A 57671-nucleotide genomic window follows, 5' to 3' on the forward strand; every position below is an offset into this window, starting at 1 on the left:
CCGAAGGCTCGCCGGCAGCCCGGTGCCCCGGGCTGTCGGCGAGCCTCTGCCAAGGGGGTCAGCCCGTCACGGTCACGGTCCCCGTCCCCTCCCCCGTCGCCCCGCTCTCCTCCACGATCACGCGGTACGGCCGGTCCGTTCCGTCGGCCGTGACCCGCAGCGTGTCCGCGTCCCGTGTGACGTGGAAGGTCGCCGCCGGGACGCCTGCCAGGTCCGGCACCGTGACCGGCGTGCCGGTCGTCGCCGACGCCGGGCCGAACACGCGCAGCGTCAGTCCGTCCAGCCAGTCGCCGTCCGGGCGCTGGTCGTCCGCACCCCACGGGAGCACGGCACCGGGGCGGACCAGGATCGGCAGGCTGTCGAAGCCGTGTGTCTCGTGGCGCCAGACCGGCCCGGTGACCGTTTCGCCGGTCAGCAGGTGGGTCCAGGTGCCTTCGGGGACGTAGTACTCGACCTGGCCGTCCTCCGTGAAGACCGGGGCCACCAGCAGGTCCGGGCCGAGCATGTACTGGCGGTCCAGCATCCGGGTCGTGGGGTCGCCGGGGAATTCCAGCAACATCGGACGCATCACCGGGATGCCGGTGCGGTGGGCCTCGGCCGCGACCCCGTACAGGTACGGCATGAGGCGGTGCTTGAGGAGGGTGAACTTCCGGGCCACGTCCACGGCCTCGTCGCCGAACGCCCACGGCACCCGGTACGACACATTGCCGTGCAGGCGGCTGTGCGAGGAGAGCAGTCCGAAGGCGAGCCAGCGTTTGAAGACCGCCGGGTCGGGGGTGCCTTCGAAGCCGCCGATGTCGTGGCTCCAGAAGCCGAACCCGGACAGGGACAGGGAGAGGCCGCCGCGGAGCGACTCGGCCATCGCGGTGAACGAGGCGAAGCAGTCGCCGCCCCAGTGGACCGGGAACTGCTGGCCGCCCGCCGTCGCCGAGCGGGCGAAGAGCACCGCTTCGCCGTGCCCGCGCTCCTTCTCCAGGAGTTCGAAGACGGTGCGGTTGTAGATCTGCGCGTAGTAGTTGTGCATCCGCTCAGGGTCGGAACCGTCGTGCCAGACCACGTCCGTCGGCACCCGCTCGCCGAAGTCCGTCTTGAAGCAGTCGACGCCCTGGTCCAGGAGGACACGCAGTTTGGCGTTGTACCACTCCCGGGCGGCCGGATTGGTGAAGTCGACGAGGGCCATGCCGGGCTGCCACAGATCCCACTGCCAGACGTCGCCGTTCGGCCGTCGCACCAGATATCCGTGCTGGGCGCCCTCCGCGAACAGCGCCGACTTCTGAGCGATGTACGGATTGATCCACATGCTGATGCGCAGGCCGCGTTCCTTGAGCCTGGCCAGCATGCCCTCCGGGTCGGGGAAGACATCCGGGTCCCACTGGAAGTCCGACCACTGGTACTCGCGCATCCAGAAGCAGTCGAAGTGGAAGACCGACAGCGGAATGTCGCGCTCGGCCATTCCGTCGACGAACGAGGTGACGGTCTCCTCGTCGTACGAGGTGCAGAACGAAGTGGTCAGCCAGAGGCCGAACGACCAGGCCGGGGGCAGCGCGGGCCGGCCGGTCAGTGCGGTGTAGCGGGCAAGGATGTCCTTCGGGGTCGGGCCGGCGACGACGTAGTACTCCAGCGACTGGTCCTCGACGCTGAACTGCACCTGGCCGACCGACTCCGAGCCGATCTCGAACGACACCTTGCCGGGGTGGTTGACGAAGACGCCGTAGCCGCGCGAGGAGAGGTAGAACGGGATGTTCTTGTACGCCTGCTCGCTGCTGGTGCCGCCGTCCGCCTGCCAGATGTCGACGGTCTGGCCGTTCTTGACGTACGGGGTGAAGCGTTCGCCGAGCCCGTAGACGTTCTCGCCGACGTCCAGGGCGAGTTGGGCGATCATGTGGTGTGCTCCGTCGGGAGTGGTGGCGAAGGCGGTGCCCTTGGCGTCGACCGCGGTGAGGCGGCGGCCCCCGGAGTCGAGGAAGGTCATGCCCCACGGTCCGTCGCCGTCCATGCGCAGGGTCAGCGGGCCGCTGGTCAGTTCGGTGACGGCGCCGTCCCGGCGGGTGCGGGCGGCGGCGGTCGCGGGGTCGAGTCCGGGGAACTCGAAGTCCGGCCCGTGGTTGACCTTGCCTGCGTGATGAGTGGTGCGTACTCCGATGATCCCTTCCGCCGGGGAGAAGCAGTCGACGGTGATCAGCGGGGTGTTGAGGGTGTCGCCGCGCTGGGCGACGTGCTTGACCGCCGCGTAGGCGGTGAACCGGTCTGCGGTGACGCGCAGATCGCGGATCTCGGTCGCGTAACAGGCGCGGACGCCCTCACGCATGAGCCAGAAGCCGTCGGTGAACTTCATGAGGACTCCTTGCCGGGGGCAACTGGACGGGAAGAGGCGGGGGTTCGGCGGGCGGGCGAGGTCACTCGGTGGCTCCGGTGAAGGTGAGCCCGGCAAGGCGCACGGTGCCGCGCAGGGTGACGCGCACGTCCTGGACACCGGAGGCCGTCAGCGGCGCCTCACGGGCGCGGTAGTCGTACGGTCCGTCGGTGGCGGGGATGTCGATGTCCGTGGTGCGGCCGTCGACCGTGATCTCCACGGCACCCTCCCCCGCCGCGGACACGGCGACGATGCGGATTCCGGCCGCGAAGTCGCAGCGACGGTAGAGGAGTTCGTTCCCGGGCGCGGTGGCGGTGACGGCGTCGCCGTCCGTCTTCGTACGGTCGACGATCTCGGTGGCGAGCTGCTCGTCGTAGTCGGCGGCTTCGAGACCCCGGTGCAGGACGGGGCGCGGGCCGGACGGTTCGCCGCCGACCGTGACGGTGGCGGTGAGCCTGATGTCCGTGCTGGAGGCTCCGGCCTGGACCTCGTACGTGCCGGGTTCGACGGTCCAGCGGCCGTGCGCCACATCCCAGTGGCCGAGCTCGGTCACCGCAACCGTGAAGTCCACGCGCTGCCCCGCGCCCGGCGCCAGGTGCAGGCGGCGGTGTCCGACGAGCTGCCGCAGCGGCCGGACGACGGACGGTGCCACGGCCCGTACGTAGAGCTGGGCGACCTCGTCGGCGGCGACGGTGCCCGTGTTGGTGACGGTCAGCGACACCCGCAGCAGGTCGCCGTCGAGCTCCGCCGTCGCACCGGAATAGGCGAACGCGGCGTACGACAGCCCGTGGCCGAACGGGAAGAGAGGCGTCCCCTCGTAGTACAGGTACGTCTGCCGGGAGCCGATGATGTCGTAGTCCAGCAGGCCGGGCAGTTCGGCGTCGGAGGTGTACCAGGTCTGCGGCAGCCGGCCGGCCGGGGAGACGTCGCCGGACAGGATCCGGGCGAGCGCGGTCCCGGCGGCCTGCCCGCCGTGGGCCGTCCAGAGCAGAGCGGGAAGTACGGCCGCGGCGTCGGTGAGTGCGTACGGGTAGGCGGAGGTGACCGCCAGGACCGTGCGCGGGTTCGCGGCGTGCGCGGCGCGCCACAGGCGCTCCTGCTGGGCGGGCAGGTCGAGGGTGGTGCGGTCCTCGGTCTCGCGGCCGTTGATGTGGGCGTCGTTGCCGACGACGACGATCACGGTGTCGGCGGCGGCTGCCGCGCGGGCCACGGTGTCCTCGCCGCGCTCGGTCACCTCGATCTCAAAGACGGTGGCGACCCCCGCCGCGGTACCGTCGGAAATTTTCTCGTCCGCGTCGGCAACCTTTACGCCGTCGGCGGCGACAGAGACATACCTACCCGTTCCGATGTGCAGAAGGCGGTGACCTCCGACGTGCCCTTCCACCTCTTCCCGGCGGAATGTCTCCTGGACGATCCAGCCGCCCGGCTCATCCGCGGACGCGCGTACGTAACCGTCCTCGGCGACCGACAGATAGCGGCCCGCGGGGTCCCGCAGGGTGATCACGCCGTTGCCCCAGTCGACGAGCGCCAGCTCGGACGGGGTGTCGCCGCAGGTCAGCGGGGGCAGGTCGGTGCGGCCTGCCAGGAGTGCCGGGTCGAGGGCGCCCTCCGCGCCCCGGTCGGCGCTGTCGCCGTCGTCGGTCTCGGGGATCTGCAGCCAGCCCGCCGCGCACTTCAGGCGGACCAGGTCGGCGCCCTCCGCGAAGGTGACCCGGTCCGCGCCGAACCGGGCCCGGATCCCGTCGAGCGGGGTGGAGCGGTGGATCAGTGTGCCGCTGTACCAGTCGAGCTTGCAGGCGTCCGCGAGCAGGCCGACGACGGCGACCGTTCCCCTCTCCTCAGGGTCGAGCGGCAGCAGCCCGTCGTTCTTCAGCAGGACGACAGCCTGTTCGGCGGCCTCCTGGGCGAGCGCCCGGTGCTCGACCGTGTCGAAGGCGGTGGTGTCCGCGTACGGGTCGAGCCCGGGGTCGAACTCCCCCAGCGAGAAGCGCAGCTCCAGGAGCCGGCGGACCGCGGTGTCGATGTCGTGCTCGTCGAGGAGCCCCTGCTCCAGCGCACCGCGGATGCGGCCGGTCATGACGGCGGATTCCTGGCCGTGGTCGGTGAAGCTGTCGACCCCGGCCTTCAGCGCGGCGGCCGTGGCCTCTTCGTGGGTGTCGAAGTAGTGCTCGGAGTCGACCAGGTTGGACGGTGCACCGGCGTCGGAGCAGACCACCAGGGACTGCTCGGTCCAGCTCCGCAGCTGCTGGGACAGGAGCGGCGAGACATGGTTGGGCCGCCCGTTGACCAGGTTGTACGCGGGCATGACCCCGGCCACCGCGCCCGCCCGCACGGCGTCGCGGAACGCCCGGAGGTCGTACTCGTGCAGGACCCGGGGGCGGACCGACGAGGAGGAGATGTCACGGTCGGTCTCGTTGTTGTGCGCGAGCCAGTGCTTGAGGACGGGGGCGGTCCGCCAGTAGTGCGGGTGGTCGCCGCGCAGTCCCCGGGTGTACGCGACGGCGATGGCGGAGGTCAGCGCCGTGTCCTCCGCATATCCCTCCTCGCCGCGCCCCCAGAGGGGGTGGCGCAGCAGATTCACTGTCGGGGCCCAGACGTTGAGGCCGACCCGGTCGTCCTTGGCGCGCTTGGCGCGGGCCTCGTTGCCGACGGCCTCGCCGACCCGGCGCACCAGCTCGTCGTTCCAGGTGGCACCCAGCCCGACGGCCTGGGGGAAGACGGTCGCGGGCCCCATCCAGGCGACGCCGTGCAGAGCCTCCTGGCCGGTGCGGAAGGCGCCGAGCCCGAGCCGGTCCACCGCGGGCGCGAACTGGTGCAGCATCGCGATCCGCTCGTCGAGGGCGAGCCGCCGAAGCAGATCGTCGATGCGCTGGGCGAAGGGCAGCTGCGGGTCGCGGAAGGGCTGCGGTTGTTCCGTCACGTGCGGGTCCCCTTGGAAAGGTGGGAGGTCTTTCGATGTCCGTGCCAGGAAAGAGGTGGCCGGGCTCCGAGGGATCTGTCCAGACATCGGAAGATCTTTCGAAGCGCTTCGATGCTCCGTTCTCAACCCCACAGGTGTCAAGGGTGCACCTCCGCCAGTTGTCCGCAACCGAGCCCCGTGGCGCCGGGAAACGGTTCGGAAACAGGTCGGAGGAATCTGGAAACCGACTCTTGTGCGGCCGGAGCGCTTCACTTAACCTCACTGCAACATCGAAGCGCTTCGACAGAGTGTCGACAGAGCCTCGATGGGGTGCCTGTCACCTTTGATCTCCCCGGATGGTGACATGCTCTGCCACCTCCTTGTTGAACCGCTTCACCTGGGCAGGTTCAGCCGGTTCCGCCGGTCCTCCCGGCCCAGCCAGTAACGCCTCACCTCAGACACAGGAGCCGAACGGCGGTCGCCCGCCGCGTGTCGTCCTGGTGCGCCTCGAAGGGTTGACGCAATGACGCCGAATTCCTCCCCCGCCTCCACCGCCCCGAGCCGGCGAAGCTTCCTCGCCTCCAGCGCCGTCGCCGCGGTCGCCGTGGCCGGCGGGGTACCGTTGCTCGCCGCGTGCGGCGGCGGCTCCGGTTCCGGGAGCAAGGACGGTACGACGACGGGCAAGGCACTCAAGAAGGTCCTGCCGGACTACATCCCGTCGAACCTGGTCCAGCCCGACGTGGCGAGCGTCAACGGTTCGAGCCCCGGCTTCACCAAGCTGCCCGACCCGCTGGTCGCATCGGTGAAGTCCGTGCCGGGCAAGGGTTCCGCGTTCCGGATCATGACCCCGCTGTGGGGCACCGTCCCGAAGAAGAACAACCCGTACTACACGGCCGTGAACAAGGCCGTCGGCGCGACGCTGAACTTCGACCCGCAGGACGGCAACACGTACCAGGACAAGATCGGCGCCGTGCTCGCCGGTTCGGACATCCCGGACGTCGTGACCATCCCCGGCTGGAACATGCAGGGCCAGATCCGCAACGCGATCGTCGCCAAGTTCGCCGACCTGAGCCCGTACCTGGCCGGTGACGCGATCAAGAAGTACCCGAACCTGGCGAACATCCCGACCGGCGCCTGGCAGTACTCCGTCTTCGGCGGCAAGCTCCGCGGTCTGCCCATGCCGTCCCCGATCCTCGGCAACGCGATCTTCTACCGCAAGGATCTGGTCGGCTCCGGAGCCGTGCCGGCGAGCGCCGACGATCTGCTGGCCTTCGGCAAGGAGTACACGGACGCGAAGAAGAAGGTCTGGGCCTTCGACGACCTGTGGACCTGCATCCAGAAGATCTTCGGGCTGCTGCCCGACGCCCCGCACTACTGGAAGTTGGAGAACGGCAAGCTCGTCCACAAGATCGAGACGCAGGAGTACCGGGAGGCGCTCGCCTTCGCCCGCAAGCTCCACGAGGGCGGTTACGTCCACCCCGACGCCGAGGCGGGGAAGGACGCCGACTCCAAGATCCGCTTCACCGGCGGACGCGTCCTGATGTACAACGACGGCACCGGCGGCTGGAAGGGCATGGTCACCGAGCAGGCCACCGCCAACCCGAAGTTCGACATGCAGGCGCTGGACTTCTTCAACCACGACGGCGGAAAGCCGGTCCTGTGGCAGGACGACCCGGCAGGCATCTTCACCTTCCTCAGCAAGAAGCTGCCGAAGGCGAAGATCGAGGAGATCCTCGCCGTCGCCGACTTCGCCGCGGCGCCGTACGGCACCAAGGAGTTCATGCTCACCAACTACGGCGTGCAGGACACCCACTACACGATCAAGGACGGGGTGCCGACCTTCACGCCACAGGGCATCCAGGAGGCCCAGCCCTCCACCTTCATGTTCCTCGCGTCGCCCCCGCACACCGTCGCGTTCCCGGACGAGCCGCAGTTGGTGAAGGACTACGCCGGCTGGATGGCCCGACAGGCCCCGAACGTCAAGAAGCCGCTCTTCTTCGGTATGCAGATCGTCGAACCGCAGCGGTACGCCTCCCTCTACACGCCCTTCGACGACCTGCAGAAGGACATCCGGCGCGGCCGCAAGAAGGTCAGTGACGTCGACGCCGCGGTGACGACGTGGAAGAACAGCGGCGGCGACAAGCTGCGCGACTGGTACCAGGACATTCTCGACAAGAACGGCTCCGGCAACTGACCCGTACGGCGGACACGGACCCGTACGTACGTAAGGCAGCGAGACGGCCGCCGGGCGCAGGGACGCCCGGCGGCCAGGGCGGAGAGCACGACATGGGGAGCACACGGTGAATCCACGGGCCACGGTTGCGACCGAGACGGACCGCGCGGCCGACCGGCCGACGGACCCGATCGGCGACAGCGGGGACAGCACCAGCAGGGACAGCAGAACGAGTAACGGCGGCAGGAAAAGCAAACGCCCGGCGAAGACCCCACCGGCGGCCGGCGGCATCACTTGGCGCCTGCGCCTGCGCCGGGACCGCACGCTCGTCCTGATGACACTGCCCGCCATCGCACTGCTGCTGATCTTCAACTACATCCCGCTGCTCGGGAACATCGTGGCCTTCCAGGACTACGACGTGTACGACCTGGGCATCACCGGCAGCCCCTTCGTCGGCTTCGACAACTTCGCCCGGATCTTCGAGGACTACCGCTTCTGGCAAGTCCTCATCAACACACTGGTCATCTTCCTGACCCAGCTGATCCTCTTCTTCCCCATCCCGATCGCCATCGCCCTGCTGCTCAACACGATCATGAGTGCGCGGGTGCGGGCCTGGGTGCAGGCCGTCGTCTATCTGCCGCACTTCTTCTCCTGGGTGCTCGTCGTCACCGTCTTCCAGCAGATGTTCGGCGGGGCCGGCCTGGTCGCGCAGTGGCTGCGGGAACACGGTCATGAGGGCTTCGATCTGATGACCAATGCGAGCTTCTTCAAGTTCCTGGTCACCGCCCAGGCCGTGTGGAAGGACGCCGGGTGGGGCGTGATCGTCTTCCTCGCCGCACTCGCCGCCGTCAACACCGATCTGTACGAGGCGGCGGCCGTCGACGGTGCGGGGCGCTGGCGCCGCATGTGGCATGTCACGCTGCCCGCGCTGCGCCCGGTCATCGCGCTGCTGCTCGTCCTGCGGGTCGGCAGTGCGCTCAATCTCGACTTCGAGCAGATCCTGCTCCAGCGCGACCAGGTCGGGCCTGGCGCCTCCGAAATCCTCGACACCTACATCTGGTGGACGGGCATCAAGACCGGCGACTTCGGCTACGCGGCCGCCGCCGGAATCTTCAAGGGACTGTTCAGCGTCGCCATGGTGCTGGGTGCCAACAAGGTCGCCCACATGCTGGGCGAGCAGGGGGTGTACTCCAAGAAATGACGACTCTCCTGGAAACGGACAAGGACAGGAACCGGACGGAGCAGGCCTCCGTGGGGCCCGTGGAGTCTCCGCTCCAGCGCGCGCTGCGGATCGAGCCCCGCCCCGTGTGGGAGGAGGAGCCCACCAGGACCGGTCTCGCCTTCAAGGGCTTCGGTCTCGTCGCGATCTGCGCGATCGTGCTCGTGCCTCTGTGGGTGGTGATCGTCACCAGCCTCTCCGACACCAAGACGATCAACGACGCGGGTGGTCTGGTCGTCTGGCCCAAGGCCATCACCTTCGTCGCGTACAAGGAACTGCTCAGCGGCGGTGCCGTCACCCGCGCCGCCCTGGTGAGCGTCGGCCTGACCCTCGTCGGCACGGCGTTCAGCATGGTGATCTCGGTGCTGTGCGCGTACGGACTGAGCCGACGGGACTCCTTCGCGCACGGCAAACTGCTGATGACGCTGATGGCGACGATGTTCTTCGGCGCCGGACTCATCCCGACCTATCTGCTGGTCACCGGCATCGGCCTGAGCAACAGCTACTGGTCGATGATCCTGCCCAGCGCGATCAGCGTCTTCAACATCCTGGTGCTGCGCGGCTTCTTCATGGACACCGCGCCCGAACTGATCGACGCGGCCCGGATCGACGGCGCCGGCGAGTGGCGGATCCTGCTGCAGATCATCATGCCGCTGTCCCGTGCGGTCATCGCGGTGATCTCGCTCTTCTACGCGGTCGGCTACTGGAGCCAGTGGTTCAACGCGATGCTGTACATCCAGGACAGCGAGAAGTATCCGCTGCAGATGATCCTGCGCCAGCTCGTCCTGCAGCACCAGGTTCCGCCGGGCGCCATGGGCGCGGCTGTCAGCAGCGGTCAGATCAACAGTCTCGCCGTGCAGATGGCGGTCATGGTGCTGGCGCTGATCCCGGTCGCGGTGCTGTCGCCGTTCGTCCAGAAGCACTTCCAGAAGGGCATGCTCACGGGCGCCGTGAAGGGCTGACCCGCAGCGCACGCCCTCTTCTCACCGCGCCCCCTCTCTCCCGCTCTCCTTTCCTCCACCGGAAGGTGTTCGCCATGCGCGCTTCGTCCGCGCCCACGCCCCGTCGTCGCACCGTACTGGCGGGAGCAGCTGTCGCGGCTGCGGCCGTTGCCCTGCCGGTCGCGGACCCCGCCGCCGCCCATGCCGCCGGCCGACGCAGGCCGCAGGGGACTCGGGGCGCCGAGCCCCACCGGTGGCGCACGGCGGCGATCGGCGGCACGGGATTTGTCACCGGGCTGCTGTTCCACCCGGCCGTCAAGGGCCTGGCGTACGCCCGTACCGACATCGGTGGGGCGTACCGGTGGGACGACAGGCAGGCCCGCTGGACCGCGCTCACCGACCAGCTGGGCTGGGACGACTGGAATCTGCTGGGTGTCGAGGCCCTGGCCGTCGACCCGGCCCACCCGGACCGGCTGTATCTCGCGCTCGGTGCGTACGCCCAGTCGTGGGCCGGACCGGGTGCGGTACTCCGGTCCGAGGACCGGGGGGCGACCTGGGCGCGGGCGGATCTGACGGTGCGGCTCGGGGCGAACGAGGACGGCCGGGGCGCCGGAGAGCGGCTGCGCGTCGACCCGCGCGACAGCGAGCACCTCTGGCTCGGCACCCGCCACGACGGACTGCTGCACTCCACGGACAGCGGTGCGACCTTCACGCGGGGCGCGACCGGGCTCCCGTCCGGGGATGTGCAGTTCACGACGGGCTGTTCCGGTCGGTGGACGGCGGCATGACGTTCACTGCGGTGGCGGGCTGCCAGGCTTCGCACGCGCTGGGCTTCGGTGCTGCCGCGCCGGTCAGGGGCGGCGCGTCCGGGCGTCGCCCGGTCCACGCCGGCTACCCGGCGATCTTCCAGACCGGACGGGTCGCTGCCACGTTCGACGGGGTGGCGGTGCTGCGTTCGGACGACGCGGGCACCACCTGGGTCCGGATCAACGACGACAGCCACCAGTGGGGCTGGACCGGCGAAGCGATCACCGGCGACCCCCGCGTCCACGGCCGTGTCTACCTGGGCACCAACGGCCGCGGCATCCAGTACGCAGACCCTGAATGAGGAACGAGAACTCCATGCCGTCCCTGCGCGACGCAGCCCGTGGCCGCATTCTCTTCGGCGGCGACTACAACCCCGAACAGTGGCCCGAGGAGGTGTGGGAGGACGACGCACGGCTGATGAAGGAGGCCGGGGTCAACACCGTCACCCTCGGGGTGTTCTCCTGGGCGCGGATCGAACCCCGCCCGGGTGTACGCGAGTTCGGGTGGCTCGACCGCCTGATGGATCTCATGCACGCCCATGGCATCGGCGTCGTGCTCGCCACACCGACCGCGTCCCCGCCGCCGTGGATGGGGGTGAAGCACCCGGAGACACTGCCGCGCGCCGAGGACGGTTCGGTCGTCTGGTACGGATCGCGGCAGCACTTCTGCGCGAGTTCGCCGGTCTACCGCCGTTACGCGGCGTCCGTCACCGAGGACCTGGCGGCGCGGTACGCCGACCACCCGGCGCTCACCGTGTGGCACATCAACAACGAGTACTGCACGTACTGCTGGTGCGACGAGACGGCCGCACACTTCCGCTGGTGGCTGCGGAACCGCTACGGCACCGTCGAGGCGCTCAACGAGGCGTGGGGAACGGCGTTCTGGAGTCAGCGCTACGACACCTGGACGGAGATCCTGCCGCCGCGCAAGGCGCAATACATGAAGAACCCCACGCAGGTTCTGGACTTCAAGCGGTTCACGTCCGACGCCCTGAGGGAGTGCTACGCGGCCGAGCGGGACATCGTCGCCCGGCACACCCCGCACATCCCGGTGACCACCAACTTCATGCCGCTGTGGTCGGGCCAGGACGCCTGGGCGTGGTCGGCGCAGGAGGACATCGTCTCCGTCGACATCTACCCCGACCCGAAGGACCCGCAGGGCGGTCAGTACAACGCGATGCTCGCCGACATGACGCGCTCGCAGGCCGCCGGGCCGTGGATGCTCATGGAACAGGCCGCGGGAGCGGTGAACTGGCGCGGCGTCAACCATCCCAAGCCGGCCGGCCTGAACCGGCTCTGGTCACTGCAGTCCGTGGCGCGCGGCGCCGATGCCGTCTGCTACTTCCAGTGGCGGCAGTCCCGGCAGGGCTCGGAGAAGTTCCACTCCGGGATGCTCACGCATGCGGGTGAGCACGGTCGTACCTTCCGGGAGATCAAGCAGCTCGGCGCCGAACTCGCCACGATCGGCGCGGCGGTGAGCGGCACGGACGTGCCCGGCGAAGTGGCGATCCTGCACGACTGGGACTCCTGGTGGGCGAGCGGGCAGGAGGGGCGGCCCTCCGCGCTCCTCGACTACACGGACCTGGTGCAGAGCTGGCACCGCGCCCTGTGGGAGACCGGAACCGCCACCGAATTCGCCCGCCCGGACGCCGACTTGAGCCGGTTCCGGATGGTGGCCGTGCCGCAGCTGTATCTGCTGTCGGACACCGCGATCGACAACCTCGTCGGCTATGTGCGCGGCGGCGGGACGCTGGTCTGCGGCTTCTTCAGCGGGGTCGCGGACGTGGACGACCGGATCAGACCGGGCGGCATGGACGAGCGGCTGCGCGAGCTGTTCGGCATCCGTACGCTCCACGAGTGGTGGCCGCTCGACGCGGACACGACGGTGGAGTGCGACGGCTTCCGGGCAGGTGTCTGGTCGGAGGAGCTGGAGGCGGAGCCGGGTACGGAGATCATCTCCGCGTACCGCGGCGGCGAGCTGGACGGGCTGCCCGCGGTCCTGCGCAGGGACCGCGCGTACTACGTGTCGACGCTGCCCGAACCGGAGGCGCTGCGCGCCCTGCTCGGCCGGGTGGCGGCAGAGACGGGGGCCGGGCCCGTGCTGGCCGGGCTGCCGAAGGGTGTGGAGGCGGTCCGCCGCGGCGAGCTGCTGTTCCTGCTGCACCACGGGCGGGGCAGTGTCACCGTGCCGGTCCCCGGCCCACACGTGGATCTGCTGACCGGGGCGGACGTCGACGGCCTTGTGGAGCTGGGCCGTTACGGCGTGGCCGTGCTGCGAGGCATCACACCATGAGCGACGGTAGGGAGGCAGGCGCCCGGAAGTGCGACGGTACGTGGGAACCGTGTCCCGCGGCCCGCTGGGAGGACGCCTTCCTGAGCGGAAACGGCCGGCACGGCGCCATGGTGTACGGGGACCCTGATGATGACCGGGTCATCGTCAACCACCACACCCTGGTCCGCCCCAACGGCAGGGAACACGCCCGCCCGCCCCGGCTCGCCGACCGGCTGGAACGCCTCCAGGACGCGCTCCTGGCCGGGGACGTCACCGCGGCCGAGCAGTTCGGAGCGGGCCACCCGTTGCTGTGGGTGCAGCCGTTCCACCCGGCGTTCCAGACCCGGGTACGTCGCGCTCCCGCCCCGGTCTCCGGCTCCATCGGGACGGCCGGCTACCGCCGCGCCGTCGACTTCACCACCGGGGAGATCCGCGCCTCGCAGGAGGACTGGCGGAGCCGTGTCTTCGTCTCGCGGGCCGACGACGTCATCGTCCAGTACATCACCGGGTTCGGGCTCGTCGTGGACCTGACCCTGGACCACGCACTGCCCGGTGCGCCGCCGCGCCTCGCCATCGGCCGCAGTACCGTACTGACTCCTGACGGCGCCCAGTTGGCGCTGCGTGCGGGCTACCCGGACGGCGATCTCGCGTTCACCGGCGTCACCGTGGCCCGGGCGGACGGCGGCACCGTGACGGTGTCGGGCGAGGGCATCCGCGTCGAGGGCGCGCGAAGTCTGCTCCTACTGACCCGGGTGCGGCGCCACGCAGGCAGCCTGGACCTCGCCGAGGAGTGGGCGGCGCTGCCGTACGCCGACTATGCGACGCTGCTCGCCCGGCACCGGCCGCTGCACCGCACCGCCTACGAGCGCGCCGCCCTCACCCTCCACGCCGACTCCGGCGAACGCGGTTTGCCGGGGAGCGAGCTGATACGCCGCCCCGACAGTCCCGCGCTCCTGGAGCGCCTCTTCGCGGCGGGCCGCTACCACCTGCTCTCCGCCTCCGGAGCACTTCCGCCCCGGCTGACGGGCCTGTGGACGGGCGACTGGAACACGGCCTGGTCCGGTGCGTTCACCACCAACGCCAATCTCAATCTCCAGATCGCCTCGGCCGCCGCGGCGGGGCTGCCGGAGGTGTCGGAAGCCCATGCCGGTCTGGTCCGCGGCCAGCTCGCCGACTGGCGGGACAACGCCCGCGCGATCTTCGGCACCCGGGGGATCGTCGCCCCGACCCACACGGACGGCGAGTCCGGCCACAACTACCACTTCCAGCGCGCCTATCCGCATCATCTGTGGACTGCGGGAGCGGACTGGCTGCTGCAACCGCTCCTGGAACATGCCGAGACCACCGGCGTCACGGACCCGTGGCTGACCGGAGCACTCACCGAAGCGGCCCAGTTCTACGAGGACTTCCTCACCCGCCACGCCCCTGACGGCACCCTCACCATCGTCCCCTCGTACTCACCGGAGAACCGACCGGCCAACGCGAGCTGGGGAACGGTCAACGCCACCATGGACATCGCGGCGGCCCACCACGCCCTGACCGCCGCCGCCGACCGCTCCCCGGGCCACCCGGCCGCCGCCCGCTGGCGCGTCCTCGCCGACCGTCTCCCCCGGTTCCGCGTCAATGAGGACGGGGCGCTCGCCGAATGGGCGTGGCCGGGCCTGCGGGAGACGTACGACCACCGTCACCTCAGCCATCTCTACCCGGTGTGGCCGCTGGCCGCGATCAACCCGTACGACACGCCGGAGCTCGCGGACGCCGCACACCGCGCACTGGAACTGCGCGGTGCGGAGAACGACTCCGCCCACGGCCATCTGCACCACGCGCTGATCGCTGCGCGGCTGCGGGACGGTGTGCGGGTCCTGGACGCGCTGAATGCCGTGCTGGAGGGCGACTTCTTCCACCACTCGCTGATGAGCTCGCACTATCCGTCCCGCAATGTCTACAACGCGGACTCCGCTCATGCACTGCCCGCGGTGGTCATCGAGATGCTCGTCCAGTCCACGTCGGACCGGCTGATCCTGCTGCCCGCGCTTCCCGACACGTATCCCGCCGGCGAACTGTGCGGTGTACGAACCCGGTTCGGCGCCCGCATGGACCTGTCCTGGACCGACGACGGTCACGCCACGGCCGTCCTGCGCCCCACCCGTGACACCCGTGTCGATGTGCGTACGGGCGAGGGGCGCACCCTCACCGATGGCGCGACACCCGACCCCACCGAGACCTCCGCCGGAACTCCCGTGACCCTGCTGGACCTGACGGCCGGCGTGGACCGCGTCCTCACTCTGAGGCCGCGGTAGCCCACGGCGACGTCGGCGCGTTCGGCACCTCGCAGGGAACGCTAAGGAGTCGGCCCCCGCGGGGGGCCGGCTCGTCCGACTCGTGCGCGCAGCTCAGCCGAGTGGCGCTGGACCGCTGCTCGCTCGCACCGTCAACTCCGGTGCCAGCAACTCGACTTCGTCCGTCCCACGCCCGCCGAGCTTCGCCACGACCTGCTCGACGGCGCGCCGCCCCATCTCCTGCGCCGGTATGGCGACCGAGGTGAGACGCACCGAGGCCTGGGAGGCCACCTGCTCCGGGCAGATCGCGACCACCGACACGTCCTCGGGCACCGCCCGTCCCTGCTGCCGCAACAGATTGAGCAGCGGCTCGACGGCCGCCTCGTTCTGCACGATGAACCCGCTGGTGCCGGGCCGTTCGTCGGAGATCCGGGCCAGGGTCTGGGCCATCGCCGCGTACCCGCCCTCGCAGGACCGGTGCAGCACCCGCACCCCTGCCTCCTGCGCCTTCGCCCGCACGCCGTCCACCGTCCGCTCGGCGAACCCGGTGTGCCGCTCGTACACCGCCGCCGCCTCGCCGATCACAGCGATCTCGCGGTGTCCGAGCCCGGCGAGGTGTTCCACGCAGAGTGCTCCGGTCGCCTCGAAGTCGAGGTCCACACAGGTCAGTCCGTCGGTGTCGGCGGGCAGGCCGATCAGCACGGCGGCCCGGTCGGTCTCGCGCAGCAGCGGCAGCCGCTCGTCCTGCAGTTCCACGTCCATCAGGATCATGGCGTCGGCGAGCGAGCTGCCCGCGATCCGCCGCACCGCCGTCGGACCTTCCTCCCCGGTGAGGAGCAGGACATCGTATCCGTGGGTGCGGGCGGTGGTGGCGACGGCGATGGCGATCTCCATCATCACGGGCACATACATGTCGGTGCGCAGCGGCACCATGAGCGCGATGATGTTGGACCGGCTGCTCGCGAGGGCGCGGGCCCCGGCGTTGGGGTGGTACCCGAGCTGCTGAATACTTCGCTCCACCCGCTCCCGGGTGGACATGGAGATGGACCGCTTCCCACTGAGGACATAGCTCACCGTGCTCGCGGACACTCCGGCGTGCTGGGCGACCTCGGCAAGGGTGACCATTCAGCTCTCCATCACAGGACGACAGTGGATCGAGGGGCACGGACAAGAGATCGACAGCGGATCAAGAGCAAAGGGCGAAGCGCTTCGACTGCACCCCTTCCCGGCTGTGACATGCACAGCAGTGCGAGAGTAGCTCCGCTCGCAGAGCGTGTCCAGAGGCGGTGTCGAAGCGCTTCGACACGGTTGTACCGGACGAGTGCCGGGGCGGGGCGGCCCACCCCCACGATAGGCCGCCCGCGGCCGCGAGCACACGGGTCGGCGCAGCGCGGACACCCCTTTCAGGAGGCCGACGGCGTCCAGCTGCCCAGCCAGTCTGCGATCTCCTGCCCCGTGGCCTGGTCGTCCGTGAGCTGCGGCCGGTCGCTGCTCGCGGATCCGGCACCCGGTCCGCTGTGCGGGTACCCGGCGAAGCGGTCGTCCTTCCTGTCATGGCCTGAACCGTCCCGTGCGGGTGGGGAGTGGCGCTCAGGCAGTAGTTGCCGCCGGGCTGCGAAATGGTTGCCGTGCTTCCGGAAGTCTGCACAGGTGCTGATTCACGTCATGCCCGGCGCCGGTCGAATCGCCGGTCGCGCGGAGTGAGCGCCGCGCGCGGACCGGTCACCCAGAGCGGCACATAGAGGGCGCCGGCCGTCCTGGGGTGAGTACGCCGGCACCAGGAGGAGAGCCACGCCATCGACACCGGGGACCAACGCGCTCGGGAAGCCCATCACCCCAGCCTCGCCGACCGGCCGCCGGCAGGGAGAAATACGTACCGCCGCGCCCGGTTGACCGGGCGCGGCGGGTGTGGGCGGTGTGGTGGAGAAGAAAGGTCAGAAGGTGAGGCTCCAGCTGTCGAGGTAGCCGGGGTCGACGGTGAAGATGCCGGGGGTGTCGTCCTGGACCCGCAGCTTCCAGGTGCCGTTGGCGGGAACCGCCGACGCGTCGACCGTGTAGGTGGTGTGCAGCTCGCCCTCGCCGGTGTCCCAGTACCAGTCCTTGACCGGGATCTCCGTGCCGTTCTCGCTGACCAGGCTGATCACCTGACCGCCGACCCACGGGTGGTAGAGGTCGACCGTGACCTTGAGGTCACTGGAGGCGTTGCCCTTGCGGCCGCTGACGATGAGCGGTGACTCGATGGACTTCCAGTTGGGGATGTCGAAACGGGCGGGGTTGACGAAGAAGTCACCGCCGGAGTCCAGGACGGTCCACACGAACCGCACCGTGCGCTTGACCGTCGGGGAGTTCTTGATGGTGACGGCCGCCGCGAAGTCTCCGGCCTTCCTCGGAGTGCCGGTGATCAGGCCCGTTTCGGCGTTGATGGAAAGGCCCTTGGGCAGCCCGTCCGCGGAGTACGTCAGGGGGCCCGGCCGAGAGCTCGTCGCCTCGATCTGACGGCTGGTCGGCTGGCCGACGGCCGACTTCCGCGTGGAGGGGGCGATCACGGCGATGTGGTTCACATAGCGGGCGCCGACGTTGACGGCCGCCCAGGCGTTACCGACGGCCTCGTAGGCGTCGCTGGTCTGGCCGAACAGGTCGGCGGCCGCCTGGAGGGTGGCGGCGCGGGCGCCCGCGTAGTCGGTGCTGCTGGTCATGTAGAGCGTCAGCGCCCGGTACCAGACGGCTGTCGCGTCGCTCTGTCCGAGACCGACGACCGGCAGGCCGTCGTACGTGGGGCTGTCGTAGGCGACGCCGTTGATGGTCTTCTTCCCGCTGCCCTCGGAGAGCAGGTAGAAGAAGTGGTTGGCCACGCCGGAGCTGAGGTGCGGGTCGAGCTTCCTGGTCTCGGGGGTCCAGTAGTCCTGCGAGGTGCCCTTGACGGAGGCGTCCTTGGAGGGCTGGTCCATGTAGCGCAACGGCTTGCCGGTGCCGCGGACGTCGGCGAGCTCGCCGATCATGTAGTCGGGCACGTCGGCGGGGTTGTCGGCGAAGAACTCCACAGAGGTGCCCATGATGTCGCTGGTGGCCTCGTTCAGGCCGCCGGACTCACCGGAGTAGGTCAGGTTCGCGGTGGCGTAGGTGACGCCATGCGTCATCTCGTGGGCGGCGATGTCGAGTTCGGTGAGCGGCTTGGCGTTGTTCAGGCCGTCGCCGTAGGTCATGCAGAAACAGCCGTCGTTCCAGAAGGCGTTGGCGTATGCGTCGCCGTAGTGGACCCGGGAGGCGGCCCCGACACCGTTGTCGGCGATGCCGTTGCGGCCGAAGCGGTCGTGGTAGAAGTCCCAGGTCTGCCGCTGGCCGTAGGCGGCGTCCACGGCCGCGGTCTGGCGGTCGGCCGTCGTTCCGTCGCCCCAGACATCGTTGTCGTCGGTGACGAGAACGCCGTTGCCGCCGACGCCGGTCAGGTCGTACGTCTTGTGGCCGCCGCGCTCGGGGTCGGTCAGCTCGTAGAGGCTGCCGTTGTGCACGGTGCCGACCTCCACCTGGCCGCTGTACTGGCTGTGGCCCGTGCCGGTGCGGATCTGCTCGACACTCTGGAGCTGCTTGCCGGTCGTGGCGTCGGTCACCACGCTCAGACTGCTCGGGGTGCCGTCCTCCTGGACGCCGCTGACGACGGACTGCCAGGCGAGCGTGGGCTTCCCGTCCCCGAGCCAGACGACCAGCTTCGGTGAGCCGTCCGGGGCCGCGTCCTCGGTCTTCTTGGTCTTCGCGGCGGCCAGGGCGGACTTCCTCGCCGTCGCAGCCGTGACGGCGGCCTCGGTCGTCGGCACCGACACCTTCGCGTCCGAGGCCTTGGTGACGGTACGGGCCGCGCCCTGCTCGTGGACCACCAGGTCGCCGCCGATGACGGGCAGGCCGGCGTAGGTGCGCTCGTAGCGGGTGTGCACGGTGCCGTCGGCGTCCTTGACGACATCCTTGGGTATCAACTCCTCCCGATCGCCCAGCTTCAGGGAACGGGCGGTGGTGGCACGAGCGTCGGTCGCAGCCTCGAGCAGCTTCCTGCGCTGCGCGGGGGAGAGCGCGACGGACCTGGCACCGGGTCGGGGCTCCGCCGTTATCTGCCGTAGTGCTTGGTCCGTGCCGACCGGGGCGGAGACGGTGCCCGAGGCGGGGAGGGCCGAAACGATGAGCGCGGCCAAAGCGACGGCCGCGGTTGCCGCGACGCGCCCATATGTGGAGGTTCCACGAAGGGAGGGATGGGGTTCATGAGGCGACGTGGCCCTGTTGTTAAGGAAGTTGTTCGGCACTGCTGTATCTCCTTCTGTCCGGACGTGTGGTGACGGCCGGCGGGGGTGGGGAACCGGAGGCTGGGAGTGCCTCCGACGTGACGGTGTGCGATGCGACGCGGGTGTAGGTCGTCGCGCTCGCACCGGCGGTGGTCGGGACGGACTGTGTCACCGCCCTCTGCTAGGGCAGCGAAAGATGGGGCCGCGGCCGGCCATCGGCTGAAGCGGCTCGGGCTGCCCCAGGACATCGCCGGCGCTGTCGGCCTTCCTGCTGTCGGACAAGGCGGTGTGCGAGCGCTTGGCCATGCGGCAAAGACATGGACCTTTGTGGCGCCGCGGCACCAACTCACCTGTTCCGACGAAAGGTCGGACGATCGAAGTCGGGGGCGGCCACCGGCGGGGGTCCGGCGGCCGCCGTAGGTGGTGCGGCTCAGCCGCAGTTCCCAGCGGGGCGGGACCGTGTCACCAGATCGGTGTCGCTGGTCGCGCCGTCGATCCGAACGACCCGTCGGCTGGTGTCCGCGGAGGCGTACGGAGGACCGGAAGACCGGCGTTGACGTCGGCATGTGTCCCGGTGATCGTGCCGGGCACCACCTCGGCGACGGGCGTCGCGTCGGGTGTGGCCGCCCGGGCCGGTGTCACCGCCGCAAGCAGGGCGGCGGCGCCGAGCGGGGCGACGAGCCCGGAGTTCCGCCTGCCGCGCAGCGGTGCGGGGTTGAGCTGTGGCATGAATGTCTCCCACGTGCCGACATGTCTCGACTGGGCCCTGAATATCCGAACAGGTTTCGACGCATCGCCGCGTCGGCGGCTTGTGATCACCCTGTCCGGCGCGCGATCCGCCGGACAAGGAGGTCCGGAGTGCGGGTCCGCGCAACTGCGCAGATGTGAACAGGAACAGACATGAACGGAACGGTTCCGCACCGGTCGTACAGTGATGTAACGCGCGCGTGATCCCTCCGGCCGACTCCGCCGCGTACGATCGGCCTCGCCAGCACGCCGAAAGGGGGGACAGCTGTGGCGGTGTCGTCGGATGTGCCGTGGGCCGGGACCGGTCTGGGCCCCTTGGCCGGCCGGGTACTCGAATGCCTGGTCACGCAGCCGGAGCTGAGCAGCGAGGCGGTTGCCGAAGCGCTCGGGGCCACACCGGCTGCCGCCGAACGCGCCCTGCAGGCACTGGAGAACGAGCACCTGGTCATCCGCGTCGGTGACCGGCCCACGCGCTGGAGCGCGGGCCCGCCCCGCTCCACCCTCGGTTCGCTGCTGGCCCAGAGGCGGCAGGAACTGGCGCGGGCGGAGCTGTACATGGAGCGGTTGCACGAGGCATACCGCTCGGCGTCGCACCGTCGGGTCACCTCCGACCTGTTCGAGGTGGTGGAGAGCGCCGAGCAGGTGGGGGTGCGTTACGCGCAGCTGCTCGCGTCCAGTCGGCACGAGGTGCTCCACCTCGCCAAACCTCCGTACGTCACCCGGTCCGCGGTGCTCGACCGCACCTCGGTGCCGACTGACCTCGCAGCTGTTTCGGACGGGCGGCCGACCCCGGAGGTGCCGGTGCCTGACGGGGTGCGGCTCCGGTCGGTGTACGACACCGACGGGATGACGGACACCGTTTCGCTGCGCACCGCCCTGAGCGGCACAGCCCGGGGCGGGGAGCTACGGCTGCTGGCCGGGCTCCCGATGAAACTGGTGGTGTTCGACATGACGGCCGGCATCATGCCGCTGCGGCAGGAGGACCCGTCCGCGGGTTCGCTCATCGTGCACTCGGCCACGCTTCTCGAAGTGCTCACCGCGCTCTTCGAAAGCGTCTGGGAACGGGCGACCCCGGTGTCGCTGGACAGCGGCCCCGGTCGGCCGCCGATCACTGCGGCGGAACCGGACGGCCGGCCTACGGGGCGGATGCGCGACATCCTCTCCCTGATGTGCGCGGGTCTGACGGACGACGCGATCGCCCGGGTCCTGGGGCTGAGCCGACGGACGATCCAGAAGCACATCAGTGAGACCGCCGAACTCCTCGGCGCGCGGACCCGCTTCCAGATCGCGCTGCTGGCACGCGAACGAGGCTGGCTCGGGGACGCCTCGGGCGTGGCGGCGGCCCCCGCCGAACGAACGGCCGGGTGACCGGCCTGAGGTCCCGGCGTGTGCAGCGCGACACGCCGGGGGCATCCGGACGGCCGGGCCTGGCGCCGGAGCATGAGAGTTCGTCGACGAGGGCCTTGATCAGGGCGAGGCTCGTCGTTGCCATGACCCGCGCTCGCGACGTCCTGCGCCTCGGCAGCATCCGCCCGAAGTCGCAGAGCGAACCGGTGGCCCGGCCCGCGGACCGCCGGGCAATCCGCCGCACGAGGTGCGCGGCTACAAGCCGTACGTGACGCCCCCACGAGGCGGCCGCGAACCAGGCGCATCGGTGGCGCACAGCGCCCCGCTCTCCAAGCCGACGTTCACCAGCCCCACCGCCGCGTCGCCCTGGTGCTCGATGCGCAGGGCATGCCACCGCGGCAGCCAGTACACCCGTCCCCGGTGCTCGGCAAGGAGCTCCTGGAGCGCATGCGGAGCATGCATCCACACATCGGGCAGGTCCTCGGCGTAGTCGAACGCGGGGCGCAGGCCGACCCACCCATCGTCACGGACATCGTCCGAGGTCAGCAGCAGTTCCACGGCCTGGCCCGGCTCCTGGCTGCACTTCTTGGCGTAGATCCAGTGCAGATGATGGCCGGGGCTGTACCGGGAGCATCCGTCGGTACGGAAGGGGTGAGGAAGCATGGTGAGGAATCGCCTTCCCGGGATCGTGGACCCCGGCCGCTCACACCCTGGTGGTCCGCTGTTCCCCGTACGTCGTGCACGGGGCAGGTCGTCACCCGGAGCACCCGCAGCGGAGCGGGGTGCCGTCCAGCCAGCCGGGGCTGCGCACTGGAACTCATGACCTACGAGAAACCCTAACCCACGACCCTCGGTGGTCGACACACAGTCAGATTCCGCACCTGAACACTGAGTTCTGTGCGGGCTGCCCCCGTCACCCCGAGATGCGGGACGACGGCGGGCGGCCCGCGCTCTCCCTGTTCAGCCGTTCAGCAGCACAGGGAAGGACTCCATGTCGTTCTGCGTCATCACCGGCAGCTTGCGGAGTTCCTCGTCCGGCACGGCGAGCCTCAGCCCGGGGAAGCGGCCGAACAACGCGGGCAGGGCGATCCCCGCCTCGACCCGGGAGAGCGCCGCGCCGGGACAGATGTGCGGGCCGTGACCGAAGGTCATGTGGCGGATCGGCGTGGGCCGGGTGATGTCGAAGGCGTCGGCGTCGGGGCCGTGCTGTTCGACGTCGCGGCCGATGACCCGGTAGGAAATGACGACGCCCTCCCCCTTGGCGATCACCTGGTCGCCGACCTGGATGTCCTCCGTCGCGAACCGCATCAGCAGATGGGTGGTGGGGGTGTCCCAGCGCAGCGTCTCCTCGATCACCGTCTCCCACGGGATCTCGCCGTCGAGCACCATGCGCAGCTGGTCGGGGTGGGCGAGCAGGGCCCTTACCGCATTGAGGATCAGCCCGATGGTGGTCTCGTGGCCTGCCGCCACCATGGCCTTCAGGTTGCCGACCACTTCCTCCTCGGTGAGCGGCTCTCCGCCCTCCTCGGCCAGGATGAGCGCACTGGTGAGGTCGTCCGTCGGCTGCGCGGTCTTCCTGCGGACGAGCGCCGCGTAGAAGACGTCCAGCTCGGCAAGCAGGGCAAGCCGCTCCTCGTGCGGGGTGAGCATGGAGAAGAAGGCCTTGTACCTCCTCGTCAGCATGGGGTGTTCGGCTTCGTCCACACCCATCAGCATGCCGACCACCCGCATGGGCAGCGGCTGGGCGAACACGGACTTCAGGTCGACGACACCGTCCTTGCCCTGCTCGGCCAGGGCGTCCAGCAGCTCCTCGGTGAACTTCTCGATGTCCGGGCGGATGGCCTCCAGCCGGCGTGGTGTGATCGCCTGGGAGGTCTTGGTGCGCAGCCGCCGGTGTTCCTCGCCGTCCACGGTGAACATGGACCGTCCCGCATCGATCATGCCGATCAGCGGCCAGGCATGCGTCACCGCACCGCTCTGCCAAAGCCCCCAGGCATCGAGGTCCTTCACCAGGCGTGGGTCGACGAGCAGTTGACGCGCCTCGGCATGCCGGGTGACGGTCCAGGCAGGGACCCCGAGCAGTTCGATCCTGGCGAGCGGCCCGGCGTCCCGCAGGCGCGCCGTCTCCCCGTCCAGGTCCTGGACCATGGGGTCGATGACCACGGTCCCGCCCCCCGTAGTGGGCTCGTGGGATGCGGCGTGAGGACAGTTCAAGAGAAGTCTCCTGTCATGCGTACGGGCGTGAACCGGACGGGCAGCGAGGTCATCCCGCGCAGGAAGGCGGACTGCCGCCGGACGAGCGTCTGCGCGGGCACCGCGAGGTCGAGGTCGGGCAACCGGTCGAGGAGCACTTCGATACCGGTCCGGGCTATGGTCTCGGCGATCTCCTGCGCGGGGAACGGACAGCGGTACTCGCCGTAACTGAACGCCAGGTGGGCGCTGTTGCCGCCCTGGCCGGACATTCCCTCGGTGGCGATGCGCTGCCGTACGTGCGGGTCGGAGTTGGCTGCCCCCAGGCCGAGGAGCAGCATGTCCCCGGCGCGGATGTTCCGGCCGGCGAGCCGGGTGTCGCGGGAGGCCCAGCGGCCGGCGAGGATCTGGGTCGGGCTCTCCTCCCAGAGGACCTCGTTCATCGCCTCGGCCACACTGTGCCGTCCCCCCGAGAGGGAGTCGGCGAACAGGTCGTCGGTGAGCATCAGCCGCAGGGAGTTGCCGATCCAGTCGGCGGTGGTCAGATGTCCGGCGGCGGTGATGGCCATCAGGTCGAGGACGTATTCCTCGTCGGTGAACGGCTCGTCGTACGCCAGCATCCTGGAGGTCACGTCGTCTCCGGGCACGGCACGCTTGGCCGCGACCAGCCGCTGCATGTGCTCCCCGAACCGCACATGTGCACTCTGCGCCTCGGGACCGCCGTCGGCGAGGTCCTTGAGCACCTGTGCGATGTCCGCTCCCTCCGCGTCCGGGAAGCCGACGAGCCTGGCGAGGACCAGGACGGGCAGCGGCTCGGCGAACTCGGCCACCAGATCGGCCGTGCCCCGCGTGCAGACGGCGTCGACGAGCCGGTCGGCCAACTCCTCACAGTGGCGCCGGATTTCGAACGGGTCGGCACCCTCCAGGGCCGGCCCCACCATGTCGGCGTGGCGGCGGTGCTCGGCTCCCGCGGTGAAGTAGATCGACGGCATCGGACGGCCGACCATCGGGAGCAGTGGCCAGTCCTCGGGAATGTTCTCCCACTGGTTCCAGAGTCCGACGTCCCGGGGGAACAACTCGCCGTCGCTGGTGACCTGGTGGAGTTCCCGGTATCCGATGACCAGCCAGGCGGGGAAACCGCCGGGCAGCTCGACGGGCACGACAGGCCCGTGATCACGTCGCATGGTGCGGTAGAGGGCCTGGGGCTCGGTATGGAATTCGGGACCGCTGAGTGGCACCGCGGCCGAGCTGTGCCGCACAGGGCAGCCGCCGCCGGTGGGTGTTTCGGGGTCGGGCACGGGCACGGCGGAAGAGGGGCGCGTCATCGAACTGACTCCTGTGGCGGCGGCTTCGCGTTGCGGACCCACGATCAACGCGGCACCACTATAGGGATGTCGAGTGAAGGTTCAGGCGTCAATCACGACCGATCTCGACACTTTGACGGTCACAAGAGGCAGACAGCGAAGCATGTTTGACCACAAGGGGGGTGAACTCCCCCGACGCACCGCCCTTTCGGCGACACCGACCACCCCACCCCGGACCGTTGACATGCACCCGCATGAGGGTGAATCCTCGCGCGAGAAGTTGCGCGATCTCACGCATGTTCAAGCATTTGCAAACATCCAGTGCTTGGTTCGAAAGGGATGCATCCCGTGCGAAGACTTCAACACCGGTCCCGCTGGACCGCCCTGGCCACGACGGGGCTCGTCGCCGCCCTGGCCGCCGCCATGCTCAGCGCCCCGGCCGAGTCAGCCCACGCGGCCACCCCCGCGAGCGCCGTGCTCGACGAGGCCCACAAGAGCGTCACCTGGCAGAGCCCCGTCTACCCCAAGGGGACGGTCGGCGGCCCCAAGGAGTGTCCGCCCGCCGCCGACGACCCGGACAACAAGGTCTGCGACCGCTTCGACCTCACCGTGTCGACGCCCGAGGGCTACTGGGACGACAACCCGGAGGGCGGGGTGCCGATCTCCATCGAGTGGCAGAAGCCCGCCGAGGACTTCGACATGTACATCTACGACTCCGTCGGCAAGCAGGTCGCCTCCAGCGCGGGCACGGCCGACCCCGAGGCCACGGTGATCCCCCGGGCCGAGGGGACGTACCACGTGATCGTCGTGCCGTACGACGTCACCGACAACTCCTTCACCGGCACGGCGTACCTGCCGGAGACGACCGACTCGGGAAACCTGACTTCCTTCGACGGGGGCGACGGCAGCTACTCCATCGAGGCGGGAGAACTCAAGGCGAAGGTCGACTTCCTGACCGATGGTCAACTACGCCTCCAGGCCACGCCGTCCGGGGAGTTCACCGACCCGGCCGGGGCGGCGATCATCCGCAGGCAACCCACCCTGCAGAAGCACACCAGCACCTTCGACAAGGGCGACTACTACGGGATCCGCTCTCCCGACGCCGTGCTCCGCGTCTACAAGAAGCCGCTGCGCTTCGGCCTCTACAAGGCCGACAACCGGACCCGGATCTGGCAGGAGGACAAGCCCCTGCGCTGGTCCACCGGAGGAATGCGGCAGAGTCTGGAACGCGGCGCCGACGAGCAGTTCTTCGGTGGCGGCGAGCAGAACGGCAGCTTCTCGCACCGCGACAAGACGGTGTACGTCGCCAACAACACCAACTGGAACGAGGGCGGTTACAACAACTCCCAGCCCTTCTACCTCTCCAGCGCGGGCTACGGCGTCTACCGCAACACCTTCGCACCCGGCGTCTACCACTTCGGCTCCCCGGTCCAGACGGGCCAGCAGGAACGACGCCTCGACGCGTACTACTTCATCGGGGATGCGAAGAAGGTGATCGGCAAGTACACCGCCCTGGTCGGCAAGCCCTTCATGCCGCCGGTCTACGGCCTCGAACCCGGTGACGCCGACTGCTACCTGCACAACGCCAACCAGGGCGAGCGCCACACCCTGGACGCACTGAAGGTCGCCGACAGCTACACGCAGAACCAGATGCCACTGGGCTGGATGCTCGTCAACGACGGCTACGGCTGCGGTTACGAGAACCTGCCGGAGACGGCCAAAGGCCTCCAGGACCACAACGCCCAGCTGGGCCTGTGGACCCAGAACGGCCTCGACAAGCTCGCCGACCAGGTGAAGGCCGGCCAGCGGGTCGCGAAGCTGGACGTCGCCTGGGTCGGCCAGGGATACGGCATGGCGCTCGACGCCTGCGACAAGGCCAAGTCCGGCATCGAGGAGAACAGCGACGCCCGCGGATTCGTCTGGCTGCCCGTCTCCTGGGCGGGCGCGCAGCGCTGCGGTGTCCTGTGGAGTGGCGACCAGTCCCTGTCGTGGGACTTCGTCCGCTGGCAGATCCCGACGTACGCCGGCGCCACCATGTCCGGCATCGCCTACAACACCGGTGACGTCGGCAGCATCTACCGCCACGACGCCAAGATGTACGCCCGCGACCTCCAGGCCAAGTCGTTCCTCCCGGCCCTGATGACGATGGACGGCTGGGCGACGGACCTGACGACCAAGAAGAAGATCAACCAACAGCCGTGGGTGGACGGCGAACCGTACACCTCCATCAACCGCAAGTACCTCCAGCTGCGGGAGCGCCTGCTGCCGTACCTCTACACCCTGTCCGCCGAGGCCGCGAAGACCGGCGTGGGCTCGGTCCGCCCGCTGTGGCTGGAGTACCCGGACGACCCCGAGACCCTGGGCGCGAACGCCAAGTACGAGTACCTGGCGGGCTCCGACTTCCTGGTCGCTCCGGTCTACGAGGACTCCGACACCCGTGACGGCATCTACCTGCCCAAGGGCACCTGGACCGACTACTGGACGGGGAAGACGTACGAGGGCCCGACCACGGTCAACGGCTACCACGCCCCGATCGACACCCTGCCCCTGTTCGTCAAGGGCGGCTCCATCGTGCCGATGTGGCCGAAGGGCACGACGTCCTGGCAGAACCGGGACCGGAGCGAGCTGGACTACGACCTGTACCCGCAGGGCACGAGCACGTACACCCTGTACGAGGACGACGGCGTGACCCGGAAGTTCGCCGAGGGCTCCTCGGCCACACAACGCGTACGCGTGCAGGCACCCGCCAACGGAGGGGCGAGCACCACCATCAAGGTCGGTGCGAGCATCGGAAGTTACGAGGGGAAGCCGGCCACGCGGACGTACCGATTCACCGTGCACGGCAAGGACGCACCGTCGCAGGTGGTCACGAACGGAGGCCGCCTCCAGCGACTGAACTCCGCGACGGCGCTCGCCTCTGCCGAGTCCGGCTGGTACACGGACCCGGCGACCGGGGTCACGGAGATCAAGACGCCGTCCGTCTCCACGGGCCACGGCTTCACGGTCGAGCTGCAGAAGTAGCGAGAAGCAATCACCGGACAATGTCAGGGGCCGTCTCCGGACGGTCCCTGACACGCGTCCGGAGCCAGGGACTCTTGACGTGTCCGTGAGCCGGGGCTCTCGTACGGCAGGCCCGCTGTCCACCGCGAGGCAACCCGCAATCAATGCCGCTCGCCGTTGTCCGGCGCGGCCGCAGTCCCGCCTGCCGCGGCTCACCCCGTGTCCGTGACGAGGCGGTAAGTCGCGGCTCGAGCAGCGGACCCGTACGGATGTGTCAGGCCTCGGGCTGCACAGCGTTCGGGTGCAGCACCCGGGCGAGGAAGGCCTGTGTCCTGGGGTGCTCCGGCCGGGCCAGTACATCCTCCGGGGCGCCCTCCTCCACCACTCGGCCGCCGTCCATGAAGACCACGCGGTCGGCGACGTCACGGGCGAAGCCCATCTCGTGGGTGACGACCATCATCGTCATGCCTTCGTCGGCCAGGGTGCGCATGACCCCCAGTACGTCGCCCACCAGTTCGGGGTCGAGCGCGCTGGTCGGCTCGTCGAAGAGCATCAGCCCGGGCCCCATCGACAGGGCCCGCGCGATGGCCACACGCTGCTGCTGGCCGCCGGAGAGCTGGGAGGGGAAGCTGTCCTCGCGGTCGGCCAGTCCGACTTTGGCGAGGTTCTCTCGGGCGATGCGGCCGGCTTCCTCCCTGCCGCGTCCGAGAACCCGACGCTGAGCGATCGTCAGGTTGTCCAGCACGTTCAGATGAGGGAAGAGGTTGAACTGCTGGAAGACCATGCCGATGCGTCGGCGCATCGCGTCCAGATCGATGTCTGGATCGGTCATGTCGACACCGCCGACGGTGACCGTGCCGCTGGTCGGCTCCTCGAGCAGATTCACACAGCGCAGCAGGGTCGACTTCCCCGACCCCGAGGGTCCGACGACGCATACAACCTCGCCGGGCGCGACCGTGAAGTCGATACCGCGCAGCACTTCGACGTCGCCGAACGACTTGTGCAGCCCCTGGATCTCGATCGCCGCAGTCATGTCCGCCATCCCGTGATCACCTCGCCTGTGCATGTCGGGCCTCGAGGCGCCGTACGAGATAGCCGAGCGGGACAGTGACCAGGAGGTAGCACAGGCCCGCGACGAAAATGGGGGTGGTGTTGGCCGTCGTACTGGCCAAGTCGCGCCCGAACTTGGTGAGTTCACGCTGCTGAAGTGTGACACCCAGGAAGAGCACCAGCGAGGAGTCCTTGAAGAGCAGGACCATTTCGTTGGTGAGCGGCGGCACGATGATCCGGAAGGCCTGAGGAATCACGATCGACCGCATCGCGGTGGCGTGCGACATGCCCAGCGTGCGCGCCGCCTCCAATTGGCCGCGCGGTACGGCCTGGATGCCCGCCCGGATGGTCTCCGCCATGTACGCAGCGGAGACCAGACCGAGGGCGCAGGCGACCTGCCCGTAGGTCTCCCCGGGGAAGACAATCCCCGGGAAGGCCAGTGGGACACCCACCCCGACGAAGATGAAGATCAGCAGGGCGGGCAGACCGCGGAAGAACTCGATGTACGCCATCGCGAGCCAGCGATACGGCGCAACGGACGACAGCCGCATCAGGGCCACCACGAGGCCCAGTACGAGTCCGACGCCGAAGCCGGTCAGCGTGTACACCACGGTGTTCAGCAACGCGACCGTGATGAGTTCGGGGAAGAGCCGCTGGGCGACCGACAGGTCCAGAAACTGCTCCTGGAGCTGCTGCCAGTCGGCGAGCGCGCCCACGACCACCACGGCGACCACGAAGACGGCGTACTGCACCCCGCGGGAGATCCGGCGACGGCGGCGTGGCGACATCCGGGGCCGCCCAGCCGTCTCCTCCCGGTCCTTACCGGTGATCAGGGTGGTCACTGGGCGTCGACACCCTTCGGCATGGGCCCGATCCACTGCTCATACAGCTTCTTGTACGTGCCGTCGGACTTCGCGTCCTTGATGGCCTGGTCGATCGCCGCGAGAAGCTTGGGGTTGCCATCCTTGCGGACCGCGAAGCCGTACTGCTCACCTGTGTCGAGATTGCCCACGATCTCGAACTTGGCCGAGTTGGCCGGGTCCTTGAGCCAGTTCTGCACGACCGGGTAGTCCTGCACGATGACATCGACCTGGCCGGTGCGCAGTCCGTTGAGCTCGGCATCGGAGCTCTCGAAGGACTGCGGGTCGGCACCGTGCGCATGGGCGAAGTCCTCGCCGGTGGTGGAGGACTGGGAACCGAGCTTGAGCTTCTGCTTGGTGATGTCCTCGACAGTCGCCGCCTTGACGCCCTTGCGGGCCAACAGGGCCTGGGTGGCGTCGAAGTACGGGACGGAGAAGTCCAGATTCTGCTTGCGCTCGTCGGTGATCGTCATGCCGGCGGCGGCCACGTCACAGACACTGGCATTGAGGTCGGCACCGGTCTTGATCGTCTCGAACGACTTGTCCACGACGACCTGCTTCACACCCAGGTCCTCGGCGACCAGATCGATCATCGAGACATCGAAACCGACCACCTTTCCATCCTTCTCGGACTGGAAGGGTGCGTACGGCAAGTGCGTACAGGTGGTTATCTGGCCGGACTTGATCAGCTTTGCACCTTTGACGGTCGCGCCATCACCGCTGCTGCTACAGGCACTGAGCGGGAGAGCAAGCGCGACGGCCGCGCACATCGCGGCGATCCGGCGGGAGGGCAGGCGGGACGAGCTCATGAGAGTTCCCCTTGTGCACGAAGGACGGACTCGCGGACAGTGGTGAGGACGGACTCGCGGATCGACGCCGAACCGCGATCAAGGTCCGCACAGAATGTCGGAGCACTGACCGAAAGTCCACCCTGCCGTGGTGGTCCGGGACTTCGTCCCGCTTCACTCCGGGCTGCTCACCCCCGGGGGCTGCCGCGCGGGACTTCAGCTCCCTGGGTTGCCGAGGGGGGATCAAGGGAGCAGCGAGGCTGCCCGTGTCGGCGAGCAAGGACACTGATCACCCATGCCGGTCGCGGGCCATCGGCCGAGCCAAGTCACTCACCGCGGCAATCAGACCACCCGGCAACTGGTCCAGATCCAGCGCGTGCTGGTGAATGACGATGCGTGCGTGCCGCACATGATGGGCGGCATGCGGGGCGTTGCCCTTCCGTGCATATACACACGGGTGACAGCTGGGCAGCCGGTCGAGCACATGGCTCGCAAAGAACCGGGGCACGAGTTGTTTCGTTGCGGAGCCGTTCAGCAGCGGGGAAGCGCGCGCCGGAGCGCCGACCTGGTCTTGCTGAAGTCCAAGTCCGGCCGAAACGCCCGACGCCGCCTTCCCCCAGCTGTCCCGTCAGTCCCCCGTCGGCGCCGTGGGCCGCTTCCGGTCATGGGCCTCCAGTGCTGCGCGGGCCCCGTGGACCACCTCGCCGTGACGACCTTGGGCCTGCTCCAGCGCCAGGTCGATCGCCAGCCTCACCCGGGGAGCCTCCCCGTAGGCATACGCAATGCCGGAGGTCTTCTGCCGGTTGCTCACCGTGATCAGCGTCCGGGCCGTCCCCTCATGATGTTCATGGTGGAGCCACTTGCCGTAGGCCCACTCCCGTCGGCCGGCCACACCCGCGAAGAGGACGCGCTTGTCAGTGACGGCGATCTCGCCCACCCACGTGTTCTCCATATGGCTCATGCCCTGTCGCGTGCGGACCTCCACCAGCGACGCTGACGCGATCAGGAGCACGCGCTCGTCCCGCTTGCGCGCACCCCAGCGGAAGTCCGCCGCGCTGTACTCCGTACCCCGTAGTTGACGTACGAAGTCGTGGTCGGCCGCGAGCCTGTCCCGGATTCGCTGCCAGTCGGCCAGTTCGCGCTCGTATGCCTGCTGAGCACTTCGGAGCGCTTCCCGGCGACGGCGCGCATCGGCCTCCTGACGTGCCGCGCGGACACGGGCCGCACGCTGCTCGGCGGCTATCCGTGCGTTCTCCCGCCGGCGGGCCCACCACGCGATGACCGCTCTGCGCCGCCGCCACAGCAGAAGCCCGCCGAGAACCAGGACCAGCACGACGCCGACCGTCCACAGCAGGGCGTTGCGGATCCGTGCGGTGGTCCAGTCGTCCGAGACGTGGAGGGTGAGATCCGTGCGGTTGACGTTGCCGTGGGCGTCGGTAAGCCGGGCGATCAGCCTGTGGTTACCGGGCGCCGCGTGCCAGCGGAAGGTCCGGCGCTCCGCACCCAGGGTGACGGTCCGCTTCTCGCCCGCGCCGGACAGCGCCAGGCGGGCGCCCCGCTCGCCGGTCACGGTGAGGACTACGTCGCCGTACTTGGCACGTTCGGCGTCGTACACAAGCTTCAGTGCTGGTGGAATGGTGTCCACGGTGAAGGTGCCGGAGCTCCCGGTGCCCGCGCGTCCGAAGGCGTCATTCAGGTTCACCAGCACACGGTGGGAACCGTCGTCGACCGAAATGGACACATCGGCGCGCCCGTCGCTGTCGAGCCGCACGGACTCGGACTCGCCTTCGGTGGAAACGATGCCTGCCGCACCGGGCGGTCCAGTGACCTCGACCTGCGTCGTTCCTCCGCCGACCGGAGACTGGACGCGCACCTGGGGCCGGAGCTTGTCCAGCGACACGGTGGCGGCGGCCTCTGTACGTGTCTGGTTGCCCACCTCGTCCCGCACCAGCGCAGTGAGTCGGTACGAACCGTTGGGGAGCCAGAGCGAGTCCCGCACCATGCCGTCGTCACCGACCGTGCCGCTGAGCTGTTCCTTGCGGCCCTCGACACTCACTTCGTACCGTGCGCCCGCTTCGGCTTCGAAGGAAACCTGGACCGCACCCGTCACCGCGTCGGCCGCAGTCACGACCGGCTTGCCCGCCTCGGGCCGGCTCGCGTCGACGGTTACGGAGAACTCCTCGCTCGCCTCGCTCGCATTGTCGGCCGAATCGACGGCCACGACGGAGTAGGTGTGGTCACCGTCCTTCGCTTTGAAGGTGACTGTCTGCGCTGAGCCGGTGGCCGTGGCTCTGCTCACGACCGAGTCCTCGGCGTCCCGCACCTCGATCCGCGATCCCTTCTCGGCGGTCACGATGACAGTGACGCGGCCACCGGTCACGGCCTTCGCGCTCTTGGTCCTCGGCCGGTCCGGCGCCTCGATGTCGGCGGCTTCTTCGGCTCCGGAGCCGGAGCTCGGCAGAGAGCTGTAGCCACAGTAGGTGAAGTACCCAAGGTCCCCACAGATGTAGGACCCGGTGTCGGACGGACAGGAGTGCCAGCGGTGGCACCCGTCCCGGTGCGCGGCCGCGGGCGGCGCACCAACCCAGAGGGCGGCCGACGCGATGAGTAGCGCGAGAACGACATTAAGGGCACGACGAAGGCAGGTACGTATCTGCACGTGGCTGGTCCCCCCAGCTCAGCGACGGCTCAATGCACGCCGGATGCGGGATGGTGTCAGACAATGTGAAGAAATTGCAAGTTACTTGTGGAGAAGGCCGGCTGGCTGATCCGGGCATGCCGGCGGCGGCGTGAGACGGTCCTACCCACGCGGCTGGCACGAGGCAAAGCCGCAGGACCATCAGGGCGAACTCGGTCTGGACACGAATGAATTGTTCACCTTCATCGGTGAGACCCAGATCGACGAATCGAGCGACCTCGCCGACACCTACTGCCGCTGTGACCCGAACGACGCGCAGCGCGGTTTCGCCCGGACAAGGGCCTCCAGTCCTCCCACAACCGCAGCGCCCGCCGCGCCGCATGGCGGATGATCCGCCGCGAGGAGGGCGTGGACGACGCGACCTGATGGCCGGGGGTCTGTACGCACGCGTGGGACCCGCCGCAGGTGGTGCGCGGCAGGTCCCACGGGGTTGCGAACGGCTCAGGCCGACCGGTCCACGGCCATCCCAACGAGCCCGGCCCACGCGTGGGGGGCGACGATCAGGACCGGTCCGGCAGGAACTTCGAATCCCGGATGTGTACGACTCCAGTGGCGTTGGCCACCTCCACGCCCTGAGAGGCCCTGCGACACCAGGTGTTCCTCACCGACACCCCGTACTCCGGCGGCGGTTCCGCACAGTTCCTGGAGGCCCGCCACCGCGGGCATGCCACCGTCGAAGACCACGCCGCACTGCCCCGTCCCGCCGGCTGACCGGCGAACCCCTGCCCGCCCACGACCCGAAGGACCCCGGAGAACCCGACCATCGCGCCGGGACCTCACCATGCCCGAACTGAGAAAACACCTCGGCCAGCAGACAGTTCATAAACCCGACGCCTCAACACACCAACCGTAGGGTCGGGGGCTGGCGCGGTGGCGTAGTACGTACGCTCCGTTTCCAGCCCCCGCCACATCGAACCGTGCATACGGTTCTCCCGCACACGGCTCACCGACGCCGTTCACCACCGGCATTCGGCCTGCCCCGCCAGTCCCGGAAGGGCCTGGGTGCAACAACGGTCCCGTGCAAGGCGATCAGGCCCAGGGAATCCTGAGCGGCGGAGGAAACCACCGCCCACCCGAACTTCCTGGTGCGCCGATGCTTCTTGGCGAGGAATCCGCCTATCCGCATCCGCGCATACGAACCGATCTGGTCAAAGAAATGAGCCGAGTTCCCGAACCGGAAATACGCGGCCCATCCGCGAAGGAACGTGTTCACGTCCTCCACGATCACCTTGACCGGCAGCAGCAGTCTGCGCCGTTCCGTGAGTTCACGGATCCGGTCGCGGGCATGCTGCATGGCCTTGCCCGCGGGCCAGCGGGCGAGGAAGGTCACAGGGCGTTTCCCGTCGCGGGACCGGGATGCCACCAAACGGTGGTGGAAGCCGAGGAAGTCGAATCCCTCGCCTGCCACCTCCAGGTGAACGATCCGAGTCTTGGCTGCCTTCGGTTCCAGACCGAGGTCAGCCAGCAGGCGTGTCAGCCGTTCCAAAGCGGCTTCGGCCTGCTCGCGGGTCGCGCACATCACCACCGCATCGTCGGCATAGCGGACCAGCACCCCGTGCTGCCGTGTCTCCCACGCCCGATCGATCCGGTGCAGAAAGACATTAGCCAGGAGCGGGGAGACAACCCCGCCCTGAGGAGTACCGGTGACCGGCCGGCGGACCTGACCGCCTTCCATGACTCCCGCCCGCAGCATCGCGCGCAAGAGCTTCAGGACAGACTGGTCACAGACGCGTTCCTCGACCGCCTGCATCAACTTCTCGTGGTCAATCGCCTCAAAGCAGTTGGCGATGTCCGTCTCAACGACCCATCGCCGTCCCCGCCAGGACTCATCGATCAAGACCTGGAGGGCATCGTGCGCACCGCGCCTGGGCCTGAACCCGAAGGAACACGGCAGCATGTCGGCTTCGAAGACCGGCTCGAGCACGATCTTCAGTGCGGCCTGCACGATGCGGTCGCGGACCGCAGGAATCGACAAGGGCCTTTGCTCCGCCGTGCCGGGCTTGGGAATGAACACCCGGCGCGCCGGGAGCGGCCGCCACCTGCCGTCCTTCAATTCCGCGGCCAATTCATCAAGAAGCCGGGCGACCCCGTACTCCTCGACCTGCCCGAGATCGACCGCGTCGATGCCCGGAGCGCCGTTGTTACGACGCACCATTGACCACGCACGCGCCAGGACATCCCTGCGGTGGACCTTGTCCCCCAGCGCGTGGAACCGCCGTCCGGGATCGGCCTTGGCCGCCCGGTAGAGCGCATGCTGCAGGGCACGGACCGGATCCGAGGGAGAACGTCCCCCGACGGCGGGACTAGCCACACGGGCACTCACCGGGCCCCTCCACTTCAGCAGTACGCATCGACGAAGCAGCGGCCCTTCCCTCACCGGCGGTTGTGTTGTCCGTCCGGCTCAAGCAGTACTACGGCCGCCTCCGACGCCCACCCGGCCCGCTTCCCCTTCCCGGGGTTCACCCGGTTATAGGTCGCGATGCTTCCGACAGCACTCTTGCCGCAGGCTGCCGGGCCAGGGAGGGCCTCCCCAGTTCCCGCCGTCACCGTCGAAACGTTCCATGTCCCATACGCCGGGGAGTCCTTCGCGGCTGCCCTTCCAGGATCTTCACCGCTTCCATGGCCTTCACCCTGATTTCGGGGGCTCGGCTCTCCCTGTCCCCACCCTCACGGGCGGGCCTCTAACGACGCCGCAGACTTCGCGTGATGCTACGGACCGCTTCTTCGCTCCCCCTTCGCAGGGCTTTCGACGCTGGACTTCGACGCCGGGCGTTTCCCCCCGACGCCGCCAGCCTGCTACCGGGCCTCCTGGCAGCTACCCGGACCGGACTCACACCGGCAGGCGACGACGAGCTTACGAACCACGATCAACCACCTACATGGCCAACCTCCAGATTCTGCTGGGCGTACGAAACAGCGAGGTTAGATAGGCGTGAGCGATCAAGTGTAATTGATCTTCGCGTCGCCCCTACTGGTCGACGCCTTCGTCGCCATGGCATCATCGGGCCACGCCAACCTTGTGGGGGATGAGCATGGCGGAGCAGACCAGTTCGCGACGCAACACAATTCTCCTGGCAGGGACGGCTTTCGGTGCCGCTGCTCTGAGCGCGACCGGCGACCTCATTTTCAACGTCTTCGCTGAGCCCACGGCCAGGGTGATGTCCATCGGTGCCACCTTCGCGGCTGGCTCCCTCGTGGCCTATCAGGTGGTCAAGGCCCGGCAGGAGGAGTCCGTACGTGTGGTGGCGTCGGACCGGACCCGGCCGCATCAACTGGGCAGGGTGGAGCCCTTGGTAGGGCGCGAAACCCTCCTGGGCGGATTACTGACGTTACTTAGCGATGTGCCCACTCCGACCCGTGGTTCTCTGCCGGTAGGCGTCACGGAGAGCCAGGCGAAGATCGTCGTCGTGCACGGCGCGGCGGGCGTGGGGAAGACCACACTCGCCCTCAACGCGGCACACCGAGTGAAGGACTCTTATCCCGACGGCCAGCTCTACGTCAACCTCCAGGGCGACGGCCACACCCCCAAGCCCAGTAGCGAGGCGCTGGAGCACCTCCTGCTCAGCCTCGATGTCGCCCGCGACGATCTGCCGGCGAATGTCGACGGCCGGGCCGCCCTCCTCCGCAGCCTCACCAACGACCAGCGGCTACTGATCGTGTTGGACAACGCCCACCACACCGAACAGGTACGGCCACTCCTGCCAGTGGGCGCGGGATGCTCAGTCCTGATCACCAGCCGGAAGCCGCTCTCCGGTGTCGCCTTGCGTGAGTCCCTGCCGGTCTCGCTGCCGGACGAGAGCGAGGCGTTGGACGTGCTGGCCCACTACGCCGGCCGCGAGCGCATCACCAGTGACCCCGCAGTCGCCCTGCAGATCACCCGCTTCTGCGGCAGGCTCCCGCTGGCCCTGCGCATCGTCGGTTCGAAGCTGGCACAACGGCCTGACCTAAGCCTGAGCCGCATGCGGGCGCGGCTGGAGGACGAGAAGCTCCGCCTGAGGGAACTCGTCTTCGAGGACGACAGTCTGCACGCATGCCTGATGCTCACCTACCGGGACCTTGAGGAGGCCACCCGAGCGGCGTTCGGTCTGATCGCCCGGCTGCCGGTCGGAAGGCTCAACGACTGGCACTTCGAGCACGTTGGCACCACCCGTAGGGCGGCGTTCGCGACATGCGACGAGCTGATCGAGGTCAGTCTGATGGAGGCCCAGGGGAACGAGGAGGCGGGTACCAGCTATCGCGTCCACGATCTGGTCCGTGTCTTCGCAGCCGAGCAGTATGAACTGCTGCCGCCAGAGGAGCGGCGGCAGCACGAGGTCCGCTTGGTGAAGGCATACCGTGAGGCCGCGGTCAGCCTGGCCTCGCAGCGTGCGCCGGAACTCGGTGCGGAAGTGCCCGCCGAGAGGATCAACGATCTGCGCCGGGAGTCGGCCGCCAGCTGGGTATCCGCTGAGCAGGAACGGCTCCTCTGGGCCATCGGCCGCGCCAGAAGCCTCGACATGAACCCCGTGGCAGCCGAGATCGGAGAAGCGCTGTCCTACTTCCTCGACGACATCAACATCCCCCCCGGCTCTGCGGACTGGCTGTTCGATGCGGCGCCGACCGAGACGCGGCCTCGCGTGATCGCCAGCCTGCGCCGTGCCCGCGCTTCGGCGGCCGTGGCCGAAGGTGCGCCGGACACCGCGCTGACGCTACTTGACCGCAACGAACCGGACGACAGCGCCGACCCGGTCGGGAGGGCCCGGGACGAGATGGTCGTCGCCCACGGGTACGCGGCGAAGAGGGACTTCCGGGTAGCCCTGGACCACATGACCACGGCTGCGGAGCAGCTGCGTACTTCCGACGACCCGTGGCACCTCCTCAACTCGCTTGAGAAACTGGGCGAGTTCCAGAGGTGGCGCGGCAGTCCCGAGCTGGCGGAGCAGAGCCAGAGGGAGGCCCTTCGGCTGGCCGAACGCACCGGTGATCTCAGGGCCCAGGCCCGTCTACGGCGCACCCTGGCGGAAACCCTCGGATATCTGCGCCGCCCGGAGGAGGCGGCTCCCCTGCTGGAGTCCGCCATTCACGACTTCCGGGTGCTCAACGACCGCAGGTGGGAAGGCGCCAGCCTCTACGCTCTCGGCAAGATCTACCGCCTACTTGGCCGACGCCAGGACGCCCGAGAGCGCTACGACCGGGCTGAGGAGATCTTCGGGCCGATGGGTGAGAGGCACTGGGTGGGACGCGTCACCAACGCCCGGATCCGCGTCCTGGCCGGCATGGGACGCCTCGACGAGGCCGCGGCCACGGCCAGGACCGCCCTGAGCCTCTTCGAGCAGGTCGGCGACGAGATGTGGCAGGCGCACACGCAACGGGACATCGGATGGCTCCACATCAAGACCGGTCAGCCAGAGGCAGCCGTCGAACCGCTCACCCACGCCATCGAAGTGACTGAGCGAGCGGGAGACGCCTATGCCGGCTCCATGGCCCGGCATCTCCGCGGCGTCGCCTATCGGGAACTCGGCCGGTACCCGGAGGCACACGCCGACCTTGAAACGGCACTCGACATCTACCGGTCCGGCTCCTACGAGTGGAACGAGGCGGCTGTCACCCACGACGTGGTCCGCGTGCTCCGTGCCGAGGGGAAGATGACGGAGGCCGACAGCCTGGAAGAGACCTCCGCTGCCACCAACCCGATCTTCGTCCGCATGCGTGGGCGCGACGGGGCCGAGGCCGTACCTGACGAGGACTGACCGAAGCAGCCGGGCAGCCAGTCGTCGGCGTTGCCGCTCTGCGCAGCGGGCTCGCCGCCCTCGTCGAGGACAAGGAACTGCGTGACCGCGTGGACATCACCACCGTCGACGCCCTGGCCAGCCGGGTCGTCTCCACGTCGCGCCGCCCGCTGAGGGGCGGCGAGGAGGAGACCCGCTGGGAGCAGGCTGCGCGTGCCACCGGCTTCACGGGCACCGCACAGTTCCTGGCGCAGGAGTACAAGCACGTCGTCCTCGCGCAGAACCTGCGGAGTCCGGAGGAGTACGAGGTTGCCGACCGGCGTGGCCGAGGGAGCCGCCTCCCGGCCGCCGAACGCCCCCTGGTGTGGCGTACGGTCCAGGAGTTCTCCGACCGGCTGGCCGCCGACGGCCTGCGCACGTACTTGGGAACGTGCGCCGAGGCCGCCGACCTGCTCGAAGCGAACGGGCCCCTGTACCGCCACATCGTCGTCGACGAGGCCCAGGACGTGCACCCCGCCCTGTGGCGGCTCCTGCGCGCCGCCGTCCCCACGCGCCCCGACGACCTGTTCATCGCCGGCGACCCGCACCAGCGGCTCTACGACTCGAAGGTGTCGCTGAAGGCGCTCGGCATCAAGGTCGCGGGCCGCTCGACGAAGATGCGGAAGAACTACCGCAGCACGCACGAGATCCTCAGCTGGTGCACCGCACTGCTCGTCGGCCGCCCCATCTCACAGTTGGAGGACGACGACCGCAACGAGACGCTGCTGGGATACCGTTCCGCCCTCCACGGCGGCGGCCCGGCCGTGCACGCGGCTGCGTCGGAGGAGGCCGAACTGGACGCGCTCATCACGCAGATCCGCACCTGGACCGAGGCCGGTGTCAGCCCTGGCGAGATCGGCGTCAGCGCCCGCTTCAACAAGAACTGCGCCAGGCAATCGAACGCCTGACGGCCGTCGGCATCCCCGCAGCACAGTTGCGGTCCGACGCCTCCGAGGACGCGCCAACCGTACGAGTGGGAACGATGCACTCCTTCAAAGGACTGGAGTTCCGGTGCGTGGCCGTCATAGGCGCGCACGAGGGGGTGCTGCCCTACCCGGGCGCCGTGACGCCGGCCGACGTGGACCGCCTCCAGCACGAGGCGGATCTCATGGCTGAGCGCTGCTTGCTCTTCGTCGCCTGCACCCGGGCCCGCGACGGGCTGTACACGTCCTGGTGGGGAGAGCCGAGTCCGTTCCTGGTCGAAGCGGGGGCGGCCTGAGGTCATGTCGAAGGGGGCGTAGCCATCGCACCCGCCCGGCCGCCCGCATCGACTCGGGCACGGAAGGACGTACTTCCTGTGCCGAGGGATTGCCGGGAACAGGAAGGCACAACGCCACGCGGCTGCCCGTTCCTGCTCTTGATGACTCGTCCGGGTGCAGGCCAAGCTGAACGTGCAGGACGTACTGCCGACGAGACGCAACGGGGGATCGCGGATGAGGCACGTGCCGTTCTTCCGGTGGGTGCTGGCACTCGGTCTGGTGCTGATCGCATGTTCGGCGGGCCTATATATGGCCGCGCCGGGTTACCCCGAGCTCCGGCAGGTCGACCTGACCGTGCTCGACGAGAAGCCCGACGGGGCGTGCACGGTCCGGTGGACGGATCCCTTCGAGCTGCGCCAGCGCGAAGCGCCGTACCTGTGCGACGCCGAACGGGACCCGATCCTGAAGGCACCAAACTACGACCCGATTTCCGGCCACGGCTGGGACACCGGATTCGTGGTCGCTGAGGGCTCGGACAAAGGCGAACTCCACTCACTGGACGAGGAGGGCGAGGGAACCGATGGGCGGATCGAGCTCTCCGACACGCTGGTGGCGGTCGGACTGCTCCTGACGGTCATCGGCGTCGTCGGCGGGAACATCCGCTCACTGTTCCGGGTGATCGGCGTGAACCCGGAGGTCATCCGCCGAGCGCGGCGGCTGAGCGAAGCCGCCGCGCTGGTGGCCCAGGACCACCGGCGGGCCGTGGAAACGGTGCGGAAGGCCTGGGTCCCGTTGCACCAGGAGTTGGTGAACGAGGAGTTGGACCGGATTCCGGTCGCGCGGCTGCAGGATGTAGCCGGAGGACGGCTTCCGACCGAGGAGTTGGAGAAGGGCGGCGTCCGGACTGTGCACGATGTGCTCGACGCCGGGGTGTGGAGCCTGGGGCAGGTTCCCGGTGTGGGACGGCGGACAGCCGCGAAGGCGGTAGCCGCCGCGCGGCGGACGGCCGATGACGTGGGCGAGATCGTGGCGGTAGGGATGGATGCGGACCGGCCCGAGCCGCGGACCACAGCGCTGGTCGTCGCTCTGCGGGTGCTGGTGGAGGCATGGCCTCGGGCGCGGAACGTGGCAGAGGCGGGCAGGGAACTGGCTGCGCGGCTGGAGCCGCTGCTGACCGACGCCGCACCCGCCTCCGGGTGGAAGCAGATGCTGGATGCGGGGCAGGAACAACGTTGGCGTGCCCGGGTCGCCGTAGCTGAGCTACGCCTGCTGCTGGACAAGGCCGAACGGCAGAGCATCACGCAGCAGTTCGCGCAGACCTCGGTCGACCTGCTGCGCGGGCCGGACAACGATCCGGCCGGACTGTCGGCCTGGGTGGACTTCGAGACCCGGTCCGCCGAGTACTACAGCCTGCTTACGGAAGTCACAGACCATAGCCTCTCGTCGGTCGGCTGATCCACAACGTGGGTACGGACCACTGACATCGGCCGATGCGCACCCAGACCAACGGTGGCGGCCCAGTCGCTGCGAGGGTTCGATTCACGTAGCACTCCGCTCACTCGCCTCGCGCCGATCGCGCTCCACGGCCCGGTGGTACGCCGAGTCCAGCTCCCCCACCCCGCTGCCGGGCCTCCCCACCCGCAACAGTTCCCGCCACCGTTCCTGGCTCCAGTCGGCCGGGGCCGTGGTGCGCACGAAGTCCTCGACCAGGGCGCGGAAGCGCGCGGGGTCGCTGTGGAAGGGGAAGTGGCCCGCGCCCTCGAAGATCTCCAGGCGGCTGCCGGGCATCGCCGCGTGCGCGCCGTACGCGTGCCGGACCGGCACCACGCTGTCGCGCGATCCCCACAGCAGCAGCGTGGGCATGCCCTCCGCCAGATAGCAGCGGTCGAGCATGGTCACCACCTGGCCCCGCCAGTCGACCACCGACCGCAGGGTGCTGATGAACGCGCTGCGCGACGTGGCGTCGGGGAGAGCATCCACCACGTTGAGCAGCTCTGCGGCATCCTGCCCCAGGTCGGTGTCGAGCCGTTTGATCAGCCGGCTGAAGAGGCCGACCTGGCTGCGCATGCCGGGCAGCCGCAGCGTGGACAGCATCAGGTCCGCGCCCGGCAGCGACACCGCTCGCAGCACAGGGTTGACCTCGCGCCCCACGCCGCCCGTGCTTACCAGGATCAGGCGGTCGGTGCGCTCGGGGAACTGGTACGCGAACTGCATGGCCACGCCGCCGCCAAGCGAGTGACCGATCAGGGTGGCACGCTCGATGTCCAGCACCCCGAGCAGGTCGCGCATGCCGTTCGCGTAGGCCGCCACCGAGTAGTCGGCCCGCGGCTTGTCGGAGGCGCCGTGGCCCAGGAGGTCGGGGGCGATGACCGTGTGGTTGCGGGCCAGGTCGGGGATCAGATCCGCCCAGGTCGCGGAGGAGTCGCCGATACCGTGGATGAGCAGGATCACCGGACCGTCTCCGGCGATCCGGTACGCGCGGCGGTAGCCGTGCACCACGTGGTGGCGCAGCGGCACGTCCTGCCCGGACACCGAGCGCAGGCGGCCCGCTCGGGGCGGGCGTGATTCAGGTTCTGGGGCGCCGACCACAGGCTCGTCTCCCGTCTGCTTCCCCCGCTTGCTCCTCGAGCGTAGAGCCTCCGGCGCACAGGGGATTTCCGGGACGTTTCAGGCAGTGTGCGTCTGCTCGGCGAATCCGAGCGGGAAGAAAGTGGAAGGACTCCCGTCGAATCGGCATGCAACCACGTGCCCGCGAATTCCGTAACACGGACGTAGCAGTCGGGTGAGTCTCCGCACCCTATGATCACCCCCAGCACACCCGCCGCCGGCTTCCCTTCACCTGGCGCGGTTCTGCGCCTCTCCCTCTCCCTGACCGGGCACGGCCGTGCGCCGTCATGCCCGCGACCCCTGGAAGGCGGCCTGAATGGTCTCTCCCGTACGCGTCTGGCTCAACCGCACGTACGCGGAGAACGTGTTCTTCATGGATCAGCTGCGGGACAATCCCCAGGGCCGCCCCGTGTCGATCCATGCCACGCACGGCGACCCCGACTCCCCCGTGCTGGCCGCCGCCGATACCGCGGCGCTCGAACCGGAGGGCCTGTCCCCGGCCGCTTACCTCGAATACGCGCTGGCGCAGTGCGCCCGGCACGCCATCGACGTGTTCGTCCCGGTCCTCCATCAGGCGACCGTGGCCGCGCACCGCGAGGAGTTCGCCGCGCTCGGTACCGCTCTGCTCACCCCGCCCGCCGAGGCCGTCACCACGTTCCAGGACAAGGCGCGTGCGTACGAAAAGGTGCAGGAGATCGGTGTCGCGGTGCCGCCGTGGTGGCGGGTGCGCACGGAGGAACAACTCCTCGCTGCTGTAGACGCGTTGGAGGAGGCAGGCCACAAGGCATGTTTCAAACCGGCTGCGGGAGCGGGCGGTGTCGGCTTCCGCATCATCACGCGGACCCCGTTCTCGCTGCTCCACCTCGGCGGCTTCCCGAGCCCGTACGTCCCTCTCCAGCTGGTCGTCGACGCCCTGCGCCGCACCGACCGCCGCGTCGACTGGCTCGTCATGCCGCGCCTGGACGAGCCGGAGGTCTCCGTCGACTGCCTCACCGGCCCCGACGGACGGGTCAGAATGGCCGTGGGGCGCACGAAGAACGGACGTCGGCGCGGCTTCACGCTCGACCCTTCATGGACCGGACCGGCCCGCCGCATCGCGGAGACGTTCGGACTGCATCACCTGACGAACATTCAGTTCAGGCTGTACGAAGGCGAACCGGTGCTGCTCGACGTCAACACCCGCCCCGCGGGTGGTCTCCACCAGCTTTCCCAGTGCGGCCTGAACGCCCCCTGGGCCGCCGTGCGGCTCGCCCTCGGCGAGGAACCGGGCGACCTCGAACCGCGGTTCCTCGGTCCGGACTACGCGGTCGTGGCAGGACCGCGCCCGCTCCAGCCGAGAGCACTGCCGCACCAGCGGACCGACTCTCCGGTGCTGCAGCCCACAGCCCCGACCACACCCACTCCCTCGTCGGCGACCTCGCCCACCCCCGCGCCCTCCGGACCCGAGCGTGCCGACGCGGCGCTGCCGATCAGCTGAGGGGCCTCTTGGCAGTGAGAACGAGGATTACTGAGGCCCTTGTTCCCACTCCCGTCGGAGGCACGTGCCGGGTGGAGAAGCGCATCGGGTCCTACCCGCGTGTGCGTGTCGGGCCCCGAACCTTTCGTGACGGTGCGGGAGCGGGCCGACGGTTTCGGCCCGCTCCCGCGAGGTCACTCGTCGGCCGGAGTGCCCGTCACCTTCAGGTGCCGGACGCGGCCCGCGTTGTCGAAGGATCCGAAGCCCACCCGGCCCGAGGCGAAGACCGGGTCGGTGGCCGTGATCAGCGGGTTGCTGCTGCCGTCCAGGTAGACGGCGGTCTCACCGGTGTCGGCGCAGTGAGTCAGGCGCACCTTGTGCCATCCGTCGTCCTTGATCGCCGGAGGTGCGCCGAAGGATCCGTTCCACTGGTCGTCGATGCGCAGCCGGTCGGCATCATTGACGGTGAACATCCCGTTGTGCGGGTAGATGGTGTTGTCGCTCGACAGGTGCGCGTACTGGAATCGAGTGTCGGACTGGTAGTCCCAGATGAGAATGACGTCACGGTTGGTGATCTCGACGGGGGTGTCGATCCGTACCTCCGCCTCCACGGTCACAGAGGCGTAGCGCGGGCCCGCGGTCAGGACGGCGTACTCGAAGGGGCGGCGCGGTCCCGGGCGGGAGACGCCCGGCTCGGTCAGGATCGTCTCGCGTTCGATGTAGGCCCACTTGGCCGGGGTGACCGGCGCCCAATTGTCGGGCCCGGTGGTGTGGGTGGTGGGGGTGTTGCCGATCTCGCAGTCGGCGAAGGTGCGGGTCCCGGTCACCTTCCAGACCTTGCCGTTGGCCTTCGAGACGATGTACAGGCCGCCGCTGCGGTCGGAGCCGAAGCGAAGGTCGACACGTTGGTCACCGGCGAGGTCGCGCATGGTGACCGTCTTCCCGGTGGACTTGTCGAAGAGCATCAGCTGCTCGAGCGGCGCGAGGTCGGCGCCGCGCTTCATGTCGCGGGTGTCCGCGGCGAGGATCCGGCCGTCCACGAGGTCGCCGAAGATGTACTTTCCGAACAGCGCCGGCGCGTCCTTGCCGCGGTAGACGGAGCCTCCGGCGATGGCGCGGCCCACGTCGGACCGGCAGTTCCAGTCGGGTCCCGGGTCGTGGTCGTAGGCGGCGACCGGATAGGTGTAGCCGTACTGGGCGTCGTCGGCGGGGAGGGGGAGGATGCGGGCGCACGGGTCGGTGGTCTTCTTGTCGAAGGCGAAGGGGCCCTCGCGCTCGCTCCAGCCGAAGTTGTCACCGGCCTTGACCTCGTACACCGACTCGATGGCGTGCTCGCCTATGTGGCCCAGATACATACGGTGGCTGCCGCCCGCGTCCCAGCTGAAGCGGTGCGGGTCCCGCATGCCTATCGCGTAGATCTCCCCGAGAGCACCGGGCTCACCGACGAACGGGTTGGACGCGGGGATGCCGTACCTGCCGTTGGCGCTGTCGCGGCCCGCGGGGTCGATCCGCAGAAGTTTGCCGTGCGGGAGCGTCAGGTTCTGCGGCTCGCTGTTGCCGACGCCCTGCCCTCCGTCGCCCACCGCGAGGTAGAGCAGGCCGTAGTCCTCGTCGTGGGGCTTGGCCGTCGGGTTGAAGTCGATCTGCTGAATGCCGTGGACCTGGCCGCTGAAGCCGATACGCAGCACCTCGCGATGGGTGCCGTGGAAAACGTCCGCGGAGGGGTCGTCGGCGGTCCACTCAGTGATGACGCCGTGATAGCTGAGCGTGCCGGCCTGCCGGTAATCGGGGGTCTCGGTGGCCTGCGAGGCGAGCTCGGTGTGGATGGTGTAGAAGCGCCCGTTCGTGCCGAACTCCGGGTGGAACGCGGCGTACCCGAAGCCCTGACCGAGACCGCGGCCCGAGAAGAAGTGCGGGAATGCCGCCTTGACATCCAGGTAGGGGTGCGGGGTGCCCCCGGAGGTGCGCGTCGCCGCTCCGGGGTCGGTGAGGTACAGGGTGCCGTTGAGGTCGGGGGTCGCCATCCGGCCGGAGCCGTCGGGGAGTTCATTGATGGTGTTGATCCGGGCGTGGCGCATCAGGCGCGGGTCCGTCGGCGCCGGAACCGGTTCCGACTTGGGGAACTGCGCGAACTCCTGCAGGACGAGACCCGTCCTGGACTGGACGGGCTTCTGCGGAATGGGGTCGGTCAGGGCGGCTGTCGTGGCCGCGGCAGGCTCATCGGCGTGGGAAGGCGCGGCAAGACCGCCCAGGACGAGAGCTGCGCCGACGGCCACGGCCGCCCAGTTCCTTCGGTATGTACGTCGTGACGCCATGCGGGTCCCTTCGGGCTGGCGCGAAAAGTAGGAAAAAACGATCCAGGGATGCGAAAGGTCAGTGGCCCCGCGTCATGCGCTGGTACTCCGCCGCCACCGCTCCGGCCGGAACCGGGCGGTCCAGGAACAGGAGGTCGTCCATGCGGCAGTCGCAGGCGTTGTTCTCCCGGGTGTTCTGGGGGAAGCTGCCGCCGATCTTGATGCCGCGGGGATCGGTGGGCGAGGCACGGTGGGGCGCCGGTGTGGTGGCGAGTTCCCAGGGGTCGCCCGGCGTGACGTAGAAGCCGTCCAGGGGCTTGCCGTCGCGGTAGAGGGCGAGGGTACCGTCGCGGAAGTCGAACGTCGCGGCCAGGTGGACCCATTCACCGCGGGGCAGCAGCTCTTCCCAGGGGACGTCGGCGGCGAAAGTCTGGGAGGCGCCGCTGTCCAGGCGTCTCCCCAGCGCAACCAGCTTCAACTCGCCGTTGACCTGGATGAGTTCGAGAAGTGCACGCACCGCGTGACCGTCAGACGTTCCGGACAGTACGCCGGCCAGCCCGATCGCGTTGTAGCGGTCGCTCGGGTTGGCCGTGTTGGAGTTGAGGGCGGGATTGTCGCCCGTCATCTTGAACCAGCCCATGACGGTGGCACCCCGGGCACTACGGAAGGCCCCGAGGGACGACATGCCCTCGGCGTCCCAGGTCCCGGCCTTCCAGTCGTCGTTGCCCGCAGTGGCCGGGTTCTGCTGGCGCACCTGCAGGGCGGGCGAAGCGCCCGGGTACGCCTCGTCGGCCACGCGCATCGCGGAACCGCCGTTGATCAGGCTGAGCGTGGTGCCGGAGCGTCCGATGTCCTGCTCGCGACCGGGGTCGGCGGGGTCAGGGTGCCCGAAGTCGTACGCCGCCACGGCCTGTGCTCGCAGCGGAGTGTGGGTGGTTGAGGGGTGGGCCGCCTGGGCCGGAAACGTGGCGGCGGCAAGCGATGCGGTCGCGGCGAGCGCGGCGACGGCGAGTGAGTAGCGTCTGGTGCGGGGCGGTGTCATACGGCCTCCCAGCGGCAGCGAAGGGTCAGTCGGCCGGGGGCTCCCGGTCTATAGAAAGCGCTTTCGTCCGCGTGCGGGGACCATGTAACCCCTTCACCGCGCCCCTGACAATGGGCGTGTACTCGCCAATTTTTTTGGCTCGTGCTGCACACTGGGATCGCCCGGGAACACCTGCCGCAGGAACTCGGCTTCGGCTCGGGCATGACGTGCCGGTGCCGCCTGACTGAGTGGACCGAGGGCGCCGCGAACAGGCAGGCACCATGAACGCCGAGCTGAGCGATGCCCCGTAAGCGATCTTGATATGCGATGGTCTTGGGCTGTGGCTGGTGTGATCACGGCGTCGGAGCCGTCTTGGACAGCCCCGTTCACAGGGCTGAGCCCGCGTACCTTCGGCAAGTTGGTGACTCAGTTTCGCCGTGAGGGTGCCGGCGCGCCGGGCCGTCCTGGACTACTGCCGCCAACGACTGTCGGACGATCCGTATCTGTGGTCCACCACGCTGTTCGACAAGGTGGCCGGGCCGGCGCCTTCCTACTGGCTGTTCGCGCCGCTCATGGTCCCGAAAGGCGTCTTCGGCCCGAGCGTCGACGTCACGGCGGCGTAGGAAGCGGCGTGGACGGCGGCGTGAAATTCCGCCTGCCGATGACGTTCTCTGCGTGTCGCTGGTCCATTTAGTTGCCGTCACATGAGATGACTTCTATCGATTTGTCCCATACGGGGGCCCGTATTGGAACAGGAGCAATCCGCATGGCATCACAGGCATCGGCCCGTAGACCCCATCCCAGCCTTCGGCGGCTGACCACGGTCGCGCTCGCCCTGGGCACGCTCGGCGCGCTCGTCGCCGCGGCCCCGCCAGGGGCCGGGGACGCGCCGCGCAAGGCCCATCACGGCTTCCGGGAGCGCGATCTCGTATCCGACATCCCGGGCCGGGCGGAGAAGACCGATCCGAACCTGGTCAACCCCTGGGGTCTTGCCCGCACACCCGCCGGCGAGATCTTCGTCTCGGACAACGGCTCGGACAAGGCCACGACGTACTCGGGCGCCCGGGACAACCAGCCGGTCAAAATCCGCCCTCGGGTCGTGTCGATCCCCGAGGGCGGCGCCCCGACCGGGGTCGTGCGCAACGACACCGACGCCTTCCGCTTCACCGACGACCAGTCCGGGAAGTCCGGGGTCGCCCGCTTCCTCTTCGCGGGGGAGGACGGTGACATCTTCGCCTTCAACCCGCACGTGAACCCGACGAACGCCGTCCGGGTCGCGCACGAGGACAGCGATGGCGAGACCGCGGTCTTCAAGGGCCTGACGGTCGTGCCGGGCCAGCAGGAGCACGGGAAGGACAAGGGGCATGGGGAGGACTGCAAGAAGGGCGACAAGCGCCACAAGCCGCGCCTGCTGGTCGCGAACTTCCGTGACGCACGCATCGACAGCTTCGACACGAACTTCAACCTTCTGCCGCCGGACGACCGGTTCCAGGACCCGAACATCGAGAGCGGCTTCGCGCCGTTCGACGTCAAGCTGATCGGCGACAAGGTCTTCGTGACCTACGCCAAGCAGGACGCCGACAAGCACGACGACGTCGCCGGTCCCGGAAACGGCTTCATCGACGTGTTCAGCACGAAGGGCAGGCTGCTCAAGCGCTTCGCGAGCCACGGCGTGCTCAACTCGCCCTGGGGCCTCGAGACGGCGCCCGAAAAGTTCGGGAAGTTCTCCGGCGACCTGCTCGTCGGCAACTTCGGAGACGGCAAGATCAACGCCTTCGACCTGAGGACCGGCCGGTTCGAGGGAACCCTCCGGCACCGCAACGGGAACCCGATCGTGATCCCCGGGCTGTGGGGCCTCCAGCGCGGCACCGACAAGTCGGGCGGCAGGCACAGCGTCTGGTTCGCGGCGGGAATCAACGCCGAGAACAACGGGCTTCTCGGCACTCTGCGCGCCGAGAAGTGATCCGTCGCCGCACCCCGGGTGCTCGCCGGGCGGCTGCACCCGCCGGGCGAGCACCTGCCCGGCCACGGCTGCTCGCCCTCGCCTACCGTGACGCCCTGGCCGGCCGCGTCGTCTCCACGTCACGCCGCCCGCTGCGGGGCGGCGAGGAGGAAACCCGCCGGGAACAGGCCGCGCGCGCCACCGGCTTCACGGGCACCGCCCAGATCCTTGCCCAGGAGTACAAGCATGTCGTCCTCGCCCAAAACCTGCGGAGCCGGAGGAGCACGAAGTCACCGACCGGCGTGGGTGAGGCTTCGTCGCTCGTCAGGTCGAGTCGCGACGCTTTGAAGTGCCCGAGGCAGCGCCGCATCTGCGCGGCGTCATGGCGGTCATGCACGGGTACCAGGACGCGGACGGCGGCCAAGGGGTGGGGCCGGCGGACGCGATGAACGTGGTGCTCGCCGCCGCATTCCAGACCGCTGATCTGTTCACCGCCGACCGGCACTTCCGGATGATGCGGCCGCTCACCGCCCACAAGGCGTTCCGGCTCCTGCCCGACGACCTCTGAGGGCGGGCCAACAACGGGAGGACCTGCTCCGAAAGCACCGGCACAGAGCTCTCCACCGCTCACGTAGCGCTGCGCTCGCTGGCCTCGCGCAGACCCCGCTCCACGGCCCGGTTGTACGCGGATTCCGGCTCCCCCGCCGTGCCCCGGGCCGCCCCAGCCCCAGCAGCTCACGCCACCGTTCCTGGCTCCAGACCGCCGGGACCTTGGTGCGCACGAACTCCTCGACCAGGGCGCCGAAGCACGCGGGATCGCTGTGGAAGGGGAAGTGGCCCGCGCCATCGAAGATCTCCAGGCGGCTGCCGGGCGCAGTGGGCCGCACCAAGAATGTCCGCCGGCGCGGATTCACGCTCCGCCCGTCGTGGATCGAGCCGTCCCGGCTGATCGCCCGCACCTTCGGACTTCACTGGCTGACGAACATCCAGTACCGCATGTACGAGGGCGAACCGGTTCCGATGGATGTCAACACCCGTCCCGCAGGCGGACTGCACCGGCTCTCCCGGTGCGGGCTGAACGCGCCATGGGCCGCCGTGCGCCTGGCGCTGGGTGACGATCCCGGCGATCTGACCCCGGACTTCCTGGGAGCGGACTACGCGGTCGTGGCGGGTGCGCGCACACTGCGCCCGGTGGCGCGGCCGCAGCAGCGGACGGACTCCCCCGCCGGGGCTGTCTCGCTCTGATGCCCCCTGCGACATCTCGGCAGGGAGACCGCCAGGGGCTTAACCCCCAGGAGACGCGTGGGGGTAAACCCCCAGTGAAGTCGGGGATTAACCCGGTCGCTCGGACGACGCCCGGTCCGTAGCTTCTGGGGTGGAATCGACACACCGTTCCACCCAGCCTACGGAGGCCCCTCGTGACCGCCCCTTCGCGCCCGCGCACGCGCACTCTTCATCCGCTCGTCGCGGCCTTCGTGCGGTTCGTCGTGTGTGGTGGCGGTGTCGGGCTGGCGTCCAGCGGGGTGCTCGTGCTGCTCAACGACCGGATCCCGATGGCCGTTGCCAACGCGCTGGTCACCGTCGTCTCGACGGTCATCGCGACCGAGTTGCACGGGCGGGTCTCCTTCCGGAGCGAGCGGAAGGGGTGGGGAGTCCATCTTCAGTCCGGGGTGACGGTCGCCGTGAGCTACGGGTTCACGACAGGGGCGCTGTTCTGCCTGTACGCCGTCCGGTCCGAGCCCTCGGCCCTGGTCGAGCAGACGGTCTATCTGTCGGCGTCCGCCCTGGCGGGGATCGGACGGTTCGCACTGCTGCGGGTTGTCGTCTTCGCCGACCGGACCCCTGCGCGCGACGCCTCGCTCAGCAAGGCTGCGGTGGCCATGGCCGCGTGACGCCGCCTTCCCGGGAGACGTGGGGCGTATTGCTGCGTCAGGGAGACCTCCCCGGTCACCGCGCGCTTGCCGCTACCTCGCCTGCGCCAAGTCCGCGAGGAGGTCGTCGAGGACGACCTCCTCCTCCACCCGGACCCCGAGCTCGGTCAACGCCGGGGCCAGGGCGGGGTCCCAAGGGGCCGTGGCCGGTGTGCCTGTCAGTCGAGGTCCGCGGGAGGCAGCGGCCGCCGTACGGTAGTCGACCGCCGTGTAACGCCAGGGCCGCCAAGGAACGTGGCGCAGCAGGTTCCTGCCGATACGCAGACCACCCCAGTCGAAGTCGCCGTGGTAGAGCAGGGTGGCGCCGTGCGCGTCGAGGTGGCGCAGGAGGGTGAGGGCGGCGGCCGAGGGCTGGCCCTGGAGGCAGACCAGTGCGGGGCAGTCGGCGCCGTACAGGTCGGCCGCGGCGGAGAGTACGGCCGGGTTCTCACAGATACGGACGATGGGGGTTGTCGGGTCCGGCAGTCCGCGAGTGAGCTGACGTAGCGTCAGTACAGTGGGTTCGCCCGCGTCCGCCATCCAGTCCAGGGCGCGTGAGCCGCGCAGGTTCAGGCTGAGGACGGTCGAGGAGACGTCGTCCCTGAGCAGTCCCGCGGACGCCCAGGCCTCGCGCCGCCACTGGGCTCCCGACCCGTCCGGGAAGCCGGTCAACGCGCGGACGCCGGACAGGACCACGGTGGCCAAGGGCGTGCCGTCGTCCAGGGCGTGTGCTTCCCCCAGGACGCGAGCCGCGAAGGCGGGAAGCGAGGCCGGGGGGTCGGCGGGCAGATCGTGCAGTGCCGCCGCCCCCGCCATGAGCAGGGTGTGGGCAGCTTCGGGGGTGCGGCACAGGCGGCGCACGAGCCCCTCGGCACGCAACCGGTCTGCCCAGTCAGCCAGTTGAGGGGTGGTGGCGAGGAGTGGGGCGAGGGGCGCGTACGCCGCCTCCCAGGCCTGTACCTCCCGGTCCCGCACCTCGCGGAGTGGGACTACGGGTCCGGTGAGCGCGATCACGGCGGCCGCGAGTCCGTCGGGGCTGATGCCTGAGCGGCGCAGCACCTCGTCCACCGCGTCGAGCCGTACGGTGAGGGACTGACCGACGCGCGGGGCCCGGCCGAGAAGGCGATCGGCCGCCGCCCGTTGTGCGGCTGCGGGACGGGCGAGGGTGACGGATCCGGTCAGGGGCTCCTCGCGTTCGAGGCGGCGACGAGCGCGGTCCACCAGCCAGGACAGGTCCGGGGCACCCAGCAGGCGGCCCAGGCGTACGCGGTCGATCCGGTCGGACTCCGGCTTCTCTTCGGTCGGCTCCTCTTGGGCCAGTTCCCGTGCGGTCGGCTCCCCTTCGGTCGGCTCCCCTTCGGTCGGCTCCCCTTCGGTCGGCTCCCCTTCGGTCATGCCCACAAGGACTCCTGTCCGGTGCCGGTTTCGGCCGGCGCCCCCGCGATGCGGACCGGCTCCGCGCCGCGCACGCGGTCCGTACCGTCCCACTCCCACCGGGTCACCAGTACCGCCGCCAGCTCGTCGATCCGCGAAAGCTGGGCGATCGCGATGCCGGGCACCTGCGGGTAGCACGCCCACTCGCGTTCGCTGGTCATCACCACGTCCAGGTCGAAGGCGTGCAGCAGGCCCAGGCATTTGGCGCGCGAGTCGTCGTCGACACCCGCGAACGCCTCGTCCAGGGTGACCAGGCGGGGCGCGTACGGGCTGGCCGCGGTGGCGTAGTGCGAGGACGCCGCCGCGAACAGCGGTACGGAGACCGCGAGGACGCGCTCGCCGCCCGAGGCGGGCCCGGTCGCCGGTACCCACCGGCCGTGCTGATGGCGCTCGATGCCGAACTCGTGCCAGCCGCGGTAGTCCAGCGCCGCGGTCAGATGCTCCAGCCAGCTGCCCGAGCTGTCGCCGGTCTGCTGCTGCGCGATCTGCGCCTGGAGGAACTCGCCCACCGCCGCCCGTTCCCCGGGCGACCAGGCGTCCGCGGACTGCCGCAGGCGCTCGCGTGCCTGGGCGAGACCTGCCGGCGCCTTGCGCGAGGAGCGCCACACCAGGCGGAGTTTCATGCCGGTGGAGGTGGGTCGTTCCTCCAGTTCGTCATTCATGGCCCCGACCTGCCGCTCGGCCGCAGCGATCAGTTCCTGCAGGGTGCCCGCGACCTCGGTGAGAAGGTGGGTCTCCAGGATCTCGCGTTCATGAGCGGACAGGATGCGCTGGAGTTCGCCGACCTCCATGGCGAGCGCCTCGGCCAGTTCGGGTACGGCCCGCTCCCGGCCCTGGTAGACGATGTCGACGACCATGCCGTCCTCGACCATCCGCGCCGAGGCGGTGTGCCCGTGCCGGGAGAGGGCGTCCTGGAGCTTCTTGTACTCCTCGCTGAGGTGGCGCTGCACACGCTCCCAGGCGCCGTCCGAGTCGTCGATGGCGGAGAGTTCGGCCTCGACACTGCGGGCCAGGGCGACGGCCGGGGTCGCCGCCCACGGGCCGGCGTCGAGAGGGGGCACCGCCACCTCCGGCAGGGCGACCGCCAACAGCCCCGTGGCAGTGAAGCGCTGGAGCGCGGCAACGGCTTCCTCGCGGGTGGCGACCGCTTCGGTGACGTCCTTCTCCAGCTGGTCGATACGGCCCTCGGCGCGGCTGGCGCGCCGGTCGGCGTGCGTTTGCTCTTCGCGCGCCCGCCGCTGTGCCTGCTCGCACTCGGTCAACGCGCGGGCCGTCTCGGCAAGGCGGCGCTCGAGTTCGGCGACAGCGCTACCGACCGTGGAGCGCAGGGTGGTGTGGTGCGCGTCGGCGGCGGCCGCCGTGCGCAGAGCTTCCTCGGCGCGCGCGGCAAGTTCCTCGACGCGGGCCGCGGCCTGCTCGGCCTCCGTGCGCTCCTCGGCCAGGGCGCGTGTCGCGTCGGTGCGCTCCCGCAGAGCGGGCCACAGGGCGGCGAGGACGACCGCATAGTCGGCGAGGCCTCTTCGTACACCGGCAAGTCCCGCGCGGTCGGCGGGGAGGCCGAGATCGGCGGCCGTTTCGGTGGCCTCCACTGCGGCTTCGGCCGCTCGGCGTGCGGCATCGGCCAGCTGCCCGGCGCGTTCATCACGGCGGATACGGGCCCGGTGGGCATCGTCGTGGGCGGTGGCGGAACGCAGATGGGCGTGGCGCAGCGGGGCGTCGTCGGGTACGGCCGCGAGTTCGGCGTCCAGGGTACGGCGTCTGTGGGCCACCTGCTCATGCTCGGTCGCAGTCCATGTCAACTCGGCATCCAGTACGTCGAGTTCGCCGCGCACGATGGTGATCCGCTTTCGGCGCGCCTCCTCGCGGGCCCCCTCACCGACGTACTCGGCACTCGGCTTGGCCCAGCTGCCCGTGAGCGCGCCGACGCGGAAGCGGCCGTCCGCGGTCACCCAGGTGTCGCCGTCCCCGCCGCCCAGCCCGATCGCGGCGAGCAGCCGCCCCACCGCATCCTCGCCCACCGGCGCGGCCCGTGTGTCACCGTGGTCGACCGCGGGACGCAGTACGTCGGCCAGTGACGCCCCGGCGACGGGCCCTCCCGGCGCGAGCAGCACATCGTGGCCCCGCGCGTCCAGGGCCGCCCCGTCCGGACGTACCCAGGCGTCAAGCAGCCCGGAGGCCTCCAACGCCGCCTCGATACCGGCGCGCTCCCCCTCTCCGAGGTGCTCACGGAAGTCGACAAGGCGCCACAGCGGCGCGCCGGGAATCCGTTCCCGCACGCCGGGTGTGCGGGTGTACGGAGCCTCGGGCCCACGCTGGCCGCCTGCCTCCAGCTCGCGCAGCTCACTCTCGGCCCGGGCTCGCTTCTCCCCCATGACCGTTTGCCGCTGCGCCAGCGCCGCCGCCCGGTCGGCCAGGCCGCCCGCCAGTGACCGGTGCGCCGTATCCGCCTCGGCCCGCGCCTGATACGGACCGTCCAGATGCGTCACCCAGTCCTGCAGCCGGTCGAGCACGCCGACCGGATCGGGCAGCCTCAACTCGCCGCACCCGGCGAAGTGTTCCCGTACGAGATCCAGCAGCTCCCGGCCCGCGGCCTCGGCGGCTTCCTCGGCTTCGGCCTGCCGTCGTCCGGTGTGGCCGACCTCCGTCTCCGCCTCGTCGACACGCCGCGATGCCGCGAGCCGTTCCGCAGCGGCCGCTTCGGACCGCCCGGCCAGCTCCTCCACATGCTCGACGGCCCGTCGTCTGCGCGCCACCGACTCCTCGGCTGCCCGACGCAGTTCGGGCTCGGGTGCGCCCTCGGTGCGCAGCTCGCCCTCCAGCCGTGCGGCCGCGGCGGCCTGCTCGCTCTGGGCCACCACGTCGGCCAGCAGTTCCTGCGCGGCGGTCAGCCGGTTCCCGGCCACACCGAGGCGGCCGAGCGCCCGGGTGTGCAGCCGCGCGGCCTGGTCGCGGTCCGCATCGGCACGTTCCCGCTCGCCCCGGGTGCGTCCGGCGTCGACCGCTGCCTGTTCCAACTCGCGTGCGCTGCGCATTTCGGGGCCCGCGCGCAGCGCCGTGTCCTGCGCGCTGAGCCGTACGCCGGCCTCTTCGAGCGACGCGATCCGCACCTCGGCCGCCGCCCGGTCTTCCTGGGCGCTCTCCCGCTCGCCCTGCGCCTGGGACAGGTCGCGGTGGAGCTGCTCGTAACGGGCGTGCTCGGTGCGCGGAAGCCGCGCCCTGCGGCGGGCGGCGACCCGCGCGTAGCGCCGGTAGTGGTCGAGGAACGCGGAGGCCGCCCGCTCCGCCTCGGCCGCGGCCCGCAGCTCCTCCTTCTCCTCGTCCAGCGAGCGGAACGCCTCGGCGACGTCCGCGATCACGGCCTGGTCCATCGGCGGCAGCGCCTCGGTCAGTGCCCGCGACAGCGCGGTCTCGTTGGGGCGCTTCGACAGTTGCGGCTGGCGCAGCTGGATGAGCAGGTCGACGAGCGCCGCGTACCGCTGCTCGCCGAGGCCGAACAGCGCCTCGTCGACCGCCCTGCGGTACGCCTTGGCCTGGTCGTACACCATGCCGCGCCCGGCGACCGCCTCCGCGAGCCGGTCCCGGGACAGTGCGGTGCCGGTGGCGTCGAGCAGATTCAGCTCCCCTCCGACGCGCTGGTCGGTGACGGTGTACCAATGACGGGCGATGCCGCGCCCGGAGACCGCCTTCAACCCGCAGGCCAGGGTGCGGAAGTGTGCCTGGCCGCCCTCGTCGAGGCGCCCGAACTCGATCCAGGTGTAGCCCAGCCGCTCGGGGTGCGGGTGTTCCCCGCCGAGCAGCAGGTTCCACTCCATCCGCTTGTGCGGGTCACCGTCCGGCTCGACCCGGCGCGCGGACAGGTCGCCGTCGAGCAGGAAAGGCAGGGTGAGGGCGAGCACCTTGGACTTCCCGGTGCCGTTGTTGCCGCGCAGCAGCAGCCGGCCGTCGCGGAACCAGAACTCCTCGACGTCGTAGTAGAAGAGATCGACGAGTCCGATGCGCAGCGGCTGCCAGCGCCCGGGGGAAGGGGCGGGAAGGGCGGGGAGGGCGGGGAGGGCTCTCAACTGTGCTTCGCCTTTCGGGTGGTGGCTGCTGCTCCTGGATCGCGTACGGCTGAATCGCGTACGACGATCTCGCCGACCGCGTACCGGGCGAGCGCGGGGCGAGGTTCCGCGCCCTGGGGTGTACGGGTGGCCAGACCCAGGGCCGCGAGCTTGGCCACCGCCTGCTCGACCAGTTCGGGTTCGGCGCCCGGTTGCTTGGCGGTCTTGGACCAGAACCCGCCGTGCTCGGTGGCGAGTTCGCGTATCCGTCGCTGGAGGTCGGCGGTGGCGACGGGGCCGGTCGCGTCCGCGAGGTGCTCGGCGAGCAGCAGGGTGATGTGGCCATGGGTGCCCTGCTCCGGCATCCGTACGTCGGTGAGGTCGTCGTACGGGTCGACCATGGCGATGCCTTCGGCGCGTACCTCGGCGACCAAGCCGGTGAGTTCGCTGATACGGGCCGTGAGGAAACCGCGCTGCCTGGTCAGGTACGACAGCTCGGCGTCGGTGAGCTCGTCGTAGTACAGCACCGGGTCGTCAAGGAGGCGGCGGGTCAGCCGGTGGCGGATTGCGCGGAACCTCAGCTCGTCGCTGTCCAGGGCGGTCTCGGCGGTCAGCTGTGCGAGCCGTTCCTCGAAGCCGTCGACCCCGTCGGCCTGGACGATCGACGGGCCGACGCGGGTGGCGAGCAGGCCCGCGAGCACGCGTCGCTCGACGTCGTACAGCGCGTCGCCCGCCCCACTGACGTACGCCTCCTCGTCGCCCGCCACCCGCCGCAGGACACCGAGCCCCAGCAGGAGTCGGACCACTGCCGCCAGATCGAGGCGTTC

Annotated in this window: 35 protein-coding genes, 5 pseudogenes and 1 riboswitch (1 of these 41 only partly in view); of the genes and pseudogenes, 21 read left to right on the forward strand and 19 right to left on the reverse strand. The window is 69.6% G+C overall.

The genetic code is table 11. From position 1 onward, the window contains the following. Nucleotides 1-58: 58 nt before the first annotated feature. Nucleotides 59-2335 (reverse strand): alpha-xylosidase, encoded by a 2277-nt coding sequence (yicI, locus tag OG972_RS06980; RefSeq protein WP_266979278.1) that lies wholly within the window; start codon nucleotides 2333-2335, stop codon nucleotides 59-61. Nucleotides 2336-2396: 61 nt separating this feature from the next. Beyond that, nucleotides 2397-5273: a glycoside hydrolase family 3 C-terminal domain-containing protein gene (locus OG972_RS06985; RefSeq protein ID WP_266979280.1), complete on the reverse strand. Its 2877-nt coding sequence runs from the start codon at nucleotides 5271-5273 to the stop codon at nucleotides 2397-2399. 502 nt (nucleotides 5274-5775) lie between these two features. Here OG972_RS06985 and OG972_RS06990 point away from each other — a divergent pair. From OG972_RS06990 to OG972_RS07020, 7 genes and pseudogenes are all read left to right on the forward strand, one after another. Then, complete coding sequence (locus OG972_RS06990; RefSeq protein WP_266979282.1) at nucleotides 5776-7446, forward strand: extracellular solute-binding protein; 1671 nt, start codon at nucleotides 5776-5778, stop codon at nucleotides 7444-7446. Nucleotides 7447-7552: 106 nt separating this feature from the next. Then, nucleotides 7553-8626, forward strand: coding sequence for a sugar ABC transporter permease (locus tag OG972_RS06995; RefSeq protein ID WP_266979284.1), 1074 nt, complete (start codon nucleotides 7553-7555; stop codon nucleotides 8624-8626). Beyond that, nucleotides 8623-9606, forward strand: a complete 984-nt coding sequence (locus OG972_RS07000) for a carbohydrate ABC transporter permease (protein WP_266979286.1) — start codon at nucleotides 8623-8625, stop codon at nucleotides 9604-9606. The genes OG972_RS06995 and OG972_RS07000 overlap by 4 nt, the downstream gene beginning before the upstream one ends. 74 nt (nucleotides 9607-9680) lie before the next feature. Beyond that, nucleotides 9681-10301, forward strand: a pseudogene (locus tag OG972_RS07005) (1,4-beta-glucanase); the annotation flags it as partial. Between the two features lie 68 nt (nucleotides 10302-10369). Beyond that, on the forward strand, nucleotides 10370-10693 hold the full coding sequence (locus tag OG972_RS07010) for a hypothetical protein (protein WP_266979288.1): 324 nt from the start codon (nucleotides 10370-10372) through the stop codon (nucleotides 10691-10693). A 14-nt stretch (nucleotides 10694-10707) separates the two neighbouring features. Continuing rightward, a complete protein-coding gene (locus OG972_RS07015) occupies nucleotides 10708-12684 on the forward strand; it encodes a beta-galactosidase (RefSeq protein ID WP_266990312.1) in 1977 nt (658 codons plus the stop codon). Further along, nucleotides 12681-14963 (forward strand): glycoside hydrolase N-terminal domain-containing protein, encoded by a 2283-nt coding sequence (locus OG972_RS07020; protein ID WP_266979290.1) that lies wholly within the window; start codon nucleotides 12681-12683, stop codon nucleotides 14961-14963. Before OG972_RS07015 ends, OG972_RS07020 begins: the two co-directional genes overlap by 4 nt. 93 nt (nucleotides 14964-15056) lie before the next feature. Here OG972_RS07020 and OG972_RS07025 read toward each other — a convergent pair whose 3' ends face one another. From OG972_RS07025 to OG972_RS07040, 3 genes are all read right to left on the reverse strand, one after another. Continuing rightward, the gene (locus OG972_RS07025) at nucleotides 15057-16067 is read right to left on the reverse strand and encodes a LacI family DNA-binding transcriptional regulator (protein WP_266979292.1); all 1011 of its coding nucleotides are present in this window, start codon (nucleotides 16065-16067) and stop codon (nucleotides 15057-15059) included. A gap of 809 nt (nucleotides 16068-16876) precedes the next feature. After that, on the reverse strand, nucleotides 16877-19123 hold the full coding sequence (locus OG972_RS07035; protein ID WP_266979294.1) for a M4 family metallopeptidase: 2247 nt from the start codon (nucleotides 19121-19123) through the stop codon (nucleotides 16877-16879). A 549-nt stretch (nucleotides 19124-19672) separates the two neighbouring features. Beyond that, entirely contained in the window at nucleotides 19673-19939 is a 267-nt protein-coding gene (locus OG972_RS07040) for a hypothetical protein (protein WP_266979296.1), read from the reverse strand. A gap of 285 nt (nucleotides 19940-20224) precedes the next feature. Here OG972_RS07040 and OG972_RS07045 point away from each other — a divergent pair, with 285 nt between their 5' ends. Continuing rightward, on the forward strand, nucleotides 20225-21325 hold the full coding sequence (locus OG972_RS07045) for a LuxR C-terminal-related transcriptional regulator (protein ID WP_266979298.1): 1101 nt from the start codon (nucleotides 20225-20227) through the stop codon (nucleotides 21323-21325). Between the two features lie 234 nt (nucleotides 21326-21559). Here the strand turns inward: OG972_RS07045 and OG972_RS07050 are convergent, their stop codons facing one another. The 3 genes from OG972_RS07050 to OG972_RS07060 form a co-directional block, all read right to left on the reverse strand. Beyond that, the gene (locus OG972_RS07050) at nucleotides 21560-21967 is read right to left on the reverse strand and encodes a hypothetical protein (RefSeq protein WP_266979300.1); all 408 of its coding nucleotides are present in this window, start codon (nucleotides 21965-21967) and stop codon (nucleotides 21560-21562) included. Between the two features lie 52 nt (nucleotides 21968-22019). After that, a riboswitch (SAM riboswitch) is annotated at nucleotides 22020-22129 on the reverse strand. A 135-nt stretch (nucleotides 22130-22264) separates the two neighbouring features. After that, nucleotides 22265-23452 carry a cytochrome P450 gene (locus tag OG972_RS07055; protein WP_266990314.1) on the reverse strand — a complete coding sequence of 396 codons (1188 nt, stop codon included), beginning with the start codon at nucleotides 23450-23452 and terminating at the stop codon, nucleotides 22265-22267. 62 nt (nucleotides 23453-23514) lie between these two features. Then, nucleotides 23515-24819, reverse strand: coding sequence for a cytochrome P450 (locus tag OG972_RS07060; RefSeq protein WP_266979302.1), 1305 nt, complete (start codon nucleotides 24817-24819; stop codon nucleotides 23515-23517). 327 nt (nucleotides 24820-25146) lie between these two features. Between OG972_RS07060 and OG972_RS07065 the strand changes: the two genes are divergently transcribed. Next, nucleotides 25147-27819 (forward strand): TIM-barrel domain-containing protein, encoded by a 2673-nt coding sequence (locus OG972_RS07065; protein ID WP_323135852.1) that lies wholly within the window; start codon nucleotides 25147-25149, stop codon nucleotides 27817-27819. Between the two features lie 253 nt (nucleotides 27820-28072). Here OG972_RS07065 and OG972_RS07070 read toward each other — a convergent pair whose 3' ends face one another. From OG972_RS07070 to OG972_RS07085, 4 genes are all read right to left on the reverse strand, one after another. After that, the gene (locus tag OG972_RS07070; RefSeq protein WP_323135853.1) at nucleotides 28073-28840 is read right to left on the reverse strand and encodes an amino acid ABC transporter ATP-binding protein; all 768 of its coding nucleotides are present in this window, start codon (nucleotides 28838-28840) and stop codon (nucleotides 28073-28075) included. Between the two features lie 7 nt (nucleotides 28841-28847). Further along, complete coding sequence (locus OG972_RS07075; RefSeq protein ID WP_266990318.1) at nucleotides 28848-29636, reverse strand: amino acid ABC transporter permease; 789 nt, start codon at nucleotides 29634-29636, stop codon at nucleotides 28848-28850. A 50-nt stretch (nucleotides 29637-29686) separates the two neighbouring features. Next, nucleotides 29687-30517 (reverse strand): ABC transporter substrate-binding protein, encoded by an 831-nt coding sequence (locus tag OG972_RS07080; RefSeq protein ID WP_266979304.1) that lies wholly within the window; start codon nucleotides 30515-30517, stop codon nucleotides 29687-29689. Between the two features lie 607 nt (nucleotides 30518-31124). Then, entirely contained in the window at nucleotides 31125-33155 is a 2031-nt protein-coding gene (locus OG972_RS07085; RefSeq protein ID WP_266979306.1) for a hypothetical protein, read from the reverse strand. Nucleotides 33156-33285: 130 nt separating this feature from the next. Between OG972_RS07085 and OG972_RS07090 the strand changes: the two genes are divergently transcribed. Continuing rightward, complete coding sequence (locus OG972_RS07090) at nucleotides 33286-33525, forward strand: hypothetical protein (RefSeq protein WP_266979308.1); 240 nt, start codon at nucleotides 33286-33288, stop codon at nucleotides 33523-33525. A 612-nt stretch (nucleotides 33526-34137) separates the two neighbouring features. Here OG972_RS07090 and ltrA read toward each other — a convergent pair. Then, a complete protein-coding gene (gene ltrA / locus OG972_RS07095) occupies nucleotides 34138-35505 on the reverse strand; it encodes a group II intron reverse transcriptase/maturase (protein WP_266979310.1) in 1368 nt (455 codons plus the stop codon). A gap of 715 nt (nucleotides 35506-36220) precedes the next feature. On the opposite strand from ltrA, the gene OG972_RS07100 reads away from it, so the two are divergent. The 3 genes and pseudogenes from OG972_RS07100 (at nucleotide 36221) to OG972_RS07115 (ending at nucleotide 41595) form a co-directional block, all read left to right on the forward strand. Continuing rightward, nucleotides 36221-38923 carry a tetratricopeptide repeat protein gene (locus tag OG972_RS07100; protein WP_266979312.1) on the forward strand — a complete coding sequence of 901 codons (2703 nt, stop codon included), beginning with the start codon at nucleotides 36221-36223 and terminating at the stop codon, nucleotides 38921-38923. 29 nt (nucleotides 38924-38952) lie between these two features. Next, nucleotides 38953-40160, forward strand: a pseudogene (locus tag OG972_RS07105) (3'-5' exonuclease); the annotation flags it as partial. Nucleotides 40161-40374: 214 nt separating this feature from the next. Next, on the forward strand, nucleotides 40375-41595 hold the full coding sequence (locus OG972_RS07115) for a hypothetical protein (protein WP_266979318.1): 1221 nt from the start codon (nucleotides 40375-40377) through the stop codon (nucleotides 41593-41595). A gap of 84 nt (nucleotides 41596-41679) precedes the next feature. Here the strand turns inward: OG972_RS07115 and OG972_RS07120 are convergent, their stop codons facing one another. Then, the gene (locus OG972_RS07120; protein ID WP_266990320.1) at nucleotides 41680-42681 is read right to left on the reverse strand and encodes an alpha/beta fold hydrolase; all 1002 of its coding nucleotides are present in this window, start codon (nucleotides 42679-42681) and stop codon (nucleotides 41680-41682) included. Between the two features lie 382 nt (nucleotides 42682-43063). Here OG972_RS07120 and OG972_RS07125 point away from each other — a divergent pair, with 382 nt between their 5' ends. Continuing rightward, nucleotides 43064-44224, forward strand: coding sequence for an ATP-grasp domain-containing protein (locus OG972_RS07125; protein WP_266979320.1), 1161 nt, complete (start codon nucleotides 43064-43066; stop codon nucleotides 44222-44224). Nucleotides 44225-44397: 173 nt separating this feature from the next. Here OG972_RS07125 and OG972_RS07130 read toward each other — a convergent pair whose 3' ends face one another. Further along, a complete protein-coding gene (locus tag OG972_RS07130; RefSeq protein ID WP_266979322.1) occupies nucleotides 44398-46479 on the reverse strand; it encodes a sorbosone dehydrogenase family protein in 2082 nt (693 codons plus the stop codon). A 97-nt stretch (nucleotides 46480-46576) separates the two neighbouring features. Next, nucleotides 46577-47539, reverse strand: a complete 963-nt coding sequence (locus tag OG972_RS07135) for a hypothetical protein (protein ID WP_266979324.1) — start codon at nucleotides 47537-47539, stop codon at nucleotides 46577-46579. Between the two features lie 141 nt (nucleotides 47540-47680). On the opposite strand from OG972_RS07135, the pseudogene OG972_RS07140 reads away from it, so the two are divergent. From OG972_RS07140 to OG972_RS07175, 7 genes and pseudogenes are all read left to right on the forward strand, one after another. Continuing rightward, nucleotides 47681-47770 (forward strand): annotated as a pseudogene (locus OG972_RS07140) (IS5/IS1182 family transposase); the annotation flags it as partial. Nucleotides 47771-47858: 88 nt separating this feature from the next. Beyond that, nucleotides 47859-47984 (forward strand): annotated as a pseudogene (locus OG972_RS07145) (IS5/IS1182 family transposase); the annotation flags it as partial. Next, nucleotides 47956-48141: a hypothetical protein gene (locus OG972_RS07150; RefSeq protein ID WP_266991041.1), complete on the forward strand. Its 186-nt coding sequence runs from the start codon at nucleotides 47956-47958 to the stop codon at nucleotides 48139-48141. The pseudogene OG972_RS07145 and the gene OG972_RS07150, both read left to right, overlap by 29 nt. 143 nt (nucleotides 48142-48284) lie before the next feature. Next, a complete protein-coding gene (locus OG972_RS07155) occupies nucleotides 48285-49481 on the forward strand; it encodes a TIGR03118 family protein (protein WP_266979325.1) in 1197 nt (398 codons plus the stop codon). Between the two features lie 328 nt (nucleotides 49482-49809). Further along, a complete protein-coding gene (locus OG972_RS07160; protein ID WP_323135854.1) occupies nucleotides 49810-50028 on the forward strand; it encodes a hypothetical protein in 219 nt (72 codons plus the stop codon). 305 nt (nucleotides 50029-50333) lie between these two features. Next, nucleotides 50334-50705, forward strand: a pseudogene (locus tag OG972_RS07170) (ATP-grasp domain-containing protein); the annotation flags it as partial. A gap of 173 nt (nucleotides 50706-50878) precedes the next feature. Beyond that, nucleotides 50879-51352, forward strand: coding sequence for a hypothetical protein (locus OG972_RS07175; RefSeq protein ID WP_266979327.1), 474 nt, complete (start codon nucleotides 50879-50881; stop codon nucleotides 51350-51352). Between the two features lie 72 nt (nucleotides 51353-51424). Here the strand turns inward: OG972_RS07175 and OG972_RS07180 are convergent, their stop codons facing one another. The 3 genes in view from OG972_RS07180 to OG972_RS07190 are tightly spaced (each overlapping or abutting the next) and all read right to left on the reverse strand, a layout consistent with a single transcriptional unit that may run on beyond the window. After that, nucleotides 51425-52765 carry a TIGR02679 family protein gene (locus OG972_RS07180; RefSeq protein WP_266979329.1) on the reverse strand — a complete coding sequence of 447 codons (1341 nt, stop codon included), beginning with the start codon at nucleotides 52763-52765 and terminating at the stop codon, nucleotides 51425-51427. Continuing rightward, nucleotides 52762-56865 (reverse strand): TIGR02680 family protein, encoded by a 4104-nt coding sequence (locus OG972_RS07185; protein ID WP_266979331.1) that lies wholly within the window; start codon nucleotides 56863-56865, stop codon nucleotides 52762-52764. Before OG972_RS07185 ends, OG972_RS07180 begins: the two co-directional genes overlap by 4 nt. Further along, a protein-coding gene (locus OG972_RS07190) for a TIGR02678 family protein (protein ID WP_266979333.1) crosses the window boundary here: on the reverse strand, nucleotides 56862-57671 show its 3' portion. The gene runs 444 nt beyond the window's last position; the window shows 810 of its 1254 coding nt (coding positions 445-1254); its start codon lies beyond the right edge, outside the window — the gene reads right to left on this strand; its stop codon occupies nucleotides 56862-56864. The genes OG972_RS07185 and OG972_RS07190 overlap by 4 nt, the downstream gene beginning before the upstream one ends.

Origin of the sequence: Streptomyces sp. NBC_01669, from assembly GCF_026339735.1 — a bacterium.
GTDB lineage: Bacteria > Actinomycetota > Actinomycetes > Streptomycetales > Streptomycetaceae > Streptomyces > Streptomyces yanii.

What these genes read in the sequence shown, in the direction of transcription:
- yicI (WP_266979278.1), bottom strand. Translation starts at nt 2,335, where the DNA reads ATGAAGTTCACCGACGGCTTCTGGCTCATGCGTGAGGGCGTCCGCGCC.
- OG972_RS06990 (WP_266979282.1), top strand. Translation starts at nt 5,776, where the DNA reads ATGACGCCGAATTCCTCCCCCGCCTCCACCGCCCCGAGCCGGCGAAGC.
- OG972_RS07000 (WP_266979286.1), top strand. Translation starts at nt 8,623, where the DNA reads ATGACGACTCTCCTGGAAACGGACAAGGACAGGAACCGGACGGAGCAG.
- OG972_RS07010 (WP_266979288.1), top strand. Translation starts at nt 10,370, where the DNA reads ATGACGTTCACTGCGGTGGCGGGCTGCCAGGCTTCGCACGCGCTGGGC.
- OG972_RS07015 (WP_266990312.1), top strand. Translation starts at nt 10,708, where the DNA reads ATGCCGTCCCTGCGCGACGCAGCCCGTGGCCGCATTCTCTTCGGCGGC.
- OG972_RS07020 (WP_266979290.1), top strand. Translation starts at nt 12,681, where the DNA reads ATGAGCGACGGTAGGGAGGCAGGCGCCCGGAAGTGCGACGGTACGTGG.
- OG972_RS07025 (WP_266979292.1), bottom strand. Translation starts at nt 16,067, where the DNA reads ATGGTCACCCTTGCCGAGGTCGCCCAGCACGCCGGAGTGTCCGCGAGC.
- OG972_RS07040 (WP_266979296.1), bottom strand. Translation starts at nt 19,939, where the DNA reads ATGCCACAGCTCAACCCCGCACCGCTGCGCGGCAGGCGGAACTCCGGG.
- OG972_RS07050 (WP_266979300.1), bottom strand. Translation starts at nt 21,967, where the DNA reads ATGCTTCCTCACCCCTTCCGTACCGACGGATGCTCCCGGTACAGCCCC.
- OG972_RS07055 (WP_266990314.1), bottom strand. Translation starts at nt 23,452, where the DNA reads ATGGTCCAGGACCTGGACGGGGAGACGGCGCGCCTGCGGGACGCCGGG.
- OG972_RS07060 (WP_266979302.1), bottom strand. Translation starts at nt 24,819, where the DNA reads ATGACGCGCCCCTCTTCCGCCGTGCCCGTGCCCGACCCCGAAACACCC.
- OG972_RS07070 (WP_323135853.1), bottom strand. Translation starts at nt 28,840, where the DNA reads ATGGCGGACATGACTGCGGCGATCGAGATCCAGGGGCTGCACAAGTCG.
- OG972_RS07075 (WP_266990318.1), bottom strand. Translation starts at nt 29,636, where the DNA reads ATGTCGCCACGCCGCCGTCGCCGGATCTCCCGCGGGGTGCAGTACGCC.
- OG972_RS07080 (WP_266979304.1), bottom strand. Translation starts at nt 30,517, where the DNA reads ATGAGCTCGTCCCGCCTGCCCTCCCGCCGGATCGCCGCGATGTGCGCG.
- OG972_RS07100 (WP_266979312.1), top strand. Translation starts at nt 36,221, where the DNA reads ATGAGCATGGCGGAGCAGACCAGTTCGCGACGCAACACAATTCTCCTG.
- OG972_RS07115 (WP_266979318.1), top strand. Translation starts at nt 40,375, where the DNA reads ATGAGGCACGTGCCGTTCTTCCGGTGGGTGCTGGCACTCGGTCTGGTG.
- OG972_RS07125 (WP_266979320.1), top strand. Translation starts at nt 43,064, where the DNA reads ATGGTCTCTCCCGTACGCGTCTGGCTCAACCGCACGTACGCGGAGAAC.
- OG972_RS07135 (WP_266979324.1), bottom strand. Translation starts at nt 47,539, where the DNA reads ATGACACCGCCCCGCACCAGACGCTACTCACTCGCCGTCGCCGCGCTC.
- OG972_RS07155 (WP_266979325.1), top strand. Translation starts at nt 48,285, where the DNA reads ATGGCATCACAGGCATCGGCCCGTAGACCCCATCCCAGCCTTCGGCGG.
- OG972_RS07180 (WP_266979329.1), bottom strand. Translation starts at nt 52,765, where the DNA reads ATGACCGAAGGGGAGCCGACCGAAGGGGAGCCGACCGAAGGGGAGCCG.